This window comes from Luteimonas saliphila (genome assembly GCF_016774335.1).
In the GTDB taxonomy this organism is placed as follows: Bacteria; Pseudomonadota; Gammaproteobacteria; order Xanthomonadales; family Xanthomonadaceae; genus Luteimonas; species Luteimonas saliphila.
Genome location: NZ_JAETWA010000011.1, coordinates 54,280 through 111,950, shown reverse-complemented (window position 1 = coordinate 111,950; position 57,671 = coordinate 54,280). Strand labels below are relative to the sequence as shown.

Annotated in this window: 46 protein-coding genes and 2 pseudogenes (2 of these 48 only partly in view); 25 read left to right on the top strand and 23 right to left on the bottom strand. The window is 69.8% G+C overall.

Translation table 11 applies throughout. From position 1 onward, the window contains the following. Nucleotides 1-1,398: the 5' portion of an ATP-dependent RNA helicase RhlB gene (gene rhlB / locus JMO03_RS02200; RefSeq protein ID WP_202839754.1), read on the bottom strand. It extends 384 nt beyond the left edge of the window; 1,398 of the gene's 1,782 nt are visible here — the first part of the coding sequence; it begins with the start codon at nt 1,396-1,398; the stop codon falls past the left edge of the window. A gap of 368 nt (nt 1,399-1,766) precedes the next feature. Between rhlB and trxA the strand changes: the two genes are divergently transcribed. The 3 genes from trxA to JMO03_RS02185 all read left to right on the top strand — a co-directional run bounded on the left by trxA (nt 1,767) and on the right by JMO03_RS02185 (nt 5,045). Then, a complete protein-coding gene (gene trxA / locus JMO03_RS02195; RefSeq protein ID WP_149102625.1) occupies nt 1,767-2,093 on the top strand; it encodes a thioredoxin TrxA in 327 nt (108 codons plus the stop codon). A gap of 215 nt (nt 2,094-2,308) precedes the next feature. Further along, nucleotides 2,309-4,060 carry a transcription termination factor Rho gene (gene rho, locus JMO03_RS02190; RefSeq protein ID WP_202839752.1) on the top strand — a complete coding sequence of 584 codons (1,752 nt, stop codon included), beginning with the start codon at nt 2,309-2,311 and terminating at the stop codon, nt 4,058-4,060. Between the two features lie 472 nt (nt 4,061-4,532). After that, the gene (locus JMO03_RS02185) at nt 4,533-5,045 is read left to right on the top strand and encodes a GAF domain-containing protein (protein WP_202839750.1); all 513 of its coding nucleotides are present in this window, start codon (nt 4,533-4,535) and stop codon (nt 5,043-5,045) included. 12 nt (nt 5,046-5,057) lie between these two features. Here the strand turns inward: JMO03_RS02185 and JMO03_RS02180 are convergent, their stop codons facing one another. The 3 genes from JMO03_RS02180 to JMO03_RS02170 form a co-directional block, all read right to left on the bottom strand. Beyond that, complete coding sequence (locus JMO03_RS02180) at nt 5,058-5,978, bottom strand: energy transducer TonB (RefSeq protein WP_202839743.1); 921 nt, start codon at nt 5,976-5,978, stop codon at nt 5,058-5,060. Nucleotides 5,979-6,148: 170 nt separating this feature from the next. After that, the gene (locus JMO03_RS02175) at nt 6,149-9,418 is read right to left on the bottom strand and encodes an ankyrin repeat domain-containing protein (RefSeq protein ID WP_202839741.1); all 3,270 of its coding nucleotides are present in this window, start codon (nt 9,416-9,418) and stop codon (nt 6,149-6,151) included. Further along, nucleotides 9,411-9,683 (bottom strand): YcgL domain-containing protein, encoded by a 273-nt coding sequence (locus JMO03_RS02170; RefSeq protein WP_202839738.1) that lies wholly within the window; start codon nt 9,681-9,683, stop codon nt 9,411-9,413. Before JMO03_RS02170 ends, JMO03_RS02175 begins: the two co-directional genes overlap by 8 nt. A 156-nt stretch (nt 9,684-9,839) precedes the next feature. Between JMO03_RS02170 and JMO03_RS02165 the strand changes: the two genes are divergently transcribed. The 10 genes and pseudogenes from JMO03_RS02165 (at nt 9,840) to pdxK (ending at nt 23,001) form a co-directional block, all read left to right on the top strand. Next, nucleotides 9,840-10,403 (top strand): ECF-type sigma factor, encoded by a 564-nt coding sequence (locus JMO03_RS02165; protein ID WP_202839736.1) that lies wholly within the window; start codon nt 9,840-9,842, stop codon nt 10,401-10,403. Beyond that, nucleotides 10,400-13,276: a protein kinase domain-containing protein gene (locus tag JMO03_RS02160; RefSeq protein WP_337926340.1), complete on the top strand. Its 2,877-nt coding sequence runs from the start codon at nt 10,400-10,402 to the stop codon at nt 13,274-13,276. Before JMO03_RS02165 ends, JMO03_RS02160 begins: the two co-directional genes overlap by 4 nt. A 334-nt stretch (nt 13,277-13,610) precedes the next feature. Then, nucleotides 13,611-14,351, top strand: a pseudogene (locus JMO03_RS21600) (hypothetical protein); the annotation flags it as partial. A gap of 384 nt (nt 14,352-14,735) precedes the next feature. Next, a pseudogene (locus tag JMO03_RS21595) lies at nt 14,736-15,197 on the top strand (YadA-like family protein); the annotation flags it as partial. Between the two features lie 267 nt (nt 15,198-15,464). After that, a complete protein-coding gene (locus JMO03_RS02150) occupies nt 15,465-17,246 on the top strand; it encodes a YadA-like family protein (protein ID WP_202839730.1) in 1,782 nt (593 codons plus the stop codon). Nucleotides 17,247-17,449: 203 nt separating this feature from the next. After that, nucleotides 17,450-19,813, top strand: coding sequence for a S9 family peptidase (locus JMO03_RS02145; RefSeq protein WP_425491761.1), 2,364 nt, complete (start codon nt 17,450-17,452; stop codon nt 19,811-19,813). Continuing rightward, on the top strand, nt 19,810-20,301 hold the full coding sequence (locus JMO03_RS02140; protein WP_238345815.1) for a hypothetical protein: 492 nt from the start codon (nt 19,810-19,812) through the stop codon (nt 20,299-20,301). The genes JMO03_RS02145 and JMO03_RS02140 overlap by 4 nt, the downstream gene beginning before the upstream one ends. 140 nt (nt 20,302-20,441) lie before the next feature. After that, nucleotides 20,442-21,371, top strand: a complete 930-nt coding sequence (gene hemF / locus JMO03_RS02135; protein ID WP_202839724.1) for an oxygen-dependent coproporphyrinogen oxidase — start codon at nt 20,442-20,444, stop codon at nt 21,369-21,371. A gap of 5 nt (nt 21,372-21,376) precedes the next feature. Further along, nucleotides 21,377-22,141, top strand: coding sequence for a YggS family pyridoxal phosphate-dependent enzyme (locus JMO03_RS02130; protein ID WP_202839722.1), 765 nt, complete (start codon nt 21,377-21,379; stop codon nt 22,139-22,141). A 17-nt stretch (nt 22,142-22,158) separates the two neighbouring features. Beyond that, a complete protein-coding gene (gene pdxK / locus JMO03_RS02125; protein WP_202839720.1) occupies nt 22,159-23,001 on the top strand; it encodes a pyridoxine/pyridoxal/pyridoxamine kinase in 843 nt (280 codons plus the stop codon). Nucleotides 23,002-23,618: 617 nt separating this feature from the next. Here the strand turns inward: pdxK and JMO03_RS02120 are convergent. Next, entirely contained in the window at nt 23,619-25,706 is a 2,088-nt protein-coding gene (locus JMO03_RS02120) for a TonB-dependent copper receptor (protein ID WP_238345814.1), read from the bottom strand. A 222-nt stretch (nt 25,707-25,928) separates the two neighbouring features. On the opposite strand from JMO03_RS02120, the gene JMO03_RS02115 reads away from it, so the two are divergent. Then, nucleotides 25,929-26,168: a hypothetical protein gene (locus tag JMO03_RS02115; RefSeq protein WP_202839718.1), complete on the top strand. Its 240-nt coding sequence runs from the start codon at nt 25,929-25,931 to the stop codon at nt 26,166-26,168. 122 nt (nt 26,169-26,290) lie between these two features. On the opposite strand, the gene glmS is transcribed toward JMO03_RS02115, so the two are convergent. After that, nucleotides 26,291-28,120, bottom strand: a complete 1,830-nt coding sequence (gene glmS, locus JMO03_RS02110; RefSeq protein ID WP_202839716.1) for a glutamine--fructose-6-phosphate transaminase (isomerizing) — start codon at nt 28,118-28,120, stop codon at nt 26,291-26,293. A gap of 180 nt (nt 28,121-28,300) precedes the next feature. Here glmS and JMO03_RS02105 point away from each other — a divergent pair, with 180 nt between their 5' ends. The 8 genes from JMO03_RS02105 (at nt 28,301) to JMO03_RS02070 (ending at nt 36,690) form a co-directional block, all read left to right on the top strand. Further along, nucleotides 28,301-29,596, top strand: a complete 1,296-nt coding sequence (locus JMO03_RS02105) for an efflux RND transporter periplasmic adaptor subunit (RefSeq protein ID WP_202839714.1) — start codon at nt 28,301-28,303, stop codon at nt 29,594-29,596. Nucleotides 29,597-29,598: 2 nt separating this feature from the next. Next, the gene (locus JMO03_RS02100) at nt 29,599-29,811 is read left to right on the top strand and encodes a hypothetical protein (protein ID WP_202839712.1); all 213 of its coding nucleotides are present in this window, start codon (nt 29,599-29,601) and stop codon (nt 29,809-29,811) included. A 127-nt stretch (nt 29,812-29,938) separates the two neighbouring features. After that, complete coding sequence (locus JMO03_RS02095) at nt 29,939-30,664, top strand: ABC transporter ATP-binding protein (RefSeq protein WP_202839710.1); 726 nt, start codon at nt 29,939-29,941, stop codon at nt 30,662-30,664. A gap of 93 nt (nt 30,665-30,757) precedes the next feature. Then, the gene (locus JMO03_RS02090; RefSeq protein WP_202839709.1) at nt 30,758-32,059 is read left to right on the top strand and encodes an ABC transporter permease; all 1,302 of its coding nucleotides are present in this window, start codon (nt 30,758-30,760) and stop codon (nt 32,057-32,059) included. 144 nt (nt 32,060-32,203) lie between these two features. Further along, nucleotides 32,204-33,436, top strand: coding sequence for an ABC transporter permease (locus JMO03_RS02085; RefSeq protein ID WP_202839708.1), 1,233 nt, complete (start codon nt 32,204-32,206; stop codon nt 33,434-33,436). 80 nt (nt 33,437-33,516) lie between these two features. Then, nucleotides 33,517-33,969, top strand: a complete 453-nt coding sequence (locus JMO03_RS02080; RefSeq protein ID WP_238345813.1) for a nuclear transport factor 2 family protein — start codon at nt 33,517-33,519, stop codon at nt 33,967-33,969. A gap of 39 nt (nt 33,970-34,008) precedes the next feature. Further along, entirely contained in the window at nt 34,009-35,352 is a 1,344-nt protein-coding gene (locus tag JMO03_RS02075) for a sigma-54-dependent transcriptional regulator (protein ID WP_202839706.1), read from the top strand. A 12-nt stretch (nt 35,353-35,364) separates the two neighbouring features. Continuing rightward, a complete protein-coding gene (locus tag JMO03_RS02070) occupies nt 35,365-36,690 on the top strand; it encodes a sensor histidine kinase (RefSeq protein ID WP_238345812.1) in 1,326 nt (441 codons plus the stop codon). 169 nt (nt 36,691-36,859) lie between these two features. On the opposite strand, the gene glmU is transcribed toward JMO03_RS02070, so the two are convergent. Beyond that, nucleotides 36,860-38,224 carry a bifunctional UDP-N-acetylglucosamine diphosphorylase/glucosamine-1-phosphate N-acetyltransferase GlmU gene (gene glmU / locus JMO03_RS02065; protein ID WP_202839705.1) on the bottom strand — a complete coding sequence of 455 codons (1,365 nt, stop codon included), beginning with the start codon at nt 38,222-38,224 and terminating at the stop codon, nt 36,860-36,862. A gap of 294 nt (nt 38,225-38,518) precedes the next feature. Here glmU and JMO03_RS02060 point away from each other — a divergent pair, with 294 nt between their 5' ends. Beyond that, the gene (locus tag JMO03_RS02060; RefSeq protein WP_202839704.1) at nt 38,519-38,902 is read left to right on the top strand and encodes a GtrA family protein; all 384 of its coding nucleotides are present in this window, start codon (nt 38,519-38,521) and stop codon (nt 38,900-38,902) included. Nucleotides 38,903-39,084: 182 nt separating this feature from the next. On the opposite strand, the gene JMO03_RS02055 is transcribed toward JMO03_RS02060, so the two are convergent. The 10 genes from JMO03_RS02055 to JMO03_RS02010 form a co-directional block, all read right to left on the bottom strand. Continuing rightward, complete coding sequence (locus tag JMO03_RS02055; RefSeq protein ID WP_202839703.1) at nt 39,085-40,248, bottom strand: P1 family peptidase; 1,164 nt, start codon at nt 40,246-40,248, stop codon at nt 39,085-39,087. 343 nt (nt 40,249-40,591) lie between these two features. Further along, nucleotides 40,592-41,014, bottom strand: a complete 423-nt coding sequence (locus JMO03_RS02050; protein WP_202839702.1) for a F0F1 ATP synthase subunit epsilon — start codon at nt 41,012-41,014, stop codon at nt 40,592-40,594. 153 nt (nt 41,015-41,167) lie between these two features. Continuing rightward, on the bottom strand, nt 41,168-42,571 hold the full coding sequence (atpD, locus tag JMO03_RS02045; RefSeq protein ID WP_202839701.1) for a F0F1 ATP synthase subunit beta: 1,404 nt from the start codon (nt 42,569-42,571) through the stop codon (nt 41,168-41,170). 151 nt (nt 42,572-42,722) lie between these two features. After that, the gene (gene atpG, locus JMO03_RS02040; protein ID WP_202839700.1) at nt 42,723-43,583 is read right to left on the bottom strand and encodes a F0F1 ATP synthase subunit gamma; all 861 of its coding nucleotides are present in this window, start codon (nt 43,581-43,583) and stop codon (nt 42,723-42,725) included. A 131-nt stretch (nt 43,584-43,714) separates the two neighbouring features. After that, on the bottom strand, nt 43,715-45,280 hold the full coding sequence (atpA, locus tag JMO03_RS02035) for a F0F1 ATP synthase subunit alpha (RefSeq protein ID WP_202839699.1): 1,566 nt from the start codon (nt 45,278-45,280) through the stop codon (nt 43,715-43,717). A gap of 147 nt (nt 45,281-45,427) precedes the next feature. Continuing rightward, complete coding sequence (locus JMO03_RS02030) at nt 45,428-45,955, bottom strand: F0F1 ATP synthase subunit delta (RefSeq protein WP_202839697.1); 528 nt, start codon at nt 45,953-45,955, stop codon at nt 45,428-45,430. A 4-nt stretch (nt 45,956-45,959) separates the two neighbouring features. Further along, entirely contained in the window at nt 45,960-46,445 is a 486-nt protein-coding gene (locus JMO03_RS02025; protein ID WP_202839695.1) for a F0F1 ATP synthase subunit B, read from the bottom strand. 85 nt (nt 46,446-46,530) lie between these two features. Continuing rightward, a complete protein-coding gene (atpE, locus tag JMO03_RS02020; RefSeq protein WP_149102658.1) occupies nt 46,531-46,818 on the bottom strand; it encodes a F0F1 ATP synthase subunit C in 288 nt (95 codons plus the stop codon). Nucleotides 46,819-46,887: 69 nt separating this feature from the next. Next, nucleotides 46,888-47,760: a F0F1 ATP synthase subunit A gene (gene atpB / locus JMO03_RS02015; RefSeq protein ID WP_202839693.1), complete on the bottom strand. Its 873-nt coding sequence runs from the start codon at nt 47,758-47,760 to the stop codon at nt 46,888-46,890. Then, nucleotides 47,757-48,086: a hypothetical protein gene (locus JMO03_RS02010; RefSeq protein ID WP_202839691.1), complete on the bottom strand. Its 330-nt coding sequence runs from the start codon at nt 48,084-48,086 to the stop codon at nt 47,757-47,759. The genes atpB and JMO03_RS02010 overlap by 4 nt, the downstream gene beginning before the upstream one ends. 511 nt (nt 48,087-48,597) lie before the next feature. On the opposite strand from JMO03_RS02010, the gene JMO03_RS02005 reads away from it, so the two are divergent. Beyond that, nucleotides 48,598-49,524 carry a hypothetical protein gene (locus tag JMO03_RS02005; RefSeq protein ID WP_202839689.1) on the top strand — a complete coding sequence of 309 codons (927 nt, stop codon included), beginning with the start codon at nt 48,598-48,600 and terminating at the stop codon, nt 49,522-49,524. 273 nt (nt 49,525-49,797) lie between these two features. On the opposite strand, the gene lpdA is transcribed toward JMO03_RS02005, so the two are convergent. Genes lpdA through aceF form a run of 3 tightly spaced genes read right to left on the bottom strand, consistent with a single transcriptional unit; the run spans nt 49,798 to nt 54,527 of the window. Beyond that, entirely contained in the window at nt 49,798-51,954 is a 2,157-nt protein-coding gene (lpdA, locus tag JMO03_RS02000) for a dihydrolipoyl dehydrogenase (RefSeq protein WP_202839687.1), read from the bottom strand. Beyond that, a complete protein-coding gene (locus tag JMO03_RS01995; RefSeq protein ID WP_202839685.1) occupies nt 51,938-53,110 on the bottom strand; it encodes a mechanosensitive ion channel family protein in 1,173 nt (390 codons plus the stop codon). The genes lpdA and JMO03_RS01995 overlap by 17 nt, the downstream gene beginning before the upstream one ends. Nucleotides 53,111-53,117: 7 nt before the next feature. After that, complete coding sequence (gene aceF / locus JMO03_RS01990) at nt 53,118-54,527, bottom strand: dihydrolipoyllysine-residue acetyltransferase (RefSeq protein ID WP_425491760.1); 1,410 nt, start codon at nt 54,525-54,527, stop codon at nt 53,118-53,120. A gap of 493 nt (nt 54,528-55,020) precedes the next feature. Here aceF and JMO03_RS01985 point away from each other — a divergent pair, with 493 nt between their 5' ends. Continuing rightward, nucleotides 55,021-55,656 carry an OmpW/AlkL family protein gene (locus JMO03_RS01985; RefSeq protein WP_202839681.1) on the top strand — a complete coding sequence of 212 codons (636 nt, stop codon included), beginning with the start codon at nt 55,021-55,023 and terminating at the stop codon, nt 55,654-55,656. 112 nt (nt 55,657-55,768) lie between these two features. Here JMO03_RS01985 and JMO03_RS01980 read toward each other — a convergent pair whose 3' ends face one another. The 3 genes in view from JMO03_RS01980 to JMO03_RS01970 are tightly spaced (at most 20 nt apart) and all read right to left on the bottom strand, a layout consistent with a single transcriptional unit that may run on beyond the window. Next, nucleotides 55,769-56,329 carry a DUF1453 domain-containing protein gene (locus JMO03_RS01980; protein WP_202839679.1) on the bottom strand — a complete coding sequence of 187 codons (561 nt, stop codon included), beginning with the start codon at nt 56,327-56,329 and terminating at the stop codon, nt 55,769-55,771. 20 nt (nt 56,330-56,349) lie between these two features. Beyond that, entirely contained in the window at nt 56,350-57,261 is a 912-nt protein-coding gene (locus JMO03_RS01975) for a DMT family transporter (RefSeq protein WP_238345810.1), read from the bottom strand. After that, nucleotides 57,258-57,671 carry the end of an NAD(P)-dependent alcohol dehydrogenase gene (locus tag JMO03_RS01970; protein WP_202839676.1) on the bottom strand. The gene runs 636 nt beyond the window's last position, so only the last 414 of its 1,050 coding nucleotides appear in the window; the start codon falls outside the window, past its right edge; it ends in the stop codon at nt 57,258-57,260. The genes JMO03_RS01975 and JMO03_RS01970 overlap by 4 nt, the downstream gene beginning before the upstream one ends.

The following is a 57,671-nucleotide window of genomic DNA, read 5'->3' as shown; positions in this document are numbered from 1 at the left end:
CTGCGGGTTCGGCCTGCGCGGGCGACGCGGGCGCTCGCCGCGTTCGCCATCCGCGTGCGGGCCGCCGCGGCCGCCGGCCGGACGCGCGCCGCGGCCACCGCCGCGCTTGGCGTCCTCGGCCGCCTTGGCCTCACGCACCTCGCGATAGATCTCGCCGATGCTGTCGCCGTCCTCGTTGTCGCCCGTGTCCACCACCGCGTCCGGACGCGTTTTGCGCGGCACCGGCACCAGCAGTTCCGCGGTCACCGGCTCGGACGGAATCTTCTGTTCGATGTAGGCCTCGATGTCGGGCAGGCCCACCGCGTAACGCTCGCAGGCGAAGCTGATCGCATCGCCCTCGGCACCGAGCCGCGCGGTACGTCCGATGCGGTGCACGTAGTCCTCGGCGTCGAACGGCAGGTCGTAGTTGTAGACGTGACTGACGCCGTCGATGTGCAGGCCGCGCGCGGCGACGTCGGTGGCGACCAGGATCTCGAGCTGGCCGGCCTGGAACTTCTTCAGCAGCGATTCGCGCTTCTTCTGCGGCACGTCGCCCGACAGCACGCCGACGCGGTAGCCGGCGCGCTCGAGCGAACGCGCGACGCGCTCGACGAAGGCCTTGGTGTTGACGAACACCATGGTCCGCGCGCCCTCGCTGCGCGAGAGCAGGCCGATCAGCAGCGGCAGCTTCTCCTCGTCGGAGGGGTAGTAGAGCTTCTGCCGCACTTTGGCCGCGGTGATGAACTCGGTCTCGACGACGATCTTCTCCGGCTCGTTCATGTGCTCGTAGGCCAGCTCCAGCACGCGATGGCTCAGCGTGGCGGAGAACAGCAGGGTCTGCCGTTCGGTGCGGATCGGCATGCGCCGCAGCAGGAAGCGGATGTCCTTGATGAAGCCCAGATCGAACATGCGGTCGGCCTCGTCCAGCACGCAGACCTCGCAGGCGTGCAGCGACACGACCTTGTGCTGCTTGACGTAGTCGATCAGACGCCCGGGCGTGGCGATGATCACGTCGGCGCCGGCCTGCAGCAGCGAACGCTGCTTGTCGTAGTCGACGCCGCCGTAGACCAGGGCGAACTTCAGGCCCGTCTCGGCCTCGAGCTTCATCGCGTCCTTGTGGATCTGGATCGCCAACTCGCGGGTCGGCGCCAGGATCAGCGCGCGCGGATCCTCGGGCTTGCGTTCGGCCAGCGCCGGCCGCGACAGCAGCCGGTTGATGACCGTGACCAGGAAGGCCAGGGTCTTGCCGGTGCCGGTCTGCGCCTGGCCGGCGACGTCGCGCCCGGCCAGAGTGATCGGCAGGGTCAGCGCCTGGATCGGCGTGCAGCGGGTGAATCCCGCGGACTCGAGGCCGGCCAGCAGCGCGGGATGCAGTTCGAAGCTGGAGAAGGTGATGTCGGTAAGTGGTTTATCGCTCATGGATTGGATCTTGTATGCCGCTCCGCGGCCTGCCGTGTGCCTGCAAGTGCCTCCCGGTCCGCTTGGGTCGCCGCAAGGCGGGGGGCCCATCGCCGCATCGCGGCGACCCAAACGGGCAGGGAAGTGCTTGAAGCTGCATGACACGCTCTGGTGCTTGCGTGGGTGGCGCCCGCATCGCAGACTGCCTGGGAACCGGGGATGGCGCCGAAGGCGCGGCTCCCCGGAAGCTCGCGGACCATGGGCGCATGGGGTCGCCCCGGGGGTTTCCCGTTGAGGGGGCCCTTGAAACGGGCCGCGAATCCCCAAAGTTTACCATCCATCCCGGTATCGCCGCCGCCGCGGCAGCCGCCCCAGCCCAGGAGCCTTTCGTGAGCGAGCACGTGTTCCACGCCACCGACGCCGATTTCGAGTCCACCGTGCTGCAGTCCGCCGAGCCGGTGCTGGTCGACTTCTGGGCGCCCTGGTGCGGGCCGTGCAAGATGATCGCCCCGGCGCTGGACGAACTGGCCGACGACTACGCCGGCAAGGTCCGGATCGCCAAGGTCAACGTCGACGAGAACCGCGCCACCGCGCTCAAGTACCACGTCCGCTCGATCCCGATGCTGCTGCTGTTCAAGGATGGCCAGGTCCAGGCCACCCAGATCGGCGCGGTCGGCAAGGCGCAGCTGGCGCAGATGATCGACAAGGCGGTCTGAGCCGCCCGCGGGCCGCCTGCGCCCGTCGGCACGGCGAGCCGCACGCCGCGCCGGCACATGAACGCAGCGCCCGCAGCCCCGCTTGCCGCGCCCCCCCGCGCGGTGTTAGCTTGACCCGATCCGGCGTGTATCACGGCGCCGCACCCCGTCTGAACGACTCCCGTCAACACTTCCCGCCCGGTTCCGGGCGCTCGCAGCAAGCGAGGAATCCGCACTTGTCCGACAACACCCCCGACGACGGCGACACCGCCGCCAAGCCCGTGCGCAAGACTGCCGCCCGCGCCCCCAAGAAGGTCGCCAAGGCCGCGGATGCGGAGGCGCCCAGGCTGTTCGAGTCGGCGCCGACGCCCGCCGAGCCGAAGGCCGCCGCACCGGCGCCACCGCCCCCGCCGCAGGCGCCTCCTGCGCCACCGCCGGCTGCCGATTCCGCGCCGCCCCAGGCAGCGTCCTCGGGCGCTGGTGAGACGCCCCAGGGCGAAGGCGGCCAGCAGCGCCAGCCTTACGACGGCAACCGCAACAACCAGAACAATCCGAACAATCCGAACGGCCCCGGCGGCAACCGCCGCGACCGTTTCCGCAACCGGCGCGACCGACAGCGCGGCGGCGATCGCCCGCGCGATGGCGGCCTGCCGCAGGACGATGGCAGCAGCGGCAACGAACAGGCATCGCGACTGCCGCCCCCCAACATCCCCGAAGGCTTCCCGCAGTATTCGCTGGGCGACCTCAAGCGCATGCCGGCGCACAAGCTGCTCGACATCGCCGAGCAGCTCAACATCCACGAAGGCGTCGCCCGCGCCCGCAAGCAGGACGTGATCTTCGCCCTGCTCAAGGTGCTCACCCGCACCGGCGAGGGCGTGCAGGCCGACGGCGTGCTCGAGATCCTGCCCGACGGCTTCGGCTTCCTGCGCGGCGCCGAGGCCAGCTACCTGGCCGGCCCCGACGACACCTACATCTCGCCCTCGCAGATCCGCCGCTTCAACCTGCGCACCGGCGACCACCTCTCCGGCCGCATCCGCTGGCCGAAGGACGGCGAGCGCTACTTCGCGCTGAACGTGGTCGACACGATCAACGGCGAGCCGCCGGAGGCGAGCAAGGGCAAGGTGCTGTTCGAGAACCTGACCCCGCTGTTCCCGCGCAGGCGCTTCAAGCTCGAGCGCGGCGACGGGTCCACCGAGGACATCGCCGGCCGCATCCTCGACCTGATGGCGCCGCAGGGCAAGGGCCAGCGCGCGTTGATCGTCTCGCCGCCCAAGGCCGGCAAGACCATGCTGATGCAGCAGATCGCCACCGCGATCACCAGCAACCACCCGGACGTGCACATGATCGTGCTGCTGGTGGACGAGCGCCCCGAGGAAGTCACCGAGATGCAGCGCACCGTGCGCGGCGAAGTGGTGAGCTCCACCTTCGACGAACCGGCCGCGCGCCACGTGCAGGTCGCCGAGATGGTGATCGAGCGGGCCAAGCGCCTGGTCGAACACAAGAAGGACGTGGTGATCCTGCTCGATTCGATCACCCGCCTCGCCCGCGCCTACAACAACGTGGTGCCCAGTTCCGGCAAGGTGCTCACCGGCGGCGTCGACGCCAACGCGCTGCACCGCCCGAAGCGCTTCTTCGGCGCCGCGCGCAACGTCGAGGAAGGCGGCAGCCTGACCATCATCGCCACCGCCCTGGTCGACACCGGCAGCGCGATGGACAAGGTGATCTACGAGGAGTTCAAGGGCACCGGCAACTCGGAAGTGCACCTGGACCGCCGCATCGCCGAGAAGCGCGTGTACCCGGCGATCGCGGTCAACCTCTCCGGCACCCGCCGCGAGGACTACCTGATCGAGCCGGAAATGCTCCAGAAGATCTGGATCCTGCGCAAGCTGCTGCACCCGATGGACGAGATCGCGGCGATGGAATTCCTGCTCGACAAGATGAAGTCGACGAAGTCCAACGACGAGTTCTTCGCTTCGATGAAGCGCTGAGTACCGGACATCGCGGCAACAGGAAGGCGCCGGGCAACCGGCGCCTTCCTCTTTTCTCCGCCCGGGTTCCAGGACGTCGGTACTGGGGATGGGGCCGCTTTTTCTACTGCATCGCGTCGCCGCCTTCCCTGGCGAGCTTATGGACCCAGCCGCGACCGGCAGACCCTTGGGTGCGAAATCAAGGAGGCGGCGCCCCCGCAAGCCGGACAGACGCGGCGCTTTCCCTCGCGATGGCCGCTTCCGCGCCGGCATCCGCGGCAATCCCGAATCCGTCGCGCGCTCGTCCCATCCGAGGCAGGAATGCGTTGGCCGCGCGCTCCGACGGCCCAGACGCGTTGGCGCCGCGCGGCACGGGCGCCCCGGGGCGCCCGTGCCGATTGGACATGCCCGCATTCCGGTCGCACCATGCAGGTCGCGGACGCCGGTTCGCCGACCGGCATCCGGCATGGAAAACCTTCCAGGGTCCCTCGCCATGTCCCGTGCCGCCGCCTTCCTCGCCAATGCCCGCGGCCGCCTGGCCCAGCTCGATGCCAGCCTCGAGAGCGCGATGCTGCCTGCCGACGTCGCCTGGACGCTGTGCGGCTTCGCCGGCAAGGAACTCGAACTGGTCGACGCGATCGTCTACCTGTGCGATCCCGGCGGCCGCACGCTGACCCAGCAGGCGGCCTGGGGACCCAAGCGCGCCGCGAGCCGCGTGCTCGAATCTCGGATCACCCTGGCGCTAGGGCGGGGCATCGTGGGCCAATGCGCGCGACTGCGCCTGCCGCAGCGCACGGGCGACGCACGCTTCGATCCGCGCTACGTGCCCGACGACCAGTCCAACCTGTCCGAGCTCGCGGTGCCGATCCTGCTCGGCGACACGCTGTTCGGCGTGCTCGACAGCGAGCATCCCGAAAGCGACTACTACACGCTCGACCACGAACACGCGCTGTGCGCGATCGCCGAGCGTGGTGCCGGTCGATTGCAGGCGCTCGCGTCGCGCTGAAACCCGGCGGGTTCAACCGCCTCCGATCGGCGTCAGCAACTTCAATCCCGTGCCGGCCTGGTGCACCTGGCCGGCGATCAATGCGTCCGGTGCGATTTCGAACCCATCGAGGCTTTCCATCTGCCAGGGCACCGGACTGCGCGGACCGGGCACATAGGCTTCCCACTGTCCATAGCCTGCCGGCCTCGAATCGTAGAAGCGGTAGTCCACCGGCACTCGCGCCGTCCACGACTCGTCGTCCGCCCACTCGCCCGTGCTGGGAGGACGGAAGGTCCACTTGCGCGCGGCCGCCAAGGCCGGCTTCGCCAGGATCTCGCGCATGCGGGCCAGCTCCACCCCGCTGCCGACGACCCGCAGATTCACCTGCTCGACCGCCGCGTCCTCCACCCGACCGTCGCGATTCACCTTGACGACGACGTAGACCGTGCCATGCGCACCCCCGGCGAGCGCCCGCATCGGGTAAGCCGGAGGCTGGAGGTCGAGCGCGGACAACTGGTCGCTGGCCCCGGCCGCATCGTCGGCAGCGCCCGCACCCTCGCGCGCGAGCTGCGCGGCGATGTTCACCGCCTCCCGGCCGAAGTAGCCGTCGCGGATCGAAACCCGGAAGCGGCCGTCCTCGAAACGGTTGGCCACCAGCAGCAGGCTCATCCGTGCGCTGCCGTGCGCCGGCTTGCCATCGACCACGATCGGCTCGAAACGCCAGCCGGGGACGGCTGCGTCGACCAGGTTCGCCACCACCTCCGGCAGCTTCTCGCGTTCGTCGATGGTCCACCCCGCGACGGCGCCGTCCAGCGTGATCGTGACCCGGCCGGTCACCAGCATGCTCGCCTCGATCTGCTTGCGGGCTGCGGCCACGCCCGCGGCCTGGACCGCGCCTGCGGCGAGCGAGAGCACGAACAGCAAACACCACGACGAACGGATGCGCACCCTCATTACCATGCTCCCTGGCGATCACGGCCCCCATCGAGCTGGGCATGCGGGCATGCGCGGCACGACTCCCTGGCGCAGCCACCGGGCGGACGACAACCGGGCGCTGCCAGCGGAATGTAGACCCGGCCATGCGCGTCCGCAAGCGGCCCTGCCACGCGGGCGAGAGGCCTCCCTCAGCCGCGGTCGCGCAGGAACCGCGCCATCGACACCCCGGCCTGCACAGGTACGTATTCGTGGGCGACATCGACGAAGCCGCGCATCACCGCGATCTCGCGCGGGGTGCGGTTGAGCGCGTCGCGCGCCTCCGGGTCGGCGCCGGCGCGCAGCAGGCGCTGGGTGACGCGCAGCAGGCCGTGCAGTGCGGCCAGGTGCAGGGGGCCGAAGCCGCGCGGGTCGCGCGCGTCGAGCGCGGCGCCCTCGTCGAGCAGGTGTTCGATCACCGCCAGCAGCACGTCCTCGTCGCAAGCGGTCCCGGGCTCGGCGCGCGCGCCCACCAGCAGCAACAGCGGGGTGACGCCGCCCGCCGCGACCGCGTCGACCTCGGCACCGGCCAGCAGCAGAGTGTCGAACAGGGCCACCAGCCGGGTGCGGTCGCGTGCGGTGAAGCCGTACAGCGCCGCGCAATGCAGCGGTGTGAGCCCCTGCGCATCGGTGGCGTGGACGTTGGCGCCCGCGGTCATCAGCCGCGCGCACAGTTCCGGCAGCCCCAGCGCCGCGGCCAGCATCAGCACGGTGACCTCGCCGGGCAGCCGCTGTTCGAGCTTGGCGCCGGCGGCGAGCAGCCGCTCGACGATCTCGCCATGGCGCATGCTCACCGCCGCCGACAGCGGGGTGGCGCCGGTGTGCGCGACGTGCTGCGGCTGCGCGCCGCGCGCCAGCAGCAGGTCGACCACGGCGCGGTGGCCGCCACCACTGGCGCGCAGCAGCGCGGTGCAGCCCTGGGCGTCGACGGCATCCACCGCCAGGCCGAGGTCGATCAGCCGGCGTACCGCATCGGCGTCGCCCGCCATCGCCGCGGCGGGCAGGTCGGCCGGTTGCAGCGCGCGCCGCGGCAGCGGCCAGCCGCGCCAGTCGAGCCAGTCGGCGAGGTCGCGCCGGCCGCTGGCGAGCGCGACCCCGAGCGGGGTCTGGCCGTCCTGCGCGCGCATGTCGATCGCGGCGCCATGCCGCACCAGGGTCTTGAGCACGCCCTCGCGCGCCAGCGCGGCCGCCAGGTGCAGCGCGGTCATGCCGCGCGCGTCGCGCGCATCGGCATCGACCCCGATCGCGAGCAGGCGTTCGATCAGGCGGTCCCAGCCCAGGTGCACGGCCAGCGACAGCGGCGGATCGCCGCCGGGCGAGGGGGCGAACGGATCGGCGCCGCGTTCGACCAGATCCAGCGCGCACTGCTCCAGTGCACGGCCGGCCTGGTCGCCTTCCACGCAGGCGGCCAGGAACCGCGCCAGGCCACCGCTGCCGGCCGGCGAAGCGCCGTGCCGCAGCAGGGCCTGCAGCGCGGGCACGGCATCGGGTCCGCGCGCGAGCAGCCGGAACACCGCGGTGTCACCCTCGGCGTCCCGCGCCTCGAGGTCGGCGCCCTGCGCGACCAGCCAGTCGATGCGCGCGAGCGAAGGCGTCGCGTCGTCGTCGAGCAGCAGGGCGCCGAGCTCGGCCGGAGACACCAGCGCGGCGACGCGCTCGAGGTCGTCGAGACGACCGGCGTCCAGTCCCTCGCGCAACAGGGTCTGCGGCGTGCGGTCCTCCAGCGCATCGCCGGCCTCGGACTGCACGCTGGCCGGCAATGCGTACTCCGGATCGAGCAGCGCCACCAGCCGCCAGCGCCCGGCTTCGGCCGCCAGCTCCGCGGCGCGCTTGCCGTCGTGCCCGCTCGCATGCGGATCCAGTCCCAGTTCCAGCAACCGCGCGACCAGCGCCGAGGACGGTGCCTCGGCGACGCAGGCCAGCAGCACTGCATTGCGGCCTTCGGCATCGAGGGCGTGCGGATCGGCCTTGGCCGCGAGCAGCGCTTCGAGCACCGCCGCACCCGCCCCGCGCGCGGCCTCGAGCAGCGCCGTGGACTCACGGGCATCGCGCGCGTGGACATCGGCACCGGCGTCGAGCAGCGCCGCGACGACCTCGGCATGGCCCTGGAACGCGGCCACGTGCAGCGCGGTACGCCCTTCGCGATCGCGTGCATCGACCTTCGCCTTGTGCCGCAGCAGCAGTTGCACGCCGGCAGGATCGTCCTCGTCGCCGCCGGCCGCGGCGACCAGTGCCGGTGTCCCCCCCTCGATCGCCGGCTTCGCGCCGCGCTCGAGCAGGAAGCGCGCGAGGCGCCAGTTGCCCGCGGCGCAGGCGACGCCGAGCGGGGTCAGTCCTTCGAGGTTCTGCAGGTCGAGTTCGGCCGAGGCATCCTGCAGCAGCGCGGCCACGCCCGGATCCGAGCTGCGCGCGGCGTGGTGCAGCGGCGTACTGCCGTCGTGGTCCGCGGCGCGCGGATCGGCGCCGTTGGCGAGCAGGGTCATCACCGCTTCGGGACGGCCGTGCCAGCTGTCGCGCGTGGCCGCCAGCAACGGGGTCAGGCCGGCGTGCACGGCGTTCAGATCGACGCCGCCGGCGATCAGGGCGCGCAGCAGGCGAAGATCGGGCAGTACCGCGGCGAGGACCGGAAGGCTGCGCTGGTCGCGCTCGTCCGGGGAGGGCAGCGCATGCATGTCGGCCCCCGCTTCGATCAGCGCCAACGCCTGGTCCACCCGTCCGCTGCGGGCGGCGGCATACAGGACGGGGTCGAGGTCGCCATCGAACGCGGGCGGCGGCAGGCGGGCGACATCGCCCTCCATTTCCACCACCGGGATCGCCAGCACGCCGGGGCCGGGCAGGCGTTGCAGCAGGTGGTGCAGCAGCGGCCAGGCGACGGCGCAGGCGCCCGCCAGCGCCCAGCGCGCCTGCGGCAACAGCAGTCGTGGCCATGCCAGCAGCACGATGCAGGCGAGGATCGTGCCCACGCAGGCCGCGGCCACGACCCCGTGCCAGCCGGACGCGTCGCGGTCGCCGAGGGCCTGCCAGTGCCGCGCCAACGGTCCGCCCGCGCCTTCGGTCGCGTGCCACAAAGGCCAGGTGCGCCACAGCCCGAGCACGCACAGGCCCGTCACCGCGCTCAGCGCCAGCGCCGCACCGAGTCCGCCGCTCTGCAGGACCGCGAGCAGCGGCCACCCCACCAGCAGCGCGGCAACAGCCAGGCCGATCGACCACAACGCCAGCAGCGCGCGGGCGTCGCCCAGCAACGCGGCGCGTTCCATGGTCCGCCGTTCGCGCCAGCCACGCACCGCCAGCGCCAGCGCCGGCTGCGCCAGCACACCCGCCAGCGCCGCGACCACGCCGCCGACGCCAGCGACCAGGGCCAGGGCGCCGCCGGCCGCCGCCGCGACCAGGGCCTGTCGTCGACTCGCCGGGGCTTCAGGCATCGGTGCCCCAGTCCTCGTGCATCGGATCGACGTCCATCGCCGGCGGAAACTGCAGGTGGAAGCCGCGCGCGGCAAGGTTCGCGCGCACCTCGGCCGGGTTCTCGCGGGCCAGCGTACGCGTCGGGGTCAGTGTCAGGTCGAACACGAACCGCAGCGGGCCCAGCTGGGTGCGCAAGGGTTCCGGCAGGCGCTCGAAACCATTGCGCTCGGCGAGGAACACATAGGTGTCCGCCTTGCGCTGGCTCTTGTAGACGTAGGCTTGCATGTCCGTCCGCGGGCTTCGATCACGGAATTGTGCGGGAAAACCGCGGGTTGCGGTACCGATGCAGCACGGCCGCGGTTCATGCGGGCAGTGGTGCGCCCACCCCGGGGCGTCGCGCTGCTGGGGTAAGCTGGCTCCGTCGTCCCGACAGATGCGTGCATGGACCTCCAGGACTCCGTCGCCACCGAGATCGTCCCCGCCTCCGACTGGAACGACGACGCCTACCGGGCCCGTTTCGAGGAGCTGTACGCCCAGCTGCGCACGATCGCCCGGCGTGAGCTGCGCGGCTTCGCGCGCGGCACCCTCGACACCACGGTCCTGGTGCACGAGGCCTACCTGAAGCTCGATGGCGCCGCGCTCGATGTCAGCCGGCGCGGCCCGTTCCTCGCCCTTGCCGCCAAGGTGATTCGCTGCGTGCTGATCGACCACGTGCGCGCCCGCGGCGCCCACAAGCGCGGGGGCGATGCCGCCCGGGTCACGCTCTCCACCGACCTGCCGCTGGAAGGTGCGCAATCGGGTCTGGACGTGCTCGACATCGAACGCGGCCTGCGCGCGCTGGAAGCCGTGGACCCGCGGCTGGCGACGGTGATCGAATTCCGCTTCTACGCCGGCATGGAGTTCGAGGAGATCGCACGGCACCTGGGCGTGACCTCTCGCACCGTCCACCGCGACTGGCGCAAGGCGCGCGCGTTCCTGCTCTCGCACCTGGGCGAGGCCGCGTGACCCCCGACCGGATGCGATGGCTACGGCTGTCGCAACTGTTCGATCGCGCGATCGACCTGGATCCCGCGCAGCGCGAGGCGCTCCTCGATGCCGAGTGCGCCGACGACCCGTCGCTGCGCGCCGAACTGCAACGGATGCTCGACGCCGATGCTGCCGACAGCGCGTTCGATGCCGGGGCGCGCGGGATCATCACCCTGCACGGGGATGACGACGAACGTCTCGATGGCGACGGCCACTATGACGCCCCCGCGACGCGCCTCGGCCCCTGGCGGATCGATCGCGAACTCGGGCGTGGCGGCATGGGCACCGTGCACGCGGCGCACCGCGACGACGACACGGCGCAGCGGGCGGCGATCAAGCGCCTGCGCCGGCGCTGGGACGGCAGCACGCAGGCGCAGCGCTTCCTGCAGGAACGCCGGATCCTCGCGGTGCTGTCGCATCCCAACATCCCGCGGTTGCTGGACAACGGCATCGACGACGAGGGCCGGCCGTGGTTCGCGCTCGAGTTCATCGATGGCAGTCCGCTGACCGCGTGGGCGGATGCGCGACGGCTGTCACTGCACGAACGCGTGGTGGTGTTCGGACAGGTCTGCGAGGCGGTGCAGCATGCGCACGAGCATTTCGTGGTGCATCGCGACCTCAAGCCGGCCAACATTCTGGTCGACAACGATGGCCGCGCGAAGGTGCTCGATTTCGGCGTCGCCAAGCGCATGGACGAGGCCGCAGGTTCCACCCGCACCGGCATGTTCGCCGGCTTCACGCCCGAGTACGCCGCGCCGGAGCAGATCACCGGCGGCGCCATCAGCGCGGCGACCGACGTGCATGCACTGGGCGTGGTGCTGTACCAGCTGCTCGCCGGCAGGTTGCCCTTCACCTTCCCGGCCGACGACCTGCGCGCCGCCGCCGAAGCGATCTCCACGCAACAACCGCCACGTCTGGAACAGGCGATCAGCACCGGCAGCGACGACGATGTCGCCATGCGCCTGCGCGAGCGCCGCACCGACACCCGCGCATTCCGGCGCTTCGTCCGCGGCGACCTGGGTCGCATCATCCAGACCGCGCTGGCCAAGGAACCACAACGGCGCTACGGCAGCGTGCGCACCTTCGCCGATGATCTGCAGAGATTCCTCGACGGCCGCCCGGTGTCGGTGACCGGCGATACGTTCGGTTACCGCACCCGCAAGTTCGTGCAGCGCAACCGCGGGGTCGCGAGCCTGGCGGCGGTCACCGCGATCGTGGTGGTGCTGGGGATCGCGAGCGTGCTGCACCAGTCCGGCCGGGTCCGCCAGCATGCGACGGAAGCCGAACGCCAGGCGGAACAGGCGCGGCGCGTGCGCGATTTCGCGATGCAGCTGCTGGCCGATGCAAATCCGACCAACGCCGCCTTCGGCGGCGACCTGGAACGGGTCTTCAGCCACGCGGCCACCGGCCTGGTCGAGCGCTTTTCGGGGCAGCCGGACCTCTTGGCGCAGATTGCCGACCTGCTCGCCTCCACCATGTCCGACTCGGGAGAGCGCGAGTCCGCGGAACGCCTGCTGCGCGAGGTCCGCGGGACACTCGCCGCGGATCCGGCCGCGGCGCCGTGGGCGCGCAAGCTGATCGACGTGCGCCTGGCGCAGGAAACCCTGGCAGGTGGCCATGCGGCGGAAACCGATGCGCTGCTCGATGGCACCATCGACACGCTGTCCCCGGACCAAGCCGAGCATATCCCGATCCTCACCGACGCCTGGCAGGTGCGTGCCTACCAGCGCTTGAGCCAAGGCCGCGAGCCGGAGGCGCTCGAGTCGGCGCGCATCGCCTCGCGGCTGGCCCACGCGCACATGCCCGCAGACTCGCGCGTGGTGGCACATGCGGACCTGGCGCGGCTGATCCTGCTGGCCACGACCAGCGTGGCCGCGCCGCCGCAGGCGCTTGCGGAAGGCTCGTCGATGTTCGAGTCGGTGCGCGGCTTCTACGGCGACACCCACCCGGTGACCCGCAATGCGTTGAAATACATGGCCATGCTGCAGCAGGAGAACGGCATGGTGCGCGAGGCGGAAGCCACATATCGCCAGCTGCTGGCTGCGGCCGCGGCCACCGGCGACGAACGTCGGCTCGCCCTCGCCGGACTGGAGCTGGCCTCGCTGCTGGAAGAGGACGATCGCCTCCGCGAGGCGGTAACCGCGTACGACGAGGCGATCAGGCACGGTGCGGAGCACAACGCGCCTGACCGGCAGTTCATGCTGGCGGCACGCAACAATCGTGCATTCACCTGGTATCGCGCGGGGGACTGGAGCCGCGCCGCGGAAGGGTTCGACGACGTCGCCTCCGCCTGGCACCGCGTCCACGACGATGCCGACCACGCCTACGTCCTGTCCGCGCGCACGCGCCAGGCCGATGCGCTGGTGGAATCCGGGCAACTCGCCCGGGCAGGGCAACTGCTCGACGACCTGCTGCCGCGACTCGCCACGCACGATCCGGATTTCCATCCGCTCGGCCTGTCCGTGCGTGCCAAGCTGCATCTGGCGCGGCGGGATCCGGCGGCGGCCCGGCACGACATCGATGCGGCCTTCGCCGCAGCGTCGCAAGGCAGCCTCACGCCGCGCAGCGAGGCCGCCCTGTGGGGCGTGCGTGCGCGCGTCCTGCTCGCGCAGGGCGAATCCGGCGACGCATCGGCCGCCATCTCCGAAGCCGCGGCCCGCCTGCAGGACGCGGACCCATGGCGCAACCCGGAACGTGCGCGGCTCGCCTTGCTGCAATTGGAGGCAGGGCCGACCGCCGTCGCCGCCACGCTGTGCGATGCGCTGCGCGACGCGATGCGTTCGCAATCCGCCGACGAGGATTCGCCATTCCAGAAGGACGTGCGCAAGGCCGTGGGGCGCTGTCCCGGCTGACCCACCTGGCACCGCTAAGGCCTCCCGGCAACGCCGCGGCGGCCGTGTTCGACGCTCTCGATCGAGGACGGTCGCCTGCGACCTTGTTCCGCACGCGGCCGACGCAGCGCGACGTCGCCACGACCGTGCTCCACCGCGAGCTGTCGACCGACGACTCCCGGCGGGCACGGTTCATGAAGCGCCGACGACGCGCCGTCCAGACCTCGATGCGGACAAGCGCACGAGGCGCGGCCTGGTCGCGCTCCCCGGCCGTGTCCGCCCCATGTCAGTCCGCGACCGTCCTTTCCGATCCTCCTGACTGTCGGCCACTTTCCGGCCAGTCAGAGAGATCGCCATGTCGCACCGCACCGTACCCTCCAGTCTTCCCCTACGCCGCGCATCATCGTCGCTGTGCCTGGCGCTTGCCGTCGCGGGCGCATTGCCGCGGCCGGCGGCCGCCGACGCCACACCCGAATGCAACAACGGCCCCGAGTACGGCAGTACCGAGTGCGGAACCAATTCGACCGCTTCGGCCAACCGGGCCAGTGCCTTCGGCTTCCAGGCCGCTGTCGGCCGTCCCGGAGGCACCGCCATCGGTGCCGAGGCCGTCGTGGCCCAGGCGTTCGGCATCGCGATCGGGACGGGAGCGCGTGTCAACGAGGGAGGTGGCGGAGCGATCACCATAGGCCCGATTCCCACCCAGATCGGAGGCACGGCGATCGGTGCCCTCGCGCGCACGCAGGGCGACAACAATGTCGCTCTCGGCGGATACGCGCTCGTCGGTATCCGGACAGGCTTCACCGCAGTTCACGATGGCACCGCGATCGGCGCGGCATCGCTGGTTTCGGCCGACGGGGGGACCGCGCTGGGGGCCAACACCTCGGCATCCGGTGCGGACGCGATGGCGATGGGCCGCTTCGCCAGCGCGACGGCGGCCAACAGCGTCGCGATCGGGGCGCGGTCCGTGGCCGATCAGGCCAATACCGTTTCGTTCGGCTTCGACGGCTACCAGCGACGACTCACCCAGGTCGATGAGGGCACCGAGGACACGGATGCGGTGAACCTGCGCCAGATGCGCGCGGCCGACGACGACCTCGGCGGCGGCATCGCCGCCTGGCTCGGCGGGGGCGCGGCATATGCCGGTGGCGCGTTCACTGCGCCGGTGTACGTGATCCAGTCGAACAACTACGGCAACGTCGGCGCGGCCTTCGGCGCCGTCGATGCCGCACTGGACAATATCAACCAGCGCATCGTCGATGTCGGCGGCATCCAGGGCGAGCGTGGCTACAGCGCCTACGAGGTCGCGGTGCAGAACGGCTTCGCCGGTACCGAAGCCGACTGGCTGGGCTCGCTGCAGGGGCCGGCCGGGCCCGGCGGCCCGCAGGGTCCCGAGGGTCCCGCCGGTGGCGGGCCGCGCAGCGTGGTCTACGACGACGACGGCCGCGACGTGCTCACCCTGGCCGGCGCCGACGGCACCACGATCGCCAACCTCGCCGACGGCGTGGCCGCGACCGATGCGGCCAACGTCCGCCAGATCCAGGCCGGCGACGCCGCCACCCTGGCCTCGGCCAACACCTACACCGACACCGTCGCGGTGCAGACCCTGCAGTCGGCCAACGAGTACACCGACAGCCGCTTCGCGGCCTGGGATGCGCAGCTCGATTCGATCCAGCGCGGCATCGACGACCGCTTCCAGCGGCAGGATCGCCGCATCGACCGGCAGGGGGCGATGGGCAGCGCGATGCTGAACATGGCGATCAACGCCGCGGGTTCGCAGAGCCCACGCGGACGCATCGCGGTGGGTGCCGGCTTCCAGGGTGGCGAGCAGGCGTTGTCGGTCGGCTATGGCCGCAAGGTCGGAGAACGCGCATCGTTCTCGCTGGGCGGCGCGTTCAGCGGCGGCGAGAAGTCGGCAGGCATCGGCTTCGGGCTGGACCTGTGACCCGGCCGTCCGGCACGCGCCGGGCGCGGTTGTCCTGCGGCTCCTGTCGCAAGCCCGCCGGCGCGGGCATCCCTGTCGCGGCCCGGATGCTCGACATCGGCCGGCCGCCGCGCCCACCCGGCGTTCGCGGGCCTGGCTCGACGGCCTGACGTGGCAATGCCGCAGCGGCGCTCGCCGTCCGATCCCCGCCATGCCCGCATGTCAGTCCGCGGCATGATTTCCCGATCCACCTCCTGACGGGCGGTCCAGCCCTTTCAGGAGAACGTGATGACTCGTTGCTGCAACCCTGTCTCCAACCGCCTCCGGCGTTCGGTTGCGCTGGCCTTGCTGTCGTTGGCCGGCGGCCACGCGGCCGCCGGAGACACCTGCGTCACGACTCCGGTGCAGGCTGGGGCCGATGCCGCGTATGCGGGCGATTGGCAGAGTACGCTCGCCTGTGGACGCCAGTCGTTCGTCACCGGCGCGTTCTCGGTCGGCTACGGCGCCCATACGACCAGCGTCTACGACGGTGCGGCCTTGTTCGGTTACAACGCCGACGCCTTCACCCGGAACAGCACCGCCATCGGCAACGGCGCGATCGCGGGATTCAACGGCCCCGGCGAGCTGTCCAACCGGACCGGCTCCACGGCCGTCGGCGCCTACACCAACGCAGCGCGCGGTGCCGTGGCCATCGGCCTGTGGTACGACGTCGACCGCGACGGCTCGCTGGATGAGAACGAGCGCACGATCGCGACCAACGAAGGAGCGGTGGCGATCGGGGCCGCCACACGCGCCGACGGCATCAATGCGGTGGCCATCGGCTTCCGAAACACCGCCGCGTCCAGCGGCGTGGGGTTGGGCTCGCTCAATGCGGCGGCCACATATGGCACCGCCGTCGGGTACGACAACACCGTGGCCTTCGGCGGCAGCGCGCTCGGCCTGTCGAACCGGAGCGGCTCGTACGCCGCCGCCTTCGGCGGTTTCAACCAGGCAATGGGGCAGTACTCGCTGGCGATGGGCTACACCAGCGAGGCAACCGGAGCGTCCAGCGTGGCGATCGGCGCCAACGCCAACGCCACCGTCGACAACAGCGTCGCCATCGGCAGCGGTTCGGTGGCGGACCGCGAATTCACCGTGTCGATCGGCTCCCCGGACCGGATGTACCAGATCGCGAATCTCGCCGCGGCGACCGCGGACACCGACGCCGTCAACCTGTCTCAGCTCTTCCCCGTCGCCACCGCGCTCGGCGGCGGCGCCAGCTACGCGGGCGGCGTGTTCATCGCACCCGGCTACGACATCCGCGGAACCTCGTACGACAACGCCGGCGATGCGTTCTTCGCCATCGACGCCTGGCTGGGCGATGTCGAGGCCCTGATCGCCGAGGCGGGTGGCGTACCCGGGCCGCAGGGTCCCGCCGGACCGCAGGGACCCGAAGGTCCGGCCGGTGGTGGACCGCGCTCGGTGATGTACGACCAGGATGAGGGCGACACCATCACGCTGAACGGGGAGGACGGCACACTCGTCTCCAACGTCGCCGACGGCATCGCCGACATGGACGCAGTCAACGTCCGGCAGATGCGCGCCGGCGATGCGATGACGCTCCAGTCCGCCCGGGCGCATGCCGATGCGGGCGACGCGGCGGCCCTGCAAGCCGCGCAGGTCCATGCCGATGCCGGAGATGCCGCCACCCTGGCCTCGGCCAACACCTACACCGACACCGTCGCGGTGCAGACCCTGCAGTCGGCCAACGAGTACACCGACAGCCGCTTCGCGGCCTGGGACGCGCAGCTCGACTCGATCCAGCGCGGCATCGACGACCGCTTCCACCAGCAGGATCGCCGCATCGACCGGCAGGGCGCGATGTCCGGCGCGTTCGCGGGCATGGCGATGAACACGGCGGGCCTGTCCGGCCGCAACCGCGTCGGCGTAGGCGTCGGGGCCCAGGGCGGCGAGCAGGCCCTGGCAGTGGGCTACCAGCGCGCCGTCGGCGATCGCGCCAGCGTGTCGCTCGGCGGCGCCTTCAGCGGCGGCGAGAAGAGCGTGATGGGCGGCGCCGGCTTCAGCTGGTAGCGCGCGCCGGGCGCGCGCACGCGGTCCCGCACGAAGGCGGGACGTCGCGTCGCCGGCGGGCGACCGGAGCGGAACTCCGCTCCCGTCCCCGTTCCGCGGCCCCGCCGCAACGCGATCGCGGCGCCGGGCATGACCTGTGGCCCGGCCGCGTCGCCGGGTGGGCTGATACCCTGCCCGGCGGTCCGTCACCCGCCATCGCCATGATCCGACGCCTGTCTGTCCTGCTCCTGCTGGCCGCCCCCGGGCTGTTGCAGGCCCAACCCGCGCAACCGCTGACCCTGGAGCGGGTCATGGCCGATCCGGACTGGATCGGGCCGCCGGTGGAGCAGGCCTGGTGGTCGTGGGACGGCAAGCGCGTCTACTACCCGCTCAAGCGCGACGGCAACCGCATCCGCGACCTGTACGCGCAGGACATCGCCGGCGGCGCGGCGCAAGGGGTGGACGGCGCCGCACGCGCGGGCATCGATGCGCGCGACCCGGTGCTCGACCCGCAGCGCACCCGCATGGCGTTCGTGCGCAACGGCGACGTGTTCGTGCGCGACCTGCGCAATGGCGCGCTCACCCAGCTCACCCGCAGCGAGGCCACCGAGGCCGCGCCGCGCTGGAGCAGCGATGGCGCCCTGGTCTGGCGCAGCGGACACGACTGGTACCGCTGGAACGCGGCCGACGGCGCCGTCGCCCATGCCGCGGCACCCAAGGCCGAGGACGATCCGGCAAAGCCGCCGAAGCCCGACCTGCTGCGCGAGGACCAGCTGCGCCTGGTCGAGACCCTGCGCCGCGAGCGCGCGCGTCGCGAAGCCGCACGCGAACAGGAAACCGACTGGCGCCGCGCCGATCCCACCCGCGCACCCGCGCCCGTCTACCTAGGCAAGGATGTCGAGATCGCCGCGACCGCGCTCTCGCCCGACGGCCGCTGGCTGCTGGTCGCCACCGAACGCAAGCAGGACGAACGCGGCCAGGGCGGCAGGATGCCGATGTACGTCACCGAGTCGGGCTACGAGGAGTTCGAGGACGTGCGCACCCGGGTCGGGCGCAATCCGCCGCGCGCGCAGTCGTTCTGGCTGGTCGACATGCGCGACGGTGCGCGCCGCGAGCTGAAGACCGATGGACTGCCCGGCATCGGCGACGACCCGCTGGCGCGGTTGCGCAAGGCCGCCGGCAAGGAGCCGCTGAAGGGCCCGCGCCCGGTGCGCATCGAGGACGACGGCGACGGCATCGCCTGGAGCGCAGACTCGCGCTTCGTCGCGCTGATGCTGCATTCGGTCGACAACAAGGACCGCTGGCTGGCCACCGCCGAACCCGCCGTCGCGACCCTGCAGTCGCGCCATCGCCTGAGCGACGAGGCCTGGATCAACTGGGAATACAACCAGTTCGGCTGGCTCCACGACCAGCGCACGCTGTGGCTGCTGTCGGAGGAAAGCGGCTGGTCGCACCTGTACACGGTCGATGCCGGCCGCGGCGGCCGTGCGCGCGCGCTGACCTCGGGCCGCTGGGAGGTCTCGCAACCGGCGCTGTCGCCGGACGGCTCGCGCTTCCATTTCGCCTGCAACCGCGCACGTCCCGGCGACTACGAGCTGTGCACCGTGCCGTCCGCCGGCGGCGAGGTACGCGAGCTGACCGACCTGGGCGGGGTCGAGGGCTTCGTCGCCTCGCCCGACGGCACCCGCCTGCTGCTGCGCCACTCCTCGAGCTATGTGCCGCCGCAGCTGGCCGTACTCGATGCCGATGGCGGCAACCTGCGCACGCTCACCGATACGCGCAAGCCCGAATACATCGCCCATGACTGGCTGCAGCCGGAGGTCGTGCAGGTGCCCTCGAAGCACGGCGCCGGCACGATCTGGGGCAAGTTCTACGGTCCGAAGACGCTCGAGCCCGGGCGGCGCTATCCGGTCGCGCTGTTCGTGCATGGCGCCGGCTACCTGCAGAACGTCAGCGACCGCTATCCGAACTATTTCCGCGAGCAGATGTTCCACAACCTGCTGGTGCAGCGCGGCTACATCGTGCTCGATCTCGACTACCGCGCCTCCGAAGGCTACGGCCGCGACTGGCGTACCGCGATCTACCGGCGGATGGGCCATCCGGAGCTGGAGGATTACCTGGACGGCATCGACTGGCTGGTCGAACAGCGCCAGGGCGACCGCGAACGCGTCGGCGTCTACGGCGGCAGCTACGGCGGCTTCATGGCCTTCATGGCGCTGTTCCGTGAGCCGGGCAAATTCAAGGCCGGCGCGGCGCTGCGCCCGGTCGCCGACTGGACCCAGTACAACCACGAATACACCAGCAACATCCTCAACACGCCCGACATCGATCCCGAGGCCTACCGCGTTTCCTCGCCGATCGAATACGCCGACGGCCTCCAGGGCAGCCTGCTGATCGCGCACGGCATGATCGACGACAACGTGTTCTACCGCGATTCGGTGGTGCTGGCGCAGCGGCTGATCGAGCTGCGCAAGGACAAGTGGGAACTGGCGAGCTACCCGCTCGAGCGGCATGCCTACCAGCAATCGGATTCCTGGTACGACCAGTACCGCCGCGTCCTCGAGTTGTTCGAGCGTACGCTGAAGTGAGGCCCGCGGCGGGCACGGCCGAGACCTTGCGACCATCGCCGGCCAAATGGCTGGCGATGGTCGCGATCTCGGCGGTGTTCGTCTGGATCGGCCTGCGCATCATGGGCACGCACCCGCTGATCGGGTGGAGCAGCCTCGTGTTCTTCGGCCTGTGCGGCGGGCTCGCGGTGCTGAACCTGCTGCCCGGGGCGAGCTGTCTGGTGCTCGACGAAGACGGCTTCGAGATCGTCTCGCTGTTCCGGCGCTCGCGGGTGCGCTGGACCGAGGTGGCGCGTTTCGGCGAAACGCGGGTGGGGCTGCACCGGCTGGTCGGCTTCGACTTCGTCGACGGCCACGCCGGCAGCGACCGGCTGCGCCGCGTCAACCGCAACCTCAGCGGTTTCCAGGCCGCGCTGCCGGACACCTATGGCCTGTCCGCACGCGATCTGGCTGCGCGCATGGACGTGCGGCTCGCCGCGCACCGGGCGGACGCGGCCTGGCGCGCCTGATCCGCGCCAGGTGCGGCGGAATACGCGTCTGACGCGCCGTCTCGCAAGAAGCCTTCCGTCGTTCCGGCGAAAGCGGGGATGACGGCGCTGGAAGCATGCGGCACGGGGCACCAGGCGGTACGGCGCACTAGAATGTCGGCATGGACCGCTTCGACGACATCCGCGACTACCTCACGGGCCTCCAGGACCGGATCTGTGCCGCGATCGAAACCGCCGACGGCGGTGCCCGTTTCGTCGAGGACGCCTGGCAGCGCCATCCCGATGGCGCCGGCAGCCACCTGCGCGGCGGCGGGCGCACGCGCATCCTGCGCGACGGCGCGGTGTTCGAGCAGGCCGGGATCGGGTTTTCCGACGTCTCCGGCGACACCCTGCCGCCTTCGGCCACCGCGGCGCGCCCGGAACTGGTGGGCGCCTCGTGGCAGGCGGTCGGCGTGTCGCTGGTGTTCCATCCGCATAATCCCCACGTACCGACCACGCATGCCAACGTGCGCCACTTCCGCGCGCAGCGCGATGGGCAGACGGTGGCCTGGTGGTTCGGCGGCGGCTTCGACCTCACCCCCTTCTATCCCTTCGACGAGGACGTACGGCACTGGCACCGGACCGCGCGCGACCTGTGCGAGCCGTTCGGCGGGGAACAGCGCTACGACGCGCACAAGCGCTGGTGCGACGAGTATTTCTTCCTGAAGCATCGCAACGAGACGCGCGGCGTCGGCGGCCTGTTCTTCGACGACCTGCACGGCGACCTGGAACAGGACTTCGGCTACCTGCGCGCGGTCGGGGATGGATTCCTCGATGCCTACCTGCCGATCGTCGAACGCCGCCGCGACACGCCCTACGACGAGCGCGAGCGCGCGTTCCAGCTCTACCGCCGCGGCCGCTACGTCGAGTTCAACCTGGTCTACGACCGCGGCACCCACTTCGGCCTGCAGAGCGGCGGCCGCGCCGAATCGATCCTGATGAGCCTGCCGCCGCTGGTGCGCTGGGAGTACGGCTACGCACCCGAGCCCGGCAGCGCCGAAGCGCGACTGCACGACTACCTGGTGCCGCGCGACTGGCTGGCAGGCACCTGAGCGCGATGCACGACGCCACCACGCAACTGCAGGCCAACCTCGAGGCGATCCGTGCACGCATCGACGTGGCCTGCCGTGGCGCCGGCCGCGATCCCGTCGACGTTCGCCTGCTGCCGGTGAGCAAGACCGTGGACGAAGCGCGGCTGCGAGCGGCCCATGCCATCGGCATGCGCGAGTTCGGCGAGAACAAGGTGCAGGAGGCGCTGGCCAAGTCCGAGGCGATGGCCGACCTGCCCGACCTGCGCTGGGTGCTGATCGGCCACCTGCAGACCAACAAGGCGAAACATGCGGCGCGCTTCGCCAGCGAGTTCCAGGCGCTCGACAGCCTGCGCGTGGCGCAGGCGCTCGACACGCAGCTGCAGAGGCACGGCCGCGCGCTCGACGTGCTGGTGCAGGTGAATACCTCGGGCGAAGCCAGCAAGTTCGGCCTGGCGCCCGATGACGTGCCCGCCTTCATCCGTGAACTGCCCGCTTTCTCGTCGCTGCGCGTGCGCGGGCTGATGACGCTGGCGCTGTTCTCCGAAGAGGCGACCCGGGTGCGCCCATGTTTCGTGCGCCTGCGCACGCTGCGCGACCGCTTGCGCCAGGACGCACCGGACGGTATCGCGATGGACGAACTGTCGATGGGCATGTCCGGCGATTTCGAACTCGCGATTGCCGAAGGCGCGACCACGGTGCGCGTCGGCACCGCCCTCTTCGGCAACCGCGATACGCCCGACAGCGCTTACTGGCCCGGCCTTGCGGGCGCTGGCGACGCGGGCGCGGCGTGAGCGCACCGGGCACGTTCATGCCGTCTGCGGGAACGCGACTGGTCGACGTCATCTCGATCCAGTCGCAGGTCGCCTACGGCGGTGTCGGCAACGCCATCGCGGTGCCGGTGCTGCAGGCGCTGGGCCTGCAGGTGGCGCCGGTGCCGACCGTGGTGCTGGGCAACACCCCGCACTACCCGACGATGCACGGCGGCGCGCTGCCGCAGGACTGGTTCGAGGGGCTGCTCGACGACCTCGAGGCGCGCGACGTGGCCTCGCGCGCGCGGATGCTGCTGGTCGGCTATCTCGGTTCGCCGCAGCAGGGGTTGGCGCTGGCGCGCTGGCTCGACCGCGTCCACGAGCGCAACCCGAAGCTCGCGGTCCACATCGATCCGGTGATCGGCGACCACGACACCGGCTCCTACACCGATCCTGCGCTGGTGCCGGTATGGCGCGACCATCTGCTGCCACGCGCGGAGGGGCTGACGCCGAACCACTACGAGCTGGAGCAACTGGGCGGCCGCCGCCTGCGATCGCTCGATGACTGCGTGGAGGTCGCCGCCGGCCTGCTCAGCGACACCACGCACTGGGTGGTGGTGACCAGTGCCGCGCCGGAGACGTGTCCGCCCGGGACGCTGCAGCTGGTTGCGGTATCGGCCGACGGCTGCGAAACGTTCGAGCATCCGCTGGTGCGGCACGCGGTGAAGGGCGTCGGCGACATGTTCGCCGCGCTCGTCGGCGGACGCATGGTCGATGGCGCATCCCTGTCCGAGGCCGTACGCCGCGCCTGCGACGACGTGGTCGCGGTACTGCGCCACGTGCAGGCGCAGGGCTGGCAGGAGCTGGCGCTGCCGCGGGCGATCGCGCGTGCGTTCGATTGAAGCCGTCCTGCTTGCAGAGGACGCGCGTTCCAGTCCCACCGCAGTCCGAGGTGTGCCGCACCACAGATCGCGGCTGAAGCCGCGCCTACGGGTATCGCACCGCCATCGCGCAGCACGCCCCTGCCCGGTAGGAGCGCCTTCAGGCGCGACCACACGAGGCGACGGCGGACGCCACGGCGATATCGCGGCTGAAGCCGCTCCTACATGTATCGCACCGCCATCGCGCAGCACGCCCCTGCCCGGTAGGAGCGCCTTCAGGCGCGACCACACGAGGCGACGTCGGACGCCACGGCGAGATCGCGGCTGAAGCCGCTCCTACATGTATCGCACCACCATCGTGCAGCACGCCCCTGCCCGGTAGGAGCGCCTTCAGGCGCGACCACACGAGGCGACGTCGGACGCCACGGCAAGATCGCGGCTGAAGCCGCTCATACATGGATCGCACCGCCATCGCGCAGCACGCCCCTGCCCGGTAGGAGCGCCTTCAGGCACGACCACACGAGGCGACGGCAGACACCCCGGCGAGATCGCGGCTGAAGCCGCTCCTACATGTATCGCATCGCCATATCCGCTCCTGCGGTGTCCTGCGCCGGGAAGGCGGTTGCCGCTGCGATGTCTCAGAACGAAGCGTTGAGCTTGACCCACGCCGTACGTCCGGGTTCGTGGATGCGCGTCGGGTCGGCCGGATAGCCGAAGGCGCTGTTGCCGGCGAGGTTGAGGTGCTCGGCATAGTCGCGGTCGAACAGGTTGTCGATGCCGGCGGCCAGGCGCCACTGGTCGTTGATACGGAACGCGCCGTTGAGCGAGAACACCGCGAACCCGCTGCTGGGTCCCAGATCGCGGCCGACCACATTGCCCAGCGCCGGACTGACCCTGTCCTGCGAGGACGCCGCGCGCAACAGCGCGCCAGCGGACCATGTGCCGTTGTCGTATGCGGCGTTGAGCCGTGCCTCCAGCGGCGGCATCTGCGGAAGGGCCTGGCCGGTCTCGGCCAGTTCGCCCCAGGAGTAGGCCAGCGTGCCGCCCAGCTTCCAGTGTTCGGCCGCACGCCACTCCACGCCGGCCTCGCCGCCGCGGATATTCGCATCGGCGTTGCGCGCGCGCGTGATCGTCCCGCCCATGCCGTCGATGTAGTCGAAGGCGATGTAATCGCTCATGCGCCCGGCATACGCCGAGACCCAGGCATCGATCCGCTTGCCTGCATGGCGCATGCCGACGTCGAGCTGGGTGGTGCGCTCGGGCTGCACGCCGGCAAAGGCGTTGACCGCGCCGTCCGGGCCACGGTTGGGGGAAAACAGTTCCCAGTAGTCGGGCATGCGCCGGGTGTGGCCGATGCCGGCGTACCAGCGCAGCGGCCGGCCGTCGAGGTCCTGTTCGAAGCGGACGAAGGCCGAGGGCAGCGTTTCCGCGCGCGTCTGCCCCAGGGTCGGGTTGGGCATCGGCATCATGCCACTGGTCGTGGCGCGGCGGTCCTCGGCTTCGCTGCGGTCCACGCGCGCGCCGGCGATCACGTGGTTGCGCGCATCCAGGTGCCAGTGCAGTTCGGCGAAGGCGCCGGCCTGGCGGAAGCGCGCATCCACCGTCCACGGCTGCGCGAGGTACTGGCCGCGGCCCATGGCGCTGCGGCGCGAATGGCGGCTGCTGCGTGCGTCGACGCCTGCGGTGAGTTCCCAGTGTTCGCCGCCGAAGCCGAACGCGGAACGGCCGCCGCTGGTGCGGTGGGCGACGTTGCTCGCCATCGGCATCGCCATCGTGCCGTTGGGGTCCGGGTCGCGCAGCGTGTAGTTGTCCATGACGTGGTCGACGTCGTTGTAGTAGAGGTTCGCCGCGATCTCGCGCAGCCGGCCCTGCATGCCCTTCTTCTCGAAGCGCAGTCCGTAGGTGGTGCGGTCGAACCGGGTACCGTCCATGGCGCGCCCGGCATAGCGCGCCTGGCCGTCGCCGGTGCCGACGCTGGCTTCCAGCACGGTATCCGGATCCGGCGTCCAGCCGACAGCGGCGTCGGCGTTCCACTTGTCCCAGGCCGAGGGCACGCGCCGTCCGGCGCCGTCCTCGTAGTCGTCCGATTCGGAGCGGTTGGCCGTCAGCCGCCCATACACCTGCGGAGTGCCGGCGATGGCATCGAGCACCTGGTCGTTGCGACCGTGGCTGGCGAACATGGCGCTGCCTTCGAGGCGCAGGCCGGGCACATCGAAGTACGGGATCTCGCGTTCGAAGCGCACCGTCCCGGCCGAGGCGCCGCCGCCCCACAGCACCGTCTGCGGCCCCTTGACGATGGTCAGCCGGTCGTAGGTTTCCGGCGACACGTAGGACATCGCGTTGTCCATGCGCGAGGGGCAGGCGCCCATCAGTGCGCCGTCGCCGGCGAGCAGGTTCAGGCGCGAACCGAACTGGCCGCGCAGCACCGGATCGCCGTTGCTGCCGCCGCTGCGCAGCGTGGCGAAGCCCGGCACGGTCTTGAGGTAGTCGGCGCCGTCGCTCGCCGGCACCGGCTGCCGCGGCAGGCGCGGATCGGTGACCCAGGTGAGCGATGCCACCGGCGCCACGCCGACCACCACCAGGCTGTCGAGGTCGACGATGCGCTCGTCGCCGGGCACGACCGATTCCGCCGCCCGCGCGTCGGCCGCCGCCAGCTGCCACAACGCCAACGCACCCGCCACTGCCACGCACAACATCTTGCCCTTCATCTCGATTCCTCCGTTCATGGCGCCATTGCAGCGCCGTTGCGCACATGGAGGAAGGGACAAAATGTCCTGTTCGTGCAGTCGCTTGACCTGCGTCAGGCCGGCCACGCGATCGGCTTTGCGCCTGACGCAGGTCAAGGTCGAAAGTGCGGGTTCACGGGATGCTGCGGTTGCCGCGGACTGCTTCGCGCGCGGATGACGCGCCCACGCCCGGGCGGACACCCATCTTCCAGGATGCAAGCCATGACCCAGTTCAACATCCATCTCGACCAGCGACTGGACAACGTCGCCACGTTCGAGCGTCGCCTGCAGGCGCAGGATCCCGCCGCCCTGGCCGATACCGCCGCCGGCAACGTCCTGCGCGTGTCCACCAGCCTGGGCGAGGACGAGATCGCCGCGAGCCTGCGCATGGCCGGACACACCGGCGAGACCGTGCAGATCGAACGCCAGGCCTCGACCTGCTGCGGTGGTTGCGGGGGCTGATCGCAGCGACCGCGACGCTGCCGGCCCGATGGTCCGGGCCTCGACACGACAGCCCATCCGCCTTCTGCACCTTCCACCCGCGAAGGGCACAATGCCCCGCAAAGCGGGGCAAGGACATGCGGTTATTCGACCGTGACCGCCTTGGCCAGGTTGCGCGGCTTGTCGACGTCGGTACCGCGCGACAACGCCGTGTGATACGCCAGCAGCTGCACCGGGATGGTGTGCACGATCGGGCTGAGCACGCCGACGTGGCGCGGGGTGCGGATCACGTGCACGCCCTCGGACTCGTTGAAGTTGCTGTCGGCATCGGTGAACACGAACAGCTCGCCGCCGCGCGCGCGCACTTCCTGCATGTTCGACTTCACCTTCTCCAGCAGGCTGTCGTTGGGTGCGATCACCACCACCGGCATCGCCGCATCCACCAGCGCCAGCGGGCCGTGCTTGAGCTCGCCGGCCGGATACGCCTCGGCGTGGATGTATGAGATTTCCTTGAGCTTGAGCGCGCCCTCGAGCGCGATCGGGTAGTGCACGCCGCGGCCGAGGAACAGGGCGTGGTCGCGCGGCGCGAAGCGCTCGGCCCACAGGGCGATCTGCGGCTCGAGGTTGAGCGCGTGCTGGATGCTGCCGGGCAGGTGGCGCAGCGCCTCGATGTACTCGCCCTCCTTGTCCGCGTCGAGCCGGCCGTGCAGCTTGGCCAGCGTGGCGGCGAGCGCGAACAGGCCGACCAGCTGGGTGGTGAAGGCCTTGGTCGAGGCGACGCCGATCTCGGCGCCGGCGCGGGTGTAGAACACCAACCGGCTGGCGCGCGGGATCGCGCTCTCGGGCACGTTGCAGATCGAAAGCGTCTTGTCGTGCCCGAGCGACCTGGCGTACTTGAGCGCCTCCATCGTGTCCAGCGTTTCGCCCGACTGCGAGATGGTGACGATCAGCTGCTTCGGGTTCGCCACCGCCTTGCGGTAGCGGTACTCGCTGGCGATCTCGACGCTGCACGGCAGTCCGCTGATCGCCTCGATCCAGTAGCGCGCCACCGAACCGGCGTAGAAGCTGGTGCCGCAGGCCAGGATCTGCACGCCCTCGACCCCGGCCAGCACCTCGTCGGTGTCCTTGCCGAACAGCGCCGGCTCGAATGCGCTGGCGTCGATGATCGCCTCGAGCGTGTCGGCGATCGCGCGCGGCTGCTCGTGGATCTCCTTCTGCATGAAGTGGCGGTACGGGCCGAGCTCCAGCGACGCCAGCGAGACATCCGACAGGTGCTCTTCGCGCTGCACCGGCGCATCGTCCGCGCCGAACACGCGAACGCCTTCGCGGCTGATCTCGGCGGTGTCGCCTTCCTCCAGGAAGATCACCCGGCGCGTGTACTGCACGATCGCCGAGACGTCGGACGCGACGAAGTTCTCGCCCTCGCCGAGGCCGATCAGCAGCGGGCAACCCATGCGCGCCACCACCATGCGGCCCGGCTCCTTGCGGCTGATCACCGCCAGCGCGTAGGCGCCGTGCAGCTCCTTGACCGTGCACTGCAGGGCGCCGAGCAGGTCCTGGCCGCCCTTGAGGTAATGATGGATCAGGTGCGCGATCACCTCGGTGTCGGTCTGCGACTCGAACGCGTAGCCGAGCTGTTGCAGCCGCTCGCGCTGCTGCTCGTGGTTCTCGATGATGCCGTTGTGCACCAGCGCCACGCCGTGGCTGATGTGCGGATGCGCGTTGGCCTCGGTGACGCCGCCGTGGGTGGCCCAGCGCGTATGGCCGATGCCGAGCGAGGCTCGCACGCCTTCGGCCTGCGCGGCGGCTTCCATTTCCGAGACGCGGCCGGTGCGGCGCACACGGCGCACGTCGCTGCCGTCGACCAGGGCGATCCCGGCCGAGTCGTAGCCGCGGTATTCCAGACGCTTCAGTCCGTCGATCAGGACCGGAACCACATCGCGATCCGCGATCGCGCCGACGATGCCGCACATGAATCCGCATCTCCCCGAGTGTCCGCCAAGTGTACGGGAAAGGCCTGTCCGACCGGACAGCCTGAGTGTCCGCGCGGACACCCGGACAGACGCATTTTCCTTTAATGATCAACGGCATCGACGTTGGCACGGAGGTTGCGTGCAACCTTCCTGCCTCCTTCGACATCCATTGACCTGCCCATGGACCAGCCCGCCCGCATCCGCGACACCTCCGGCCAGGACCAGGTGCTGGCCCGGCCCTCCGGACTGCGCCGGCTGCCGAAGGCCTGGCTGCTGGGCGGCGCCGCGGCGCTGGTGCTCGGCCTGCTCGCGGCCTGGGTGATAGGCGGCTGGGCCTCTGGCTCCAGTTCGTTCGATGCCTCGCGCATCCGCATCGCCGAGGTCACCCGCGGCGACCTGGTGCGCGACCTGTCCGCCGACGGCCGCGTCATCACCGCCAACAGCCCGACGCTGTACGCGATCGCCGGCGGCACGGTGACGCTGAAGGTGGTCGCCGGCGACGTGGTCGAGCAGGGCCAGGAACTGGCCGTGATCGACAGCCCCGAGCTGCGCAGCAGGCTGGTGCAGGAGGAATCGACCCTGGCCAGCCTGCAGGGCGAAGCCAACCGCGCCGTGCTCGATGCCCAGCTCACCCGCTCCGACGCGCAGAAGCTGCTCGACCAGGCGCAGATCGACCACACCGCCGCGCAGCGCGACGTCGAGCGCTACCAGCGCGCCTTCGAGGGCGGCGCGGTGTCGAAGAACGAGTACGATCGCGCGCTCGACGGAATGAAGAAGGCCGACCTGGGCCTGGCCGCGGCGCGCAAGGATTTCTCGCTGCAGGGCGAGGGCGCGGGCATCGACGCGCGCAACAAGCGCCTGCTCGCCGAGCGCCAGCAGGCAGTGGTGGGAGAACTGCGCCGCCAGGTCGAGGCGCTGACGCTGCGCGCGCCGTTCGACGGCCAGGTCGGCCAGGTGCAGATCGCGCAGGGCACCAACGTCGCGGTCAACGCGCCGATCCTGAGCGTGGTCGACCTGAGCATGTTCGAGGTCGAGATCCGGGTGCCGGAGAGCTTCGCTCGCGACCTGGCGATCGGCGTGCCGGCGCAGGTCACCAGCAGTGGCAACCGCTACGCGGCGCTGGTGTCGGCGGTCTCGCCCGAGGTGGTCAATGGCGAGGTCACCGCGCGGCTGCGCTTCGACGACGGCCAGCAGCCGCCCAACCTGCGCCAGAACCAGCGTCTGTCCGCGCGGATCGTGCTCGACACGCGCGAGGACGTGCTGATGGTCGAGCGCGGCCCGTTCCTGGAACAGGACGGCGGGCGCTTCGCCTGGGTGGTCGACGGCAGCAGCGCCGTGCGACGCCCGATCCAGGCAGGGGCCGCCAGCCTCAACGCCGTGGAAATCGTATCGGGACTGGAGGCGGGCGAGCGCATCGTCGTCTCCGGGACCGACCAGTTCGCCAACGCGGACCGCGTCCGCATCTCTGGACAATGACCATGAACGCCTTCGCCCATTTCCCCACCCGCCTGCACTGGACCGCGCAGCAACTGGCCGATGCCGTCCCGCTGCGCCTGCACGAAGTGTTCGCCTTCGACGCCGCGCGCGACAATGCCAGCCGCGCCGCCGCCAACGGCGAGCGCGCACGCGCCCGCACAGCCGCCGGATACGTCGGACGCTCGGCGCTGCCGGGCCGTTTCGGCGTGCACTGAGCCGCGTCCGCTTTTTCCATCCCGGTCTCGCCGGGACGCGTCCGCCTCTCTCTCCGGACAGCGTCCCGCGGCATCGCCGCCACGGCCGGGATGGCCCTTCTCACCGCCGCGCCCGAAGGAATACACCATGCTCGACATGCGCCAGGTCACCAAGGTCTACCGCACCGAACTCGTCGAAACCCATGCCCTGCGCTCGCTCGACCTGCACGTGGGCGACGGCGAGTTCGTCGCCGTCACCGGCCCGTCGGGCTCCGGCAAGACCACCTTCCTCAACATCGCCGGCCTGCTGGAGACCTTCACCGGCGGCGACTACCACCTCGACGGGGTCGACGTGAAGGGGTTGAGCGACAACCAGCGCTCGCGCCTGCGCAACGAGAAGATCGGCTTCATCTTCCAGAGCTTCAACCTGATCCCCGACCTCAACCTGTTCGACAACTGCGACGTGCCGCTGCGCTATCGCGGCATGCCCGGCAACGAGCGCAAGCTGCGGATCGAGCAGGCGTTGTCCCAGGTCGGGCTGGGCTCGCGCATGAAGCATTACCCGGCGGAACTGTCGGGCGGCCAGCAGCAGCGCGCGGCGATCGCACGCGCGCTCGCAGGTTCGCCGCGGCTTTTGCTGGCCGACGAACCCACCGGCAACCTCGACTCGCAGATGGCGCGCAGCGTCATGGAGTTGCTGGAGGACATCAACTCGCGCGGCACCACGATCGTGATGGTCACCCACGACCCGGAACTCGCCGCGCGCGCGCAGCGCAACGTGCACATCGTCGACGGCATGGCGACCGACCTGACGGTGGAACCGAGCCTGGCGCGAGTCGCCCGCCGCGAAGCCGAATCCGTCAGCGCCGTTTAAGCAGGGGCCGGACCCGCCATCGCGCCCGTCGTTTCCCGGCGGCATTCCAACCGACACATCGGCGGGCCAGGGCCCGCCCTACGGAGCCAATCCATGTTCGGCTACTACCTCAACCTCGCGCTGCGCAGTTTCAAGCGCAACAGGGTGCTCACCGCACTGATGGTCCTGGCGATCGCGCTGGGCATCGGCGCGTGCATGACCACGCTGACCGTGTTCCGGGTGCTGTCCGGGGACCCGATCCCGCACAAGAGCAGCCAGCTGTTCTACGTGCAGCTCGATCCGGAGAGCGCGTTCGGCTACGTGCCGGGGGAGGAGCCTTCGGACCAGATGACCCGTTTGGACTCGGAAACGATGCTGCGCGAGAAACGTGCCGACCGCCAAGCGATGATGACCGGCGGCAACGTGTCGGTCACGCCGGACAATGCCGACCTGGTGCCGTTCATGGCGACGTCGCGCTACACCAGCGCCGACTTCTTCGCGATGTTCGCGGCGCCGTTCCTGCACGGCAACGGCTGGAGCGAGACGGAGGACACGGCCGGCGCACGGGTGGCGGTGATCTCGAAGGAGCTCAACGACAAGCTGTTCGGGGGCGGCAACAGCGTCGGCAAGCAGGTCAACCTGGCGGGCAACGACTTCTCGGTGATCGGCGTGCTCGACACCTGGCGCCCGACGCCGCGCTTCTACGACATGTACAGCGAGCGCTATGGCGAGCTGGAAGAGGTGTTCCTGCCGTTCTCCACCTCGCGCGAGCTGTCGCTCTCGCGCAGTGGCAGCATGAACTGCTGGGGCGACAGCGGCGGCGATTCGACCTCGCTCAACGCGCCCTGCACGTGGATCCAGTACTGGGTCGAGCTGGACAGCCCGCAGAAGGCTTCCGCGTATCGCGACTACCTGGTCAGCTACTCCGAACAGCAGCGCCAGGCCGGGCGCTTCGAGCGCGAGGCCAACGTGCGTCTGCGCAACGTCATGCAGTGGCTGGACCACAACAAGGTGGTGCCCGGCGACGTGGTGATGCAGCTGTGGCTGGGCTTCGGCTTCCTGCTGGTCTGCCTGCTCAACACCGTGGGCCTGCTGCTGGCCAAGTTCCTGCGCCGCAGCAGCGAGATCGGCGTGCGCCGGGCGTTGGGTGCGTCGCGGCTGGAGATCTTCAAGCAATGCCTGGTCGAAGCCGGCACCATCGGGCTCGCCGGCGGCATCCTCGGGCTCGGCCTGTCGTTGCTCGGCCTGTGGGCGGTGCGCCAGCAACCGGCCGACTATGCCGAGCTCGCGCATCTGGATCTGGGCATGCTGCTGACGACGTTCGCGATCGCGATCTTCGCCAGCCTGTTCGCCGGCCTGCTGCCCGCCTGGCGCGCGATGCAGGTAACGCCCGCCATCCAGCTCAAATCCCAGTGACCATCGCTGTAGGAGCGGGCCATGCCCGCGACCGCAACAGCAGCCAGTCGACGACGCATCGCCGGACGTGATGCGGGCCACCCACAACGCGTCCCTGTCGCGCCCATAGGGCGCTCCTACAGGACGATGCTCCGGAGAACCACCATGGAAATCCGCCCCATCCTCTCCACCCTGCTGCGCCACAAGACCGCCGCCGCGCTAATCGTGCTGGAGATCGCGCTGACCTGCGCGATCATCTGCAACGCACTGTTCATGATCGGCGAGCGCATCTCGCAGGTCACCGAAACCAGTGGACTCGCCGAGAACGAGATGGTCCGCGTGCAGTTGCTGCCGGTCGGCGACGACGCCGACGCCAACGCGCAGACGCGTTCGGACCTTGCGATGTTGCGCGGCCTGCCTGGCGTCAAGGCCGCGACGGTGACCAACCAGGTGCCGTTCGTGAACTCCTCGTGGAACAGCGGTGTGCGGCTCGATCCGGACCAGCAGACCACGACCCTCAACGCCTCCAACTACATGACCGAGGAGCAGTTCATCGATGCATTCGGCCTGAACCTCGTCTCCGGACGCAACTTCACTGTGGACGAGTACGTCGACTTCGATGTGCTCAACGCCCCCGAAAGCGAGGCACGCGTCGCCAGCGTCATCGCCACCCGTTCCCTCGCCGAACGGCTGTTCCCCGGCGAAGATGCCGTGGGCAAGTCGATCTACGTCTGGGGCAACGAGCCGGTGCGGATCGTCGGCATCGTCGAACACCTGGTCCGGCCGAGCATGCAGGGCGGACCGACAGCGCGGGAGTACGCACTGATCATGCCGGTGCGTGCCAGCTACACCATCGGCGGCAACTACGTGCTCCGGACCGATCCCGAGCGCCGCGCCGAAGTGCTGGCCGCCGCCAGCGAGGCGCTGCGCGGCAACGGGCCCCGTCGCATCATCCTCGAAGAGAACACCAAGACCTTCGAGGAACTGCGCCGCGAGTTCTACCAGCAGCCGCGCTCGATGGCATGGCTGCTGGCGATCGTGTGCATCGCGCTGTTGTTCGTCACCGCGCTCGGCATCGTCGGCCTCGCCAGCTTCTGGGTGCAGCAGCGCACCAAGCAGATCGGTGTGCGCCGCGCGCTGGGTGCGACCAAGGGACAGATCCTGCGCTATTTCCAGACCGAGAACTTCCTGCTCGCCACGATCGGCATCGTGATCGGCATGTTGCTCGCATACGGCATCAACCAGTTGCTGATGGGCAAGTACGAGCTGCCGCGGCTGCCGTTGTACTACCTGCCGATCGGCGCCCTGGCGTTGTGGCTGCTGGGGCAGATCGCGGTCTTCGGACCGGCGCGCCGCGCGGCCGAGGTACCACCGGCGATCGCGACCCGGAGCGTCTGATGGCGTGGCCGCGGACATCGCAACCGGCGACGGCCGGGGGCGCTCGCATGCGGATGTTCGCCGGGCCCTTGCTTGGAGCCTTGTCCGCCCTCGTCGCCTGCCACGCGCAGGCGACGGACGCGCCGTCGCCGGAGGGCCTCGCCGAAGCGATTGCCGCGCAGGATGCCTCGGTGTTCGAGGCCTTCAACCGCTGTGCCGATCCGGCCCAGCTGGAAGCGCACGCCGGCCATTTCGATCCGCGGGTCGAGTTCTACCACGATGCCGGCGGCGTGACCTGGACGCGGGACGAGATGCTGGCGAACACGCGCAGGCACGCCTGCGGAAAGTACACCCGCGAACTCGTCGCCGGCAGCCTGCGGGTCCATCCGGTCCACGGATTCGGCGCGATCTCGCAGGGCACGCACCGCTTCTGCCAGGCGACTTCGGGGACGTGCGAGGGCGTCGCGGACTTCACCATGGTTTGGCGGCACGATGCCGGCGCGTGGCGCATCACCCGCGTGCTCAGCTACGGCCATCGTGCCGCCGCGGACTGATCGGCTTACGATACGCACACACCCATTCCTGCAGGCACGATGCCCACCGTCCTCGTCATCGACGACAACCCGTCCGTCGCCACCGCGCTCGACCTGCTGTTCTCGCTGCACGAGATCCACGTGCAGCGCGCGGAAACGCCGGAAACGGGCCTGGCGCTGCTGCAGCGCGGCGGCATCGACCTGGTCATCCAGGACATGAACTTCCGCGCCGACACCACCTCCGGCGACGAGGGCGTGGCGCTGTTCCGCGATATCCGCGCGCAGCACCCGGACATGCCGGTGATCCTGCTCACCGCGTGGACGCGGCTGGAATCGGCGGTCGACCTGGTCAAGGCCGGTGCCGCCGACTACGTGGGCAAGCCCTGGGACGACCACAAGCTGCTGGCCTCGGTGAACAACCTGCTCGAGCTTTCGGAAACCCGGCGCGAGCTGGCCGCGCGCAGCGGTGGGGAGCGCCGGCGTCGCGAAGCGCTGGCGCGGCAGCACGACCTGCGCGGCCTGGTGTACGACGACGTCGCCAGCGAGACCGTGCTGGCGCTGGCGCTGCAGGTCGCACGCTCCGAGCTGCCGGTGCTGGTCACCGGGCCCAATGGCGCCGGCAAGGAAAAGTACGCCGAGATCATCCACCACAATTCGGCGGTGAAGTCGGGCCCGTTCGTGGCGGTGAACTGCGGCGCGCTGCCCAGCGAACTGATCGAGGCCGAGCTGTTCGGGGCCGAACCCGGCGCCTACACCGGCGCGGGCAACAAGGCGCGCACCGGCAAGTTCGAGGCCGCCGACGGCGGCACCCTGTTCCTCGACGAAATCGGCACGCTGCCGCCGGCGGGGCAGGTGAAGCTGCTGCGGGTGCTGGAAACCGGTCGCTTCCAGCGCCTGGGCGGCAACCAGGAGCGCACCGTGAAGGTGCGCGTGGTCAGCGCGACCAATGCCGACCTGCCGGCGATGATCGCCGACGGCCAGTTCCGCGAGGACCTGTACTACCGGCTCAACGGCATCGAGCTGCGCGTCCCGCCGCTGTCGCGCCGGCCGCGCGACATCCTGCCGCTGGCGCGACATTTCCTCCCCGCCGGAAAACAGTTCGGCGAGGGTGCCGAACGCGCGCTGCTGCGCCACGCCTGGCCCGGCAACGTGCGCGAACTGCGGAATGCGGTGCAGCGCGCGGCGCTGCTGTCGGGCGAGCGCATCGAAGCCGAGGCGCTGGGCCTGCAGGCGCTGGCATCGCCCCCGCACGCGCATGGCGGGGGCGACGAACCCGATCGCGCCGCGATCGAGGCCGCGCTGGCTCGCAGCGGCGGCGTGCTCGCCCAGGCGGCGGCCGACCTCGGCCTGTCGCGGCAGGCGCTGTATCGCCGGCTCGACCGCTACGGCATCCCGCGCGGCTGACACGACGCATCGATGCGCATCCTCCGCGTCCTGCCGCTGGCGATCCGCATGGTCGCGCTGGTGCTGTTCGGCGTCGCCGCGACCGCCGGGCTCACCGCGCTGCTCGCCCAGTGGCTGATACCGTGGCAGGCGGCGCTGGCGGCCGCGGCCGTGGTCGGCGCCACGATGGGCATCGTGGTCTGGCGCACGTTCGTGCCCTTGCGCGCGCTGTTCCGCGCGCTGGCAGGGACCGTCGCCGGCTACCGCGACGGCGATTTCAGCTTCGGCATCACCTGGGACCGCTACGGCGACCTGGTCGAACTGGTCGACGCCCACAACGAACTCGGCCAGGCCCTGCGCGACCAGCGTCTGTCGCTGGTGCAACGCGAACTGTTGCTCGACACCATGGTGCAGAACACGCCGGTGGCGATGCTGCTGCTCGACCCGTCCCGGCGCGTGGTGCTGGGCAACCTCGCCGCGCGCCGCATGCTCGGCGATGGTCGGCGCCTGGAGGGCCACGCGCTCGATGCCCTGCTGGACGCCGCGCCGGCCGCGGTGGGCGAGGCCTTCGCGCGCGGCGGCGACGGCATGTTCACCGTCGGCGACGAGGACCACGAGGACATCTACCACCTCGCCCGGCGCACGTTCCGGCTCAACGGCCGCCGGCACGAATTGGTGCTGCTGCGGCAGATGACCGCCGAACTGCGCCGCCAGGAAGTGCAGACTTGGAAGAAGGTGATCCGCGTGATCAGCCACGAGCTCAACAACTCGCTGGCGCCGATCGCCTCGCTGGCGCATTCGGGTGCCGAGCTGCTGCGCCGTGGACAGTACGAGAAGCTGCCGATCGCGCTGGCGACGATCGAGGAGCGCGCGCGGCACCTGGAAGGGTTCCTGCGCGACTACGCGCGCTTCGCCAAGTTGCCGTCGCCGCGGACCGAGCCGATGCGGTTGCCGCAGTTCGTCGAGAAGCTGCGCACGCAGATGGACTTCGCGATCGAGGGCACGGTTCCCGACGAGGTGGCGCGCTTCGACCCGGCGCAGCTGGAGCAGGCGCTGCTGAACCTGATCAAGAACGCGCACGAATCCGGCACCGCGCCCGGGACCGTCTCGCTCGCGGTGCGGCGCATCGCCGACGGCTGGCGCATCGACGTGCTCGACCGCGGCAGCGGAATGAACGAATCGGTGCTGGAGAACGCGCTGCTGCCGTTCTATTCGACCAAGCGCAGCGGCACCGGCCTGGGGCTTGCGCTCGCGCGCGAGATCGCCGAGGCGCACGGCGGCCGCATCGCCCTACTCAACCGCGACGGCGGCGGACTATGCGTGTCGATGGTGCTGCCGCGCCCGACGGACGTTGGTTGACGATCCTGAAGAACGCGCCGCCGCGCGCCGCGCCTGCGGACGATGTGCGGACGCCGCTTGCGGATGGCGCGCAGAACCGGGGTCAGAGTCGACTTTCCGCTCTTGATGGCACCGCTTCGGAAACGCCCGGAAGGAAAGTCGACTCTGACCCCGGTTCCGGGAGGCGCTTCTACGATTTCTTCGGCCGCGTCCACCCTTCGATCGCGACCTGGCGCGCGCGCGCCAAGGTGAGCTTGCCCTCCGGCGCGTCGTGGCTGACCACCGAGCCCGCACCGATCGTCGCCTCCGCCCCCACCGTCACCGGCGCCACCAGCACCGTGTTCGAACCGATGAAGGCGCCGTCGCCGATGACGGTCTTCGACTTGTTCACGCCATCGTAGTTGCAGGTGATGGTGCCGGCGCCGACGTTGACCTTGGCGCCGATCTGCGCGTCGCCGAGGTAGGTGAGGTGGTTGGCCTTGCTGCCGACTCCGAGCGTCGCGTTCTTGGTCTCGACGAAATTGCCCACGTGCACGCCGTCCGCCAGCACCGTGCCCGGCCGCAGCCGTGCGAACGGACCGATCGTCACCGCCCCCTCGGCGCGCGCGCCCTCCAGATCGCAGTGCGCGCGCACCTCGGTGCCGGCGCCGAGCACCACGTCCTTGAGCCGCGTGAACGGCCCGATTCGCACGCCATCGCCGAGCTCCACCCGACCTTCGAACACCACGTCGACATCGATCTCGACGTCGCGCCCCACCACCACCTCGCCGCGGATGTCGACGCGCGCGGGATCGGCGATCCGCGCCCCCTGCAGGCACAGCGCCCGCACCGCGCGCAGCTGGAACGCGCGCTCGAGCTGCGCCAGTTGCCAGGGATCGTTGGCGCCCTCGGTTTCGCGCGCATCGTCCACGCGCACGATCTCGGCCGCGGTGAAGTCGGCCGCAGCCATGGCGGCGACGTCGGTGAGGTAGTACTCGCCCTGTGCATTCTCGTTCGACAGGCGCGAGAGCCACTCCTTGAGCGCGGTGGCATCGGCCACGATCACGCCGGTGTTGACCAGACGCACCGCGCGTTGTTCGTGGTTGGCGTCCTTCTCCTCGACCACGGCGGCGACGCGGCCTTCGGCATCGCGCAGCACCCGGCCATATCCGGTCGGGTCGTCGAGCTCGGCCACCAGCAGCGCGAGCCGGCCATCGGCCCCCAGCAGTCGACGGAGCGTGGCCGCGGTGAACAGCGGCGCGTCCCCGTACATCACCAGCACGCGCGCATCGTCGGGCACGTCCGGCATCGCCTGGCGCACGGCGTGGCCGGTGCCGAGCTGGCGAGCCTGCTCGGCCCACTGCAGATCGTCCTGCGCGGCGAATGCTTCCCGCACCCGATCGCCACCGTGGCCGTGGACCACGTGGATGCCGGCCGGCTGCAGTTCGCGGGCGGTCGCGATCACGTGCGCCAGCATCGGCCGGCCGGCGACCTTCTGCAGCACCTTGGGCAGCGACGACTTCATGCGCTTGCCCTCGCCGGCGGCGAGGATGACGACGTGCAGTGGCGTGCTCATGGGACTTCCATCGGGACCAGAATGCGATTCTAGGGTGGCCGGGGCGCGATGTCCGGCTTTGGGCGTGCGGCAGGCTTGCTTTGCATGGAATCCCGGATGCGGCCTTCGGCCTTACCCGGGCTACGCGGGGCCGGATCGTAGCCCGGGTAAGCGCAGCGCACCCGGGGAGCAGATTCCCCCAGGCCCCGTCCGCCGCGACCAATTCGAGAATGTTTTATTCACCCCATGCCGGTTAGGCTTGCCGCCGATGACCTTCCTGCCCGTCGCCCGAAACCGGCTCCCGGAGCGCGGCCTATGAACCTGCGCCGCCAGGGCAGCCACTACCTCGTGATCGGCGGGCTGCAGTACCTGGTCGACTGGGGCGTCACCGTCTGGCTGTCGTACATGGGCATGGTGCTCGAGCCGGCCAACATCACCGGCCGCGTCAACGGGGCGCTCCTGGGCTACTGGCTCAACGGCAAGTTCACCTTCGCCGGCGACGACACTGCGGTGGGTCGCGTACAGCTCCAGCGTTTTGCCCTGATGTGGCTGTGCACCACCGCTGCCAGCACCGCGGCGGTGGGGGCGATCGACGACGTGTTCGGATTGAAGTCGGCATGGCTGGCGAAACCACTGGTGGAGGTCATGCTGGGCGTGATCGGGTTCGTGCTGTCGCGGCACTGGATCTACAAGCGCTGAGGAACCGGGCCGCTGCGCCGCAGCCGATGCCCGCCCACTGCACCACGCGCGCCGGCGCGGCAAGCGACTCGAGGGTCACGGCTGAAAGGTGCAGGTTCGCCCATGACGGGAGTGGCTTTCGGGCCCGTCGGCCTTGCGGATGAAACAGCTGTGCCGCTCGCCTCCGCAACCGTGGCGGCCGGTCAGGGGGCCGCGTCCACCGCGCGCCGAAGCCGCGGCAGCACGCGCTCCAGGGGCAGCGCCGGGACGTTGCCGCGGTGGCCGCGCGTGGTCGTGGCCCGGAACAGCGAGTTGATGATCGCCTCCTCGGTCGCCTCGACGACCGCGTCGAACAGCGGGCTCATCGACTCGTTGGACAACAGCTGCTGCGCGTGTCGCGCTGTGTCCCCGGACCTGCGCACCTCGCGCGCGGTCGAAAACGCGATCACGTAGTCGCCCGAACCATTGCTCATCGAGGACCCGGTACGCCCGACGCCGAGTAGCGCGCGTGCCGCCAGCCGGCGGAGCAGGCGGTCGTCCAGCGGCGCATCGGTGGCGACCACGATCATGATGCTGCCATCGCCGGTGGCCGGCGGCACGTCGTTCGCGCCACGCGATGCAGTGCGTTCGGGGCGGACGTCGTCGAGCGCCATGCCGCCGATCGTGAGCCGACCGCCGTAGTTGCTCTGCACCAGCACGCCCACGGTGTGGCCGCCCTGCCCCTCGTCGAGTCGGCGCGAGCTGGTGCCGATGCCACCCTTCCAGCCGAAGGCCACCGTTCCGGTGCCGGCACCGATGGCGCCCTCCTGGACGTTGTCCGTCGAGGCGATCTCCAGTGCATGCACGACGTGTTCCGCCCGCAGGGGGCGCGCGCGGATGTCGTTGAGATAGCCGTCGTTGGTCTCGCCGACCACGGGATTGAGCGATCGCACCTCCTCCATCCCCGGCTTCGCCAGCTGCCATCCGACCAGCGCATCGGCCGCGCGCCAGACGCCGAGCGTGCCGGTCAGCAGGATCGGGGTTTCCAGTTCGCCCAGTTCGGCGACCTGGCTGACGCCGAGCAGCTTGCCGTAGCCGTTCCCGATCACGATCGCCGCGGGTACACGCTCGCGGTAGAGGTCGCCCGGGTGCGGCAGGATCGCGGTCACGCCGGTGCGGATGGCATCGCCCTCGAACACGGTCGCGTGCCCGACGGCCACGCCCGGCACGTCGACGATCGCGTTGCGTGGGCCGGTCGGCAGCAAGCCGATCACCACACCGGCCTCGCGAGCGCGCGGCCGTTCGACGCTCGTGTCAGGGAGTTCCACTGCCTGCGCTGCGCCGCACGCCACGACAACCAGCAGCCAGGCACTCCTCCAGTTCGCCATCGCTCGTTCCCGGGATCGACAGGGCGCCCATTGTGTCGCAATCCTCGCAGCCGGTACCTTTCGGGCAGTCGCGATCATGCCGCGTCTGTCACAGACCGCAGCCCGGATCCCGTCGTCCGCGCGAAGGCGGCAACCAGTGCCAACTGTCGCTGCAGGCGTGATACCCGTGATTCCCGCCTTCGCAGGAATCACGGCGTGGTCGCGGGAGTGGCGGTGTCGGCTGCGGGAATGACTGCGAGACCCAGCCATCACGCCGCGGTTTGCAGTGACTACTGCCGGCGCCGGAAAGCAGGACGCCGGCGCATGGCCGGTGTCCCGATTCCCGCATGAACAGCAGCGGCCGTCAGTGCTTGAGGTTCTTGCGCAGGCGCTCCAGCGCCGACAGCTGGGCCATCACCTCGGCCATCTTCTGCTGCGCCTCGGCGATGTCCATCGCCTCGCCGCGACCGGCCAGCACGCGCTCGGCCTCTTCCTTCGCCGCCCGGACCGCCGCCTCGTCGATGTCGTCGGCGCGGATCGCGGTGTCGGCCAGGATCGTCACCACCTGCGGCTGCACCTCGAGGATGCCGCCGCCGATGGCGAAGTCGAGCACGCTGCCGTCGGGCTGGGTCACCACGACCTTGCCCGGCTTGAGCCGAGTGATCAGCGGCGCGTGGCGCGGCGCGATGCCGAGCTCGCCCATCTCGCCGGTGGCCACGACCAGGGTCGCTTCTCCCTGGAAGATCTCGGCCTCGGCGCTGACGATGTCGCAACGGATGGTGGTCATGATGCCTCGCTTTGCGAGGCGGGAATGGGGAATGGGGATTGGGGAATGGAAAGGGCACGTTCTGCCGGTTCCATCCTCGCTGCCTCAGTTCGTACCCAGCCCGCCTTGTCGATTCCCGATTCCCTATTCCCTATTCCCGAGAAGATTTCCGCCCTACGCGGAAATCTTCTTGGCCTTCTCGACCGCCTCGTCGATGGTGCCGACCATGTAGAACGCCTGCTCGGGCAGGTGGTCGAACTCGCCGTCGACGATGCCCTTGAAGCCGCGGATCGTCTCCTTCAGCGACACGTACTTGCCCGGCGAGCCGGTGAACACCTCGGCCACGTGGAAGGGCTGCGAGAAGAAGCGCTCGATCTTGCGCGCGCGGGCCACGGCCAGCTTGTCCTCTTCGCTCAACTCGTCCATGCCCAGGATCGCGATGATGTCCTTGAGCTCCTTGTACTTCTGCAGCGTCGCCTGCACCCGGCGCGCGGTGTCGTAGTGCTCGTGGCCGATCACGTTCGGATCGAGCTGGCGCGAGGTGGAGTCGAGCGGGTCGACCGCCGGGTAGATGCCCAGCGAGGCGATGTTGCGCGACAGCACGACGGTGGCGTCGAGGTGGGCGAAGGTGGTCGCCGGCGACGGGTCGGTCAGGTCGTCCGCGGGCACGTACACGGCCTGGATCGAGGTGATCGAACCGGTCTTGGTCGAGGTGATGCGCTCTTGCAGCACCCCCATTTCCTCGGCCAGCGTCGGCTGGTAGCCCACCGCCGACGGCATGCGGCCGAGCAGCGCCGACACTTCGGTACCGGCCAGCGTGTAGCGGTAGATGTTGTCGACGAACAGCAGCACGTCGCGGCCTTCGTCGCGGAAGTACTCGGCCATGGTCAGGCCGGTCAGCGCCACGCGCAGGCGGTTGCCCGGCGGCTCGTTCATCTGGCCGTAGACCATCGCCACCTTGGACTTGGCGTGGTCCTCGATGTTGACGACGCCCGACTCCTGCATCTCGTGGTAGAAGTCGTTGCCCTCGCGGGTACGTTCGCCCACGCCGGCGAACACCGACAGGCCCGAGTGTTCGGTCGCGATGTTGTTGATCAGTTCCATCATGTTGACCGTCTTGCCGACGCCGGCGCCGCCGAACAGGCCGACCTTGCCGCCCTTGGCGAACGGGCACATCAGGTCGATGACCTTGATACCGGTTTCCAGCAGTTCGGTGGTCGAGGACTGGTCCTCGTAGGACGGCGCCGCGCGGTGGATCTCCCACGACACGTCGGACTTGACCGGGCCGGCCTCGTCGATCGGGCGACCCAGCACGTCCATGATCCGGCCCAAGGTGCCCAGGCCCACCGGCACCGAGATCGCGCGGCCGGTGTTTTCGGCGACCAGGTTGCGCTTGAGACCGTCGGTGGAACCGAGCGCGATCGTGCGCACCACCCCGTCGCCGAGCTGCTGCTGCACCTCGAGGGTGATCTCGGTGTTCTGCACCTTCAGTGCGTCGTACACCTTCGGCACCTCGCCGCGCGCGAACTCCACGTCGACGACCGCGCCGATGATCTGAACGATCTTGCCCTGACTCATTTTGATGCTCCGGTTAACTTTGTTCTGTCCGGACGGCATCTGCCATCCGGTTGGGTTTTCGTGATTGGTGATTCGTCATTCATGATTCGGGAAAGCGCGCTTCGCTGCCTTTTTCGAATCACCAATCACCAATCACGAATCACCGCCGTCGTCAGACGGCCGCCGCTCCGCCCACGATCTCGGAAATCTCCTGGGTGATCGCCGCCTGCCGGGCCTTGTTGTAGACCAGGTTGAGCGTATCGATCAGCTTGGTGGCGTTGTCGCTCGCCGACTTCATCGCGACCATGCGCGCCGCGTGCTCGGACGCCACGTTCTCCATCACCGCCTGGTAGACCAGCGATTCGACATAGCGGGTGAGCACGTAGCCGAGCACCGATTCCGCGTCGGGCTCGTAGATGTAGTCCCAGTCGTGCTGGGCCACGGCTTCCGACGGCGGCAGCGGCAGCAGCTGGTCGAACGCCGCGCGCTGGGTCATGGTGTTGATGAAGTCGTTGTAGACCAGGAACACCTTGTCGACCTCGCCCTGGTCGTAGGCGTCGAGCATCACCTTGACCACGCCCACCAGCTGTTCGACCTGCGGCTGGTCGCCGAGGTGGCTGACGCTGGCGCGCATCTGCAGCTTCAGGCGGCGGAAGAACACCGTCGCCTTCTGGCCGATGGTGACCACGTCGACCTCGACGCCCTGATCCTGCCACTTGCGGATCTCGCCAAGCAGCTTGCGGAACAGGTTGTTGTTGAGGCCGCCGGCCAGGCCGCGATCCGACGAGACGATCACGTAACCGACGCGCTTGATCTCCTTGCGCTCGACCAGATACGGATGCTGGAACTCGGAGTTCGCCTGCGCGAGATGCCCGATCAGCTGCCGCATGGCGCGCGCGTACGGGCGCGAGGCCTTCATCCGCTCCTGCGCCTTGCGGATCTTCGAGGCCGAGACCATCTCCAGCGCGCGCGTCACCTTGCGGGTGTTCTGCACGCTCTTGATCTTGGTCTTGATTTCCCTGCCACCGGCCATCTGCTCGCTCCGCTCGCGGCGATTCGTGATTGGTCATTGGTGATTCGAAACATCGAATCCCGCGCCGCCCACTCACCCGCTGTTGCTGTTGCTGTCGTTGTTACGAATCACCAATCACCAATCACACCGGCTCAGTAGGAGCCGGTCTTCCTGAAGTCCTCGATGCCGGCCTTGTAGGCGGCCTCGATCTCGTCGTTCCAGTTGCCGCTGCCGTTGATCTGGTCGATCAGCGCGCCCTGGGTGTTGGCGAAGTGCGCGTGCAGCGCTTCCTCGAACGCCAGGATCTTGCCGACCGGCACGTCGTCCATGTAGCCCTTGTCCACCGCGTAGATCGACAGCGCCTGGTAGGCGATCGACATCGGCGCGTACTGCTTCTGCTTCATCAGCTCGGTCACGCGCTGGCCGCGCTCGAGCTGCTTGCGGGTGGCTTCGTCGAGGTCGGAGGCGAACTGCGCGAACGCCGCCAGCTCGCGGTACTGCGCCAGCGCGATGCGGATGCCACCCGAGAGTTTCTTGATGATCTTGGTCTGCGCCGCGCCACCCACGCGCGACACCGAGATGCCCGCGTTCACCGCCGGGCGGATGCCGGCGTTGAACAGGTCGGTCTCGAGGAAGATCTGGCCGTCGGTGATCGAGATCACGTTGGTCGGCACGAACGCGGACACGTCGCCGGCCTGGGTCTCGATGATCGGCAGGGCGGTCAGCGAACCGGTCTTGCCTGTGACCTTGCCTTCGGTGAACTTCTCGACGTAGTCCTCGGACACGCGCGCGGCGCGTTCGAGCAGGCGGCTGTGCAGGTAGAACACGTCGCCCGGGTAGGCTTCGCGGCCCGGCGGGCGCTTGAGCAGCAGCGAGATCTGGCGGTAGGCCACGGCCTGCTTGGACAGGTCGTCGTAGACGATCAGCGCGTCTTCGCCGCGGTCCATGAAGTACTCGCCCATGGTGCAGCCCGAGTACGCGGAGATGTACTGCATCGCCGCCGACTCGGACGCGGTGGCCGCGACTACGATGGTGTGCGCCAGGGCGCCGTTCTCTTCGAGCTTGCGCACGATGTTGGCCACGGTCGAGGCCTTCTGGCCGATCGCGACGTACACGCACTTGATGCCGGTGCCCTTCTGGTTGATCACCGCGTCGATCGCCATCGCGGTCTTGCCGGTCTGGCGGTCGCCGATGATCAGCTCGCGCTGGCCGCGGCCGATCGGGATCATCGCGTCGACCGACTTGTAGCCGGTCTGCACCGGCTGGTCGACCGACTTGCGCCAGATCACGCCCGGCGCCACGCGCTCCACCGGCGCGGTCAGCTTCGCATCGATCGGGCCCTTGCCGTCGATCGGCTCGCCCAGCGCGTTGACCACGCGGCCGAGCAGTTCCGGACCGGTCGGCACCGACAGGATCTGGCCGGTGGTCTTGGCCACGTCGCCCTCGCGCAGGTGCTCGTAGTCGCCCAGCACCACCGCGCCGACCGAATCGCGCTCCAGGTTGAGCGCCAGCGCGTAGGTGGGCGTGCCCCCCTCGGCGGCGGGCAGCTCGATCATCTCGCCCTGCATCGCGTCGGCCAGGCCGTAGATGCGCACGATGCCGTCGGCGACCGAGGTCACGGTGCCTTCGTTGCGCGCCTCTGCGGACAGCTTGACCTTTTCGATGCGGGTCTTGATCAGTTCGCTGATTTCGGACGGGTTGAGCGTGGTGGTTGCCATTTGTCTTTTCCTGGTCGCATGCCGCGGTCCGCGGCATTCGGATTTCTATTGTCTGTTCGTGATTGGTGATTCGTGATTGGTAATTGGATAGAGCGTCAGTGCCTTCTGCTTTTCCGAATCACGAATCACCAATCTACGAATCACGCGTTAGCTTGCTAACGCACTGTGCAATCGCGAGAGCTTGCCGCGCAGCGAGCCGTCGATGACCACGTCGCCGGCGGCGATCACCGCGCCGCCGATCAGGGCCTCGTCGACCGCCGTCTCGATCTCGACCTCGCGGCCGAATCGCTTGCGCAGCGCGGCCTTGATCGTGTCCAGCTCGCTGGTCGGCAACGCCGTGGCCGAGGTGACCGTCGCCTTGACGACCTGCTCGGCCTCGTCGCGCAGGTCCTCGTACAGGGCCGCGATCTCCGGCAGCATGGCCAGCCGGCGGTTGTCGGCCAGCAGTGCGAGGAAATCGCAGAATGCGGCCGGGGCGTCGTCGGGCGAGAGCAGTTCCACCGCCTGTTCGCGGACCAGCGCCGGATGACCGAGCGCGGCCGCCGCCTGCGGATCGGCCGCGACCCGCGCAGCGAAGCCGAGCGCCTCCGACCACGGCGCGAACGCACCGGCGTCCTTCGCGATCATGAACGCGGCGCGGGCGTAGGGACGGGCGAGCGTGAGGGCCTGGCTCATCGGATCAGGCCGCCTGGTCCGACAGCTGCGTCGCCAGCTCGTCGAGCAGCGCCTTGTGGGCGCTGGCGTCGATCTCACGGCGCAGCAGCTTCTCGGCGCCGGCCACCGCCAGCGTCGACACCTGCCTGCGCAGATCCTCGCGGGCACGGTTGGCGGAGGCGGCGATCTCGGCCTCGATCCGCGCCTTCTGCCGCTCGCCCTCGGTGATCGCCTCGGCCTTGGCCGCATCGACGATCTGGTTCGCGCGCTGGTGCGCCTGCTCGATGATCTCGTTGGCCTTGGCGCGCGCCGCCTTCAGTTCCTCGGCGACCCGCTCCTCGGCCTGCGCCAGGTTCTTCTGCGCGTTGTCCGCGGCCGCGAGGCCTTCGGCGATCTTCTGCTGGCGCTCCTCGATGGCGTTCATCAGCGGCGGCCAGACGAACTTCCAGGTGAACCAGATCAGGATCGCGAACGCGAGACCCTGGCCGAGAAATGTGGCATTGAATTGCATCGTGATGCTCCGCGATTGTCACGCGGGCGCAGGACGCGCCCGACCGTGCCGCACGCCGTCGAACGGCGCGCGGCAGCCAGCCCGATCAGCCGCCGGCGGCAGTCTGGACAGCGCTGAGCAGCGGGTTGGCGAACGCGAAGAACAGCGCGATCGCCAGGCCGATGATGAACGCGGCGTCGATCAGGCCGGCGAGCAGGAACATGCGGCCCGACAGCATCGGCACCAGTTCCGGCTGGCGCGCGGCGCTCTCGAGGAACTTGGAGCCCATGATGCCGATGCCGATGCAGGCGCCGAGCGCGCCGAGGCCGATGATGATGCCGATCGCGAGCGCGGTGTTGCCCTGGACGGCGGCGATGAGAGCGGTGAGTTCCATGGTGACTTCCTCGGTGGATCTACAGGGTGAAGGGGAAAACGACTTCGGGATGGACCGCCGGGGCCGCGGTCAATGCGCTTCGGACGACATCGAGAAATAGACGACCGACAGGATCATGAAGATGAAGGCCTGGAGGGTGATCACCAGGATGTGGAAGATCGACCAGGCCGCGCCCGCGAGCACCGCGCCGACGAAGGCGAGCGCACCGCCGGCCTTGGCCGCGAGGCCCGCCTCCATCATCAGGTTGCCGCCGGCCATGCCGAGCAGCGCGATCAGCAGGAACACCAGCTCGCCGGCGTACATGTTGCCGAACAACCGCATCGCCAGGCTGACCGGCTTGGACAGGTATTCGATGACGTTGAGCGTCAGGTTGAACGGCGCCAATACGACCTTCATCACGCCATGGCCATGGAACGGGGCGGTCAGCAGTTCCTTGCCGAAGCCGCCGAAGCCCTTGGCTGCGATCGCGAACGCGAACATCAGCAGCAGCACGGCCAGCGCCATCGCCGAGGTGATGTTGAGGTCGGTGGTGGGCACGGCGCGGAAATACTCCTGGCCGGCCGCCGCGGCCGCTCCCGGGAAGAAGTCCACCGGAATCATCTTCAGCGCGTTCATCGCGAACACCCACACGAAGATGGTGAGCGCGATCGGCGCGACGAAGCTGCGGTTGCCGTGGAACACGTCCTTGACCTGGGTGTCGATGAAGCCGACCACGATCTCGATGAAGGCCTGGAACTTCGACGGCACCCCGGCGGTGGCGCGGCGGCCGACGAGCCAGAAGGTCCCGATGGTCAGCACGCCGAGCAGCACCGACACCAGCAGGCTGTCGACATTGAGGGTCCAGAACGTGCCCTCGCCGATCGAGACCTGCCAATGCTTGAGGTGATGGGTGACGTATTCGCTGGGGCTGTCGCCGGCAACGCGGAGGAGATCACGGATCATCGAAGCAACCAGGGCAAGCCGATCATGGAGACCAGGAAGGCCGTCAGGGCCCCTCCCAGCACGAATTCCGCAGGCAGACCGGCACCATGCATCGCCAGGACGAGCCCGGCACCGATCACCAGCCACTTGAGCGAGGTTCCCACCAGCAGACGCGCGAACATGCGTCCTGCGGGAGCCACCGGCGAACGCCCGGCAGTGCGCCAGCCGAACATCGCGAACCCCGCCGCGATCACGGCCGCCCCCGCCAGGAAGGCCACCGCGGGCAAGCCCCCGGCAGCCACCGCCAGCACCCCCGCGCCGGTCAGTCCGACCGCGGCCTGCACCATCGGCAACCGCAGGGCGGCGCGACGGGTCGGATCGGGTCGGGGACTTCCTGGCTCGGGCTGCTGCAAAGCCTGAAAAGTATAGCAGCGGGGCATTTTCGGGGGCAACCTTGTGCGGTGCACCATGAGGCTGGGCGGCCGTTCAGGAAGCTGCCTGACCGCAATCGGGCGTGGTGCGCCCGCCCCCGGGACGGATGCGGTGCGCACCTGGCGCAGGCGACATGCTTGTCCACCAGGCCTCGACGCACGCTCGCGGGCCGGGCCACTCGCTTTCGTCCGCGCATCGCTGTCGCGCGCACATCGATCCAGGCACATGAGCGAACATCCTGCGTTCGCTGATCTCCATCATGTCTCGCCGACCGTATCTCGCGTCGGCCACACCCTCGACGCACACGAGGCCGTCGGACATCGAGGTCGCCGTGCCCTCGTTGCGCGACCACGCTTCACGGCGACTGCACCGCGGAACCCGGAGGATGCGCACCCTTGCGAATCTTCCCCCATGCAGGAGCACCCAGTGAACCATCGTTCCAGGATCGCCACCGCCGTTGCCGCCGCACTCATGCTGCCGTTCGCTTTCGCCGCACAAGCGCAGGATTTCGCCGAACCCGCCCGCTTCGAACTGCGTTTGTCCGCATTCAACCCGGAAGCCAATATCGCCTTCCGCGGCGATGGCATCGCCACCGATGGCGAGCGCACCGAGGAACTGGAGGCCGCGGGCGACATCGGGGTCGATGGGCGCTGGCGCCCGCGTGGCGAGTTCGCATTCAACATGACGCCGCGGCAGTCGTTGCGCGTGAACTACTACGACTACCGGCGCGAGGAGTCCTGGCGATTCGACGGCGAATGGGTCGATCCGGGCGGCATCTTCGATGAAGTCGCGCTGCCGGGGGATCCTGTGGAAGTGCCCAGCGTGGATCTCGATGGGCGGCTCAGCTTCGAGCTGGCGAGCGTGAACTACGATTTCGCCGTCGTCGACACGCCCCGCTTCGAGTGGGGCCTCGGCCTCGGCATCACCCATGCGTCGCTCGAGGCGCGCGCCACCGGCCGTTCCACCGGCACCGACGCGCTCGCCCCCGAATGGGAACGGGTGAGCTGGAAGCGCGACGGCACATCGCCCAACCTGCACACGCGGCTGGCGTGGACGCCGGCGCCGCGCTGGCGCGTGGAAGTCCAGGGCCAGTACCTCGACACCCGCTGGGGCGACTTCATCGACGAACGCGGGCATTTCGAGCGCGGCGGCCTGCTGGTGGAGTACCTCGTCACTGAACGCGTGGCCCTCCACGCCGGCTACGACTGGTTCCGGCTGAAGCTCAGCGACGACTACCGCGGCTCGTTCGATCCACCGCCCGAAAGCGGCGTCGGTACGGTGGACGTGAGCGGCCGGGTCACCGGGCAGTTCAAGGTACACGGCCCGATGGCCGGCGTGACGTTCAGGTTCTGAGCGGCCTTCGGCGTCCTGTCGCCGCAATGCAGGCAGGGAACCTTCGCCCGCCGGGATGGTCTCTCCCCTCGTGGGCCTGTCCCGTATCCTCGTCGACCCTCAGGCAGGCCTGCCCACGAAGCCCCGGCATCGCCGGGGCTTCGTTCGTCTCCCCGGCGCGGTCATCCGGGTGCGCCTGACGAATCCGCCGCCCGGCGGGCGGGCCCGCAACAACTCCAGTGGGCCGTCATGCGCGATGGAGCACGCTGCGGCCGAGGCGGCCCCAGCGCGGCGTTATTTCTTCTTCGGCAGGTACAGGTCGGTGATGGTGCCGTCGTAGACCTCGGCCGCCATGCCCACCGACTCGCTGAGCGTCGGATGCGGATGGATGGTGTGGCCGATGTCGGCGACCTCGCAACCCATCTCGATCGCCAGCGCGGTTTCGGCGATCAGCTCGCCGGCATGCACGCCGACGATGCCGGCGCCGATGATCCGGTGCGTGGCCTCGTCGAACACCAGCTTGGTGAAGCCTTCGGTGCGCGACAGCCCGATCGCGCGGCCCGAGGCCGCCCACGGGAACTTGCCCACGCCGACCTTGAGCCCCTTGGCCTTGGCCTCGGTCTCGGTGACGCCGACCCAGGCGATCTCAGGATCGGTGTAGGCCACCGACGGGATCACGCGCGCCACCCACTCCTTCTTTTCGCCGGCCGCGACTTCCGCGGCGAGCTTGCCTTCGTGCGTGGCCTTGTGCGCCAGCATCGGCTGGCCGATGACATCGCCGATGGCGAAGATATGCGGGACGTTGGTGCGCATCTGCGCATCGACGTCGATGAAGCCGCGGTCGCCCACGCGCACGCCGGCCTTTTCGGCATCGATCTTCTTCCCGTTCGGCGTGCGGCCCACCGCGACCAGCACGCGGTCGAACAGCTTGCCGTCGGGGATGTTCTCGCCCTCGAAGGCGACCTCGATGCCCTTCTTGACGGCCTTGGCTTCGACCACCTTCGTCTTGAGATGGGTGGACACCCCGCCCTTCTTCAGGCGGTCCGCCAGCGGCTTGACCAGGTCCTTGTCGGCCCCCGGCATCAGCTGGTCGGCGAGTTCGACCACCGTCACCTCGCTGCCCAGGCCGCGGTACACCGTGGCCATCTCCAGGCCGATGATGCCGCCGCCGACGACCAGCAGCTTCTTCGGCACGTCGGCCAGGTCCAGCGCGTCGGTCGAATCCATGATCCGCGGGTCGTCCCACGGGAAGCCCGGCAGCTTCAACGCCTGGCTGCCGGCGGCGATGATGCACTGGCCGAACCGCAGCAACTGCACCTTGCCGTCGTCGCCGGCGATTTCGATCTCGTTGGGCGAGACGAACCGGCCGGTCCCCTGCAGCACGCGCACCTTGCGCTGCTTGGCCATCCCGGCCAGGCCCTTGGTGAGCTGGCCGACCACCTTGTCCTTGTACGTGCGCAGCTTGTCGAGCGCGATCTTCGGCTTGCCGAACTCGACGCCGTACTCGCCGGCGTGGCTGGCCTGCTCGATCACGTCGGCCGCGTGCAGCAGCGCCTTGGACGGGATGCAGCCGACGTTGAGGCAGACGCCGCCGAGCGCGGCATAGCGTTCGACCAGCACCGTGTCGAGACCGAGGTCGGCGGCGCGGAACGCGGCGGTGTAACCGCCCGGGCCGGCGCCGAGCACCACGATGCCGCATTCGACATCGGCCTGGCGGCCACTGGCGGCGGCCGCCTGCGGAGCCGGTTCGACCGGCGCGCGATGGGACTGCGCCACCGGCGGTTTGCTGCCCGGCGCCACCTTCTGGCTCGCGCCCACGGGGGGCGACGACGGCGACGCCGCTGCGGTTTCGATCACCGCGACCACCGCGCCTTCCGACAGCGTGTCGCCGACCCCGACCTTCACTTCCTTCACCACGCCTGCGGCCGACGAGGGCACCTCCATCGTCGCCTTGTCCGATTCCAGCGTGACCAGGCCCTGGTCCTTCGCCACCGTGTCGCCCACCGCGACCAGCACTTCGATCACGGGCACATCGCTGTAGCCGCCGATGTCGGGCACCTTCGCCTCGACGGTGCCGCCACCGGACTCCGGCGCCGACGCCTTGCGGGACTCCGGCGCATTCGCGGACGCAGGCGCCTTTTCGGATTCCGGTGCGGACGACGCGGCGGCAGGCGCAGGTGCGCTGTCCGTCGCCGGGACTTCGCCGCCGGTTTCGGCCTCGACCACCACCACCACGCTGCCTTCCGACACCGTATCGCCGACCTTGACCTTCAACGCCTTGACCACGCCGGCATGCGAGGACGGCACTTCCATCGTCGCCTTGTCCGACTCCAGCGTCACCAGGCCCTGGTCCTTCGCCACCGTGTCGCCGACCGCGACCAGCACCTCGATCACCGGCACGTCGTCGTATCCGCCGATGTCGGGGACCTTCACTTCAATCGGGTTGGCCATCGCTTGCTCCTTTGGTTCCGGGTGCGCCGGCGTCGGTGGTCGACGCCTGCTGTTCGCGTAGTTCGGCTTCGCGCGCGTCTTCCTCGATCGCCCGCCGGGTGTCTTCGCCCGCGTCGTTGCGCGCCAGTCGCGCGCGCTCCTCCCGCGGCAGCGACGCCTCCGCCCCCGCAGGGGCCTGGTCGTCGTCGCGACCGGGCGCCTGTCCGCGCAGCAGGGCCAGCGCGTCGTCGCCGCTGCGCCCGAACGCGCTGCGCAGGTGCAGGTCGCGTTGCGGGAAGGGAATCTCGATGCCGTGTTCGTGCAGCGCGGTATCCAGCTCCCACAGGTACGCGGCCCTGATCGCGGCATTGCGGCGCGCCGCCTCCTCGGTCAGCCACACCGCAAGGACGTACTCCACCGCGCTGTCGCCGAAGTTCATCAGCCACACCTGTGGACGCCGGTCGTCGTCGGTCGCGAGGGTGAACGGCACGCGCGCCGCCGCCTCCAGCGCCGCCTTCTTGACCAGCAGCTTGTCGGTGCCGTAGGCGACGCCGAACGGCACGCGGATGCGGCGATGGTTGGAGCCATGGGTCCAGTTGACCACGCGGCCGCTGACGAATTCGGAGTTCGGCACCAGCACGTCGATGCTGTCGTTGGTGGTGATCAGCGTGGAGCGGATGTTGATCGCGCGCACCACGCCGCGGATGTCGTTGTCGAGCTCGACGAAATCGCCCACCTTCAGCGAACGGTCGAACAGCAGGATCAGGCCCGAGACGAAGTTGCTGAAGATCGCCTGCAGCCCGAAGCCCAGGCCGACGCCGATCGCGCCGGCGAACACCGCGAACTGGCTGAGAGGCATGCCGGCCACGTTCATCGCGGCCAGGAAACCGATCGTGATCAGCACGTAGTGCGCGAGCCGCGACACCGTGTACAGCGCGGGCTGGCTGACGCCGCCGCCGCGGCCGCCGTAGCGGGCGATCGTGCGCTGCAGCAGCTGCGACACCACCCACGCCACCACCAGCACCACCAGCGCGGCGATCATCGCGCCGATGGTGATACCGCCCAGGCCGAACGCCTGCAGCGGCGCGTAGCCGAGTACGGCGCCGGCACCGTCGCGCGCCTGCCCGGCGGCGGCGGCGGCCTGCGATGGCGCGGCGGCGGCTACCGCATGCAGCATCCGGCGCCTACAGCAGCACGCGGCGCATGTCCGCGAGCAGTTGCGCGAGGTAGGCGGTGAAACGCGCGGCGGCGGCGCCGTCGATCACGCGGTGGTCGTAGCTCAGCGACAGCGGCAGCACCAGGCGCGGCTGGAACTGCTTGCCGTCCCACACCGGCTTCATCGACGATTTCGACACGCCGAGGATCGCGACTTCCGGCGCGTTGACGATCGGCGTGAACGCGGTGCCGCCGATGCCGCCCAGCGAACTGATCGAAAAGCAGCCGCCGGACATCTCGGCCGGGCCGAGCTTGCCGTCGCGCGCCTTTTTCGCCAACTCGCCCATCTCCTGGCTGATCTGCAGCACGCCCTTCCTGTCCACGTCCCGCACCACCGGCACCACCAGGCCGTTCGGCGTGTCGGCGGCGAAGCCGATGTGGAAGTACTTCTTCAGCGTCAGCGTCTCGCCGGCGGCGTCGAGCGAGGCGTTGAAGTCGGGATACTTCGCCAGCGCGTTGGCGCTGGCCTTGATCAGGAACGCGAGCATGGTCAGCTTGACGCCGGACTTCGCCTTCTCCGCCTCCTGGTTGAGCTGCACGCGCAGCGCCTCGAGGTCGGTGATGTCGGCATCGTCGAACTGGGTGACGTGCGGGATCATCGCCCAGTTGCGCGCGAGGTTGGCGCCGGAGATCTTCTTGATCCGCGACAAGGGCTTCTCTTCCACCTCGCCGAACTTGGCGAAGTCCACCTTCGGCCAGGGCAGCAGGCTCAGGCCGTTGCCGCCACCCGCGGCGGCCGGTGCCGCAGCCGCGCCCGACAGCACGCCCTTGACGTACTTCTGCACGTCTTCCCTGGTGATCCGGCCGCCCTTCTCCGAACCGGTCACCTGCGACAGGTCCGCGCCCAGTTCGCGCGCGAACAGGCGCACCGCGGGACTGGCGTAGGGGACCTTGCCCGGGATCAGGGCCTCGGCCTCGAAACGCAGCGGCGGCGCGACCGGACCGGCCGCCTTGCCGGCCTGCGCATCGATCGAGGCCTGGGCGATGTTGTCGGGCTTGCCCCCTACGGCGACCGGCTCGACCACCGGATCGGGCTCCTTCGCCTTCGTCGGCGCAGGAGCGGCAGCCGCGGCGGGCGCGGCGGCCTTCGGCGCGTCGCCTGCGGCCGCGGCCTCGATCACCGCGACCACGCTGCCCTCCGACAACGTATCGCCGAGCTTGACCTTCAGCTCCCGCACCACGCCGGCGAATTCGGCGGGCACTTCCATCGTCGCCTTGTCCGACTCCAGCGTCACCAGGCCCTGGTCCTTCGCGACGGTGTCGCCGACCGCGACCAGCACCTCGATGACGGGGACGTCGTCGTAGCCGCCGATATCGGGGACGCGGGATTCTTTCAGGTCGGCCATACGGCCCTCTCGAGACGGCAAGGGGATTCCTATTGTGTCCGCATGTCCACCGCTCGCCAACCATCGGGCGGCGAATGGCGTCGCGGCGGCCGCTGGCTGGCGCGAAGCCCCTGTTTGCGGGGCGGATCCGTGGTCTGCAGGATCGGCGAGGCCGGTTGCGACCGGTCGAAACTGCGCTCGCGTCGCTCGGACGCCATGGCAGCCGCATGGTTGCGCCTGCAACGTCCGCGTGCGGCCGTCACCCGCTTACCTGCCCGACGTTCACGTTCATCGCGCCGAGCGCGCGATGCGGATCGCGGCCCGCCTCGAGGGGCCGACCGTGACGTCGATCGTCGGCACGCGCTCACCTGGCGCCGCATACGGGCCTGTCACCACGATGAACGCCCGCCCCACGCATGAAACGGATTCGGCTCACGCGCGCGTTTCGATTCATCTACTCATCGCTACGGTGTGTTCGCCCACCTCGAGGGCAACGCCCACCTCAAGGGCAAAACGGCTACACCCACAACCACATGAGGAGTCCCCCATGCAGTCCTTGCGTTCCCTTGGTCTTTCCGCCGCCATCGCTTCGATCCTGGTCGCCCCCGCCGCCTTTGCCCAGGACGCGGGCGATACCGCTTCCGGCAAGCGCTTCTCGGTCGTCGGCAGCGCCACGATCCTGCAACCCGATTCCGATCCGCTGCCCGGTTCGCGCATCGACGCCGACGGCGACGTCGCGCCGACGCTCAGCGCCACCTACCACGTCACCGACAACATCGGCGTGGAACTCTGGGGCGCGGCCGACAAGTTCAACCATCGGGTGCGCGGCGACGCCGGCAAGATCGGCACCGTCGATTCCCAGCCGATCGCGCTCAGCGGCCAGTACCACTTCGGCGATGCCGACAACACCTTCCGCCCGTTCGTGGGCCTGGGCTACCACCAGACCAACATCAGCGACGAAGACATCGCCACCGCCGACGGCTCGCACGTCGGCCTGACCTCGCCCAAGGGCGCGATCGGCACCGTGGGTGTGGACATCAACATCACCCCGACCTGGTTCGCGCGCGCCGATGCGCGCTACCTCGATGGCGACGCGGATGCGAAGCTGGCTGGTCAGACGGTCGAGCGCGACATTCGCTTCAACCCGTGGACGGTCGGCGTCGGTATCGGCGCGCGGTTCTGACCGATGACGCGACGGCCCACGCGGCCGGACCCGTTCCCACGTTTCACGCAACGGGCCCTGTCGGGCCCGTTGTTCCTTCCGGGGCATGCGCAATGGCCGATCGCACCGGCGATCAGCGTATCCAGCGCCGCGACAGCATGCCCAGCCGCCGCAGCGTTCGCCGCAGTCCCCATGCGAACGCCAGGTGGTAACCCAGCAGCAGACCGGCCATGGCCCAGAGGCTGGCCGGATCGGCCAGCCACGGCCACGACACCGGTGCAGGCGTGCCCTCCCAGGCGCGATGCCAGGCTTGCCACGCGGCGAGCGCGACACGCACCGCGGCCAGCAGGAGCAGGCCCGCCACCAGCCAGGCATTGGCGGTGTAGTGCAACCGGCCGTTGCCGGCTTCGAAACGCGCCAGCCGCAGGCCCACGACGCCGATCGCGACCCCGGCCAGCAAGCCGCCACCGGCATTGAACGCCGCGCCGTCGATCCAGATCGACCCGATCCCCGCGCCCAGCAGGAACAGCACCGACGACAGCAGCAGTCCGAACGCATTGAAGCTCACCCATCCCGATTGCGCCCGCCGCCGGGAACGCCCGGCACGGTAGCGCTGCCACAACCCCAACGGCCAGAGCAGCAACGCCAGGGCGAGCAGCAGCAGAAGCAGGAACGGGATCAGCAGCAGGGGCATGGCGGAATGCTAGCGGGCGATCATGGCGGTGGCGTCTGCGCCGGATCCGGTGGGCGCGGTCCGCCGACGATGCGTTCGCGGCGGATCAGGTACAGGCCGCTGGCGATGATGATCGCCGCGCCCAGCCAGGTCATCGAATCGGGCAACGCCTGCCAGACCAACAGGTCGAGCAGCACCACCCATACCAGCGCCGCGTACTCCAGCGGCGCGATCTGGCTGGCCTCGCCGAAGCGGAAGGCATGCGTCAGCGCCACCTGCCCGAGCGCGCCGGTGACGCCGATGAGCGCGATCACCGGCCAGTGCGCGCGCTGCAACGGATGCCAGTCGAACACCGCCACCACGCCGGCGAACAGCCCCAGCAGCACCAGGAACCAGAACACCATCGCCTCGGGGCTGTCGCGCATCGCAAGCTTGCGCACCGTGATCGCCGCGATCGCGTAGCTCAATGCCGCGAGCACCACCGCCAGTCCGGCCAGCGTCGCCACGCCCTCGCCGGTCGGTCGCAGCACCACCAGCACGCCCAGCAGGCCGACCGCGATCGCGGCCCAGCGCCGCGGCCCGACCTTCTCGCCCAGGAACGGCACCGCCAGCGCCGTGACCATCAACGGCGCGACGAAGACGATGGTGTAAGCGGTCGACAGCGGCATCCGCGCCAGGCCATAGACGAAGCCGGCCATCATCGCCACGCCCAGCAGGCCGCGCAGCAGGTGCAGCCGCCAGTGCACGCGCAGCAGGGTGCCCGCGCGCCCGCTCACGGCGATCCACATCAGCACCAGCGGCAGCGCCGAGACGCTGCGCAGTACCGCCACCTGGAACGGCGGGTAGTCGCTGGCGATCCATTTCATGCCCGCGTCCATCAACGCGAACAGCAGCCCGGCCGCCAGCATCCAGGCGGCCGCCGTGCCGGGGCGATGTTGCGCCCCGGGGCTCATGCGCCGCGCAGGCTGGCCATGTCGATCACGAAACGGTAGCGCACGTCTCCGGCGAGCATGCGCTCGTAGGCGCTGTTGATCGCATCGATGCCGATCAGCTCGATGTCGGCGGCGATGCCGTGCGCGGCGCAGAAATCCAGCATCTCCTGGGTCTCGGCGATGCCGCCGATCAGCGAGCCGGCCAGGCGCCGGCGTCGGCTCACGAGCGCAGACGCCGACAGCGCTGCGGGCTCCGGCATGCCGAGCAGGACCATTGTGCCGTCGACCTTGAGCAGGCCGAGGTAGGCGTTGTAGTCGTGCTGCGCCGAGACCGTATCGATGATGAAGTCGAACTGCCCGCGATGGGTCTTGAACACCCTGCCGCTGCCGGTGGCGGCGAAGTCCTGGGCCCCGAGCGCCACCGCGTCGTC

Bases quoted from the DNA above. Each gene is read 5' to 3' on its own strand.
- JMO03_RS02185 (WP_202839750.1), top strand. From the start codon at position 4,533: ATGTCCCGTGCCGCCGCCTTCCTCGCCAATGCCCGCGGCCGCCTGGCC.
- JMO03_RS02180 (WP_202839743.1), bottom strand. From the start codon at position 5,978: ATGAGGGTGCGCATCCGTTCGTCGTGGTGTTTGCTGTTCGTGCTCTCG.
- JMO03_RS02175 (WP_202839741.1), bottom strand. From the start codon at position 9,418: ATGCCTGAAGCCCCGGCGAGTCGACGACAGGCCCTGGTCGCGGCGGCG.
- JMO03_RS02170 (WP_202839738.1), bottom strand. From the start codon at position 9,683: ATGCAAGCCTACGTCTACAAGAGCCAGCGCAAGGCGGACACCTATGTG.
- JMO03_RS02165 (WP_202839736.1), top strand. From the start codon at position 9,840: ATGGACCTCCAGGACTCCGTCGCCACCGAGATCGTCCCCGCCTCCGAC.
- JMO03_RS02150 (WP_202839730.1), top strand. From the start codon at position 15,465: ATGACTCGTTGCTGCAACCCTGTCTCCAACCGCCTCCGGCGTTCGGTT.
- hemF (WP_202839724.1), top strand. From the start codon at position 20,442: ATGGACCGCTTCGACGACATCCGCGACTACCTCACGGGCCTCCAGGAC.
- JMO03_RS02130 (WP_202839722.1), top strand. From the start codon at position 21,377: ATGCACGACGCCACCACGCAACTGCAGGCCAACCTCGAGGCGATCCGT.
- pdxK (WP_202839720.1), top strand. From the start codon at position 22,159: ATGCCGTCTGCGGGAACGCGACTGGTCGACGTCATCTCGATCCAGTCG.
- JMO03_RS02120 (WP_238345814.1), bottom strand. From the start codon at position 25,706: ATGAACGGAGGAATCGAGATGAAGGGCAAGATGTTGTGCGTGGCAGTG.
- JMO03_RS02115 (WP_202839718.1), top strand. From the start codon at position 25,929: ATGACCCAGTTCAACATCCATCTCGACCAGCGACTGGACAACGTCGCC.
- glmS (WP_202839716.1), bottom strand. From the start codon at position 28,120: ATGTGCGGCATCGTCGGCGCGATCGCGGATCGCGATGTGGTTCCGGTC.
- JMO03_RS02105 (WP_202839714.1), top strand. From the start codon at position 28,301: ATGGACCAGCCCGCCCGCATCCGCGACACCTCCGGCCAGGACCAGGTG.
- JMO03_RS02100 (WP_202839712.1), top strand. From the start codon at position 29,599: ATGAACGCCTTCGCCCATTTCCCCACCCGCCTGCACTGGACCGCGCAG.
- JMO03_RS02095 (WP_202839710.1), top strand. From the start codon at position 29,939: ATGCTCGACATGCGCCAGGTCACCAAGGTCTACCGCACCGAACTCGTC.
- JMO03_RS02090 (WP_202839709.1), top strand. From the start codon at position 30,758: ATGTTCGGCTACTACCTCAACCTCGCGCTGCGCAGTTTCAAGCGCAAC.
- JMO03_RS02085 (WP_202839708.1), top strand. From the start codon at position 32,204: ATGGAAATCCGCCCCATCCTCTCCACCCTGCTGCGCCACAAGACCGCC.
- JMO03_RS02075 (WP_202839706.1), top strand. From the start codon at position 34,009: ATGCCCACCGTCCTCGTCATCGACGACAACCCGTCCGTCGCCACCGCG.
- JMO03_RS02070 (WP_238345812.1), top strand. From the start codon at position 35,365: ATGCGCATCCTCCGCGTCCTGCCGCTGGCGATCCGCATGGTCGCGCTG.
- glmU (WP_202839705.1), bottom strand. From the start codon at position 38,224: ATGAGCACGCCACTGCACGTCGTCATCCTCGCCGCCGGCGAGGGCAAG.
- JMO03_RS02060 (WP_202839704.1), top strand. From the start codon at position 38,519: ATGAACCTGCGCCGCCAGGGCAGCCACTACCTCGTGATCGGCGGGCTG.
- JMO03_RS02055 (WP_202839703.1), bottom strand. From the start codon at position 40,248: ATGGCGAACTGGAGGAGTGCCTGGCTGCTGGTTGTCGTGGCGTGCGGC.
- JMO03_RS02050 (WP_202839702.1), bottom strand. From the start codon at position 41,014: ATGACCACCATCCGTTGCGACATCGTCAGCGCCGAGGCCGAGATCTTC.
- atpD (WP_202839701.1), bottom strand. From the start codon at position 42,571: ATGAGTCAGGGCAAGATCGTTCAGATCATCGGCGCGGTCGTCGACGTG.
- atpG (WP_202839700.1), bottom strand. From the start codon at position 43,583: ATGGCCGGTGGCAGGGAAATCAAGACCAAGATCAAGAGCGTGCAGAAC.
- atpA (WP_202839699.1), bottom strand. From the start codon at position 45,280: ATGGCAACCACCACGCTCAACCCGTCCGAAATCAGCGAACTGATCAAG.
- JMO03_RS02030 (WP_202839697.1), bottom strand. From the start codon at position 45,955: ATGAGCCAGGCCCTCACGCTCGCCCGTCCCTACGCCCGCGCCGCGTTC.
- JMO03_RS02025 (WP_202839695.1), bottom strand. From the start codon at position 46,445: ATGCAATTCAATGCCACATTTCTCGGCCAGGGTCTCGCGTTCGCGATC.
- atpE (WP_149102658.1), bottom strand. From the start codon at position 46,818: ATGGAACTCACCGCTCTCATCGCCGCCGTCCAGGGCAACACCGCGCTC.
- atpB (WP_202839693.1), bottom strand. From the start codon at position 47,760: ATGATCCGTGATCTCCTCCGCGTTGCCGGCGACAGCCCCAGCGAATAC.
- JMO03_RS02010 (WP_202839691.1), bottom strand. From the start codon at position 48,086: ATGGTGCAGGCCGCGGTCGGACTGACCGGCGCGGGGGTGCTGGCGGTG.
- lpdA (WP_202839687.1), bottom strand. From the start codon at position 51,954: ATGGCCAACCCGATTGAAGTGAAGGTCCCCGACATCGGCGGATACGAC.
- JMO03_RS01995 (WP_202839685.1), bottom strand. From the start codon at position 53,110: ATGCTGCATGCGGTAGCCGCCGCCGCGCCATCGCAGGCCGCCGCCGCC.
- JMO03_RS01985 (WP_202839681.1), top strand. From the start codon at position 55,021: ATGCAGTCCTTGCGTTCCCTTGGTCTTTCCGCCGCCATCGCTTCGATC.
- JMO03_RS01980 (WP_202839679.1), bottom strand. From the start codon at position 56,329: ATGCCCCTGCTGCTGATCCCGTTCCTGCTTCTGCTGCTGCTCGCCCTG.
- JMO03_RS01975 (WP_238345810.1), bottom strand. From the start codon at position 57,261: ATGAGCCCCGGGGCGCAACATCGCCCCGGCACGGCGGCCGCCTGGATG.